This is a genomic window from Stenotrophomonas testudinis, assembly GCF_024499815.1.
In the GTDB taxonomy this organism is placed as follows: Bacteria; Pseudomonadota; Gammaproteobacteria; order Xanthomonadales; family Xanthomonadaceae; genus Stenotrophomonas.
In genome coordinates, this window is sequence record NZ_JAMOKY010000026.1 from 1 (window position 1) to 54,544 (window position 54,544).

At 68.0% G+C, this 54,544-nt stretch carries 47 protein-coding genes, 1 tRNA gene and 1 pseudogene; 26 read left to right on the forward strand and 23 right to left on the reverse strand.

Annotation, left to right across the window (positions count from 1 at the left end; all coding sequences use genetic code 11):
- Positions 1–112 precede the first annotated feature (112 nt).
- Together mnmG and NQ204_RS13760 are read right to left on the reverse strand one after the other, a co-directional pair.
- Positions 113–2,002: a tRNA uridine-5-carboxymethylaminomethyl(34) synthesis enzyme MnmG gene (gene mnmG / locus NQ204_RS13755; RefSeq protein WP_116865443.1), complete on the reverse strand. Its 1,890-nt coding sequence runs from the start codon at positions 2,000–2,002 to the stop codon at positions 113–115.
- A gap of 581 nt (positions 2,003–2,583) precedes the next feature.
- Positions 2,584–3,105, reverse strand: a complete 522-nt coding sequence (locus NQ204_RS13760; RefSeq protein WP_256644166.1) for a hypothetical protein — start codon at positions 3,103–3,105, stop codon at positions 2,584–2,586.
- A 158-nt stretch (positions 3,106–3,263) separates the two neighbouring features.
- Between NQ204_RS13760 and NQ204_RS13765 the strand changes: the two genes are divergently transcribed.
- Together NQ204_RS13765 and NQ204_RS13770 are read left to right on the forward strand one after the other, a co-directional pair.
- Positions 3,264–4,226 (forward strand): pyridoxal-phosphate dependent enzyme, encoded by a 963-nt coding sequence (locus NQ204_RS13765; protein ID WP_256644167.1) that lies wholly within the window; start codon positions 3,264–3,266, stop codon positions 4,224–4,226.
- Positions 4,211–4,855, forward strand: a complete 645-nt coding sequence (locus NQ204_RS13770; RefSeq protein WP_165835659.1) for a YdcF family protein — start codon at positions 4,211–4,213, stop codon at positions 4,853–4,855. Before NQ204_RS13765 ends, NQ204_RS13770 begins: the two co-directional genes overlap by 16 nt.
- A gap of 117 nt (positions 4,856–4,972) precedes the next feature.
- Here the strand turns inward: NQ204_RS13770 and bioC are convergent, their stop codons facing one another.
- The 5 genes from bioC to bioB all read right to left on the reverse strand — a co-directional run bounded on the left by bioC (position 4,973) and on the right by bioB (position 9,824).
- Positions 4,973–5,857, reverse strand: a complete 885-nt coding sequence (bioC, locus tag NQ204_RS13775; protein WP_116862481.1) for a malonyl-ACP O-methyltransferase BioC — start codon at positions 5,855–5,857, stop codon at positions 4,973–4,975.
- Positions 5,858–5,869: 12 nt separating this feature from the next.
- Positions 5,870–6,649: an SDR family oxidoreductase gene (locus tag NQ204_RS13780; protein WP_116862482.1), complete on the reverse strand. Its 780-nt coding sequence runs from the start codon at positions 6,647–6,649 to the stop codon at positions 5,870–5,872.
- Between the two features lie 29 nt (positions 6,650–6,678).
- A complete protein-coding gene (gene bioH, locus NQ204_RS13785; protein ID WP_256644168.1) occupies positions 6,679–7,458 on the reverse strand; it encodes a pimeloyl-ACP methyl ester esterase BioH in 780 nt (259 codons plus the stop codon).
- A gap of 19 nt (positions 7,459–7,477) precedes the next feature.
- On the reverse strand, positions 7,478–8,701 hold the full coding sequence (gene bioF / locus NQ204_RS13790) for an 8-amino-7-oxononanoate synthase (protein ID WP_256644169.1): 1,224 nt from the start codon (positions 8,699–8,701) through the stop codon (positions 7,478–7,480).
- 79 nt (positions 8,702–8,780) lie between these two features.
- On the reverse strand, positions 8,781–9,824 hold the full coding sequence (bioB, locus tag NQ204_RS13795; RefSeq protein ID WP_256644170.1) for a biotin synthase BioB: 1,044 nt from the start codon (positions 9,822–9,824) through the stop codon (positions 8,781–8,783).
- 144 nt (positions 9,825–9,968) lie between these two features.
- On the opposite strand from bioB, the gene NQ204_RS13800 reads away from it, so the two are divergent.
- Both NQ204_RS13800 and NQ204_RS13805 read left to right on the forward strand, forming a co-directional pair.
- Positions 9,969–10,514 (forward strand): CbrC family protein, encoded by a 546-nt coding sequence (locus NQ204_RS13800; protein WP_256644171.1) that lies wholly within the window; start codon positions 9,969–9,971, stop codon positions 10,512–10,514.
- A gap of 9 nt (positions 10,515–10,523) precedes the next feature.
- A complete protein-coding gene (locus NQ204_RS13805; protein ID WP_256644172.1) occupies positions 10,524–10,874 on the forward strand; it encodes a hypothetical protein in 351 nt (116 codons plus the stop codon).
- Positions 10,875–10,904: 30 nt separating this feature from the next.
- On the opposite strand, the gene NQ204_RS13810 is transcribed toward NQ204_RS13805, so the two are convergent.
- Positions 10,905–11,654 (reverse strand): SDR family NAD(P)-dependent oxidoreductase, encoded by a 750-nt coding sequence (locus NQ204_RS13810; protein ID WP_116862488.1) that lies wholly within the window; start codon positions 11,652–11,654, stop codon positions 10,905–10,907.
- A 125-nt stretch (positions 11,655–11,779) separates the two neighbouring features.
- On the opposite strand from NQ204_RS13810, the gene NQ204_RS13815 reads away from it, so the two are divergent.
- Positions 11,780–12,691, forward strand: coding sequence for a LysR family transcriptional regulator (locus NQ204_RS13815; RefSeq protein WP_256644173.1), 912 nt, complete (start codon positions 11,780–11,782; stop codon positions 12,689–12,691).
- On the opposite strand, the gene NQ204_RS13820 is transcribed toward NQ204_RS13815, so the two are convergent.
- Positions 12,688–13,320, reverse strand: coding sequence for a DNA-3-methyladenine glycosylase (locus tag NQ204_RS13820; protein ID WP_243402620.1), 633 nt, complete (start codon positions 13,318–13,320; stop codon positions 12,688–12,690). The two genes, NQ204_RS13815 and NQ204_RS13820, sit on opposite strands and share 4 nt — an antisense overlap.
- 8 nt (positions 13,321–13,328) lie before the next feature.
- Positions 13,329–13,487 (reverse strand): hypothetical protein, encoded by a 159-nt coding sequence (locus NQ204_RS13825; protein WP_165835655.1) that lies wholly within the window; start codon positions 13,485–13,487, stop codon positions 13,329–13,331.
- Between the two features lie 159 nt (positions 13,488–13,646).
- Here NQ204_RS13825 and NQ204_RS13830 point away from each other — a divergent pair, with 159 nt between their 5' ends.
- The 4 genes from NQ204_RS13830 to NQ204_RS13845 all read left to right on the forward strand — a co-directional run bounded on the left by NQ204_RS13830 (position 13,647) and on the right by NQ204_RS13845 (position 16,853).
- Positions 13,647–14,333, forward strand: a complete 687-nt coding sequence (locus tag NQ204_RS13830; protein ID WP_256644174.1) for a ComF family protein — start codon at positions 13,647–13,649, stop codon at positions 14,331–14,333.
- Between the two features lie 81 nt (positions 14,334–14,414).
- Positions 14,415–15,743, forward strand: a complete 1,329-nt coding sequence (locus NQ204_RS13835) for a retropepsin-like aspartic protease (protein WP_256644175.1) — start codon at positions 14,415–14,417, stop codon at positions 15,741–15,743.
- A gap of 82 nt (positions 15,744–15,825) precedes the next feature.
- Positions 15,826–16,386: an HdeD family acid-resistance protein gene (locus NQ204_RS13840; protein WP_256644176.1), complete on the forward strand. Its 561-nt coding sequence runs from the start codon at positions 15,826–15,828 to the stop codon at positions 16,384–16,386.
- On the forward strand, positions 16,383–16,853 hold the full coding sequence (locus NQ204_RS13845; protein ID WP_256644177.1) for a SecDF P1 head subdomain-containing protein: 471 nt from the start codon (positions 16,383–16,385) through the stop codon (positions 16,851–16,853). Before NQ204_RS13840 ends, NQ204_RS13845 begins: the two co-directional genes overlap by 4 nt.
- A gap of 53 nt (positions 16,854–16,906) precedes the next feature.
- On the opposite strand, the gene NQ204_RS13850 is transcribed toward NQ204_RS13845, so the two are convergent.
- The 6 genes from NQ204_RS13850 to NQ204_RS13875 all read right to left on the reverse strand — a co-directional run bounded on the left by NQ204_RS13850 (position 16,907) and on the right by NQ204_RS13875 (position 24,160).
- Positions 16,907–18,685, reverse strand: a complete 1,779-nt coding sequence (locus NQ204_RS13850) for an MFS transporter (RefSeq protein ID WP_116862495.1) — start codon at positions 18,683–18,685, stop codon at positions 16,907–16,909.
- 105 nt (positions 18,686–18,790) lie between these two features.
- The gene (nagA, locus tag NQ204_RS13855; protein WP_116862496.1) at positions 18,791–19,903 is read right to left on the reverse strand and encodes an N-acetylglucosamine-6-phosphate deacetylase; all 1,113 of its coding nucleotides are present in this window, start codon (positions 19,901–19,903) and stop codon (positions 18,791–18,793) included.
- Positions 19,900–20,676 carry a DeoR family transcriptional regulator gene (locus NQ204_RS13860; protein ID WP_116862563.1) on the reverse strand — a complete coding sequence of 259 codons (777 nt, stop codon included), beginning with the start codon at positions 20,674–20,676 and terminating at the stop codon, positions 19,900–19,902. Before NQ204_RS13860 ends, nagA begins: the two co-directional genes overlap by 4 nt.
- Before the next feature lie 34 nt (positions 20,677–20,710).
- Positions 20,711–22,045 carry a D-tagatose-bisphosphate aldolase, class II, non-catalytic subunit gene (locus NQ204_RS13865; protein WP_256644178.1) on the reverse strand — a complete coding sequence of 445 codons (1,335 nt, stop codon included), beginning with the start codon at positions 22,043–22,045 and terminating at the stop codon, positions 20,711–20,713.
- 17 nt (positions 22,046–22,062) lie between these two features.
- Complete coding sequence (locus NQ204_RS13870; protein ID WP_256644179.1) at positions 22,063–23,001, reverse strand: ROK family protein; 939 nt, start codon at positions 22,999–23,001, stop codon at positions 22,063–22,065.
- Positions 22,994–24,160: an SIS domain-containing protein gene (locus tag NQ204_RS13875; protein ID WP_116862499.1), complete on the reverse strand. Its 1,167-nt coding sequence runs from the start codon at positions 24,158–24,160 to the stop codon at positions 22,994–22,996. The genes NQ204_RS13870 and NQ204_RS13875 overlap by 8 nt, the downstream gene beginning before the upstream one ends.
- Before the next feature lie 323 nt (positions 24,161–24,483).
- On the opposite strand from NQ204_RS13875, the gene NQ204_RS13880 reads away from it, so the two are divergent.
- The 5 genes from NQ204_RS13880 to NQ204_RS13900 all read left to right on the forward strand — a co-directional run bounded on the left by NQ204_RS13880 (position 24,484) and on the right by NQ204_RS13900 (position 33,597).
- Positions 24,484–27,843 (forward strand): TIM-barrel domain-containing protein, encoded by a 3,360-nt coding sequence (locus NQ204_RS13880; protein WP_256644180.1) that lies wholly within the window; start codon positions 24,484–24,486, stop codon positions 27,841–27,843.
- Positions 27,844–27,974: 131 nt separating this feature from the next.
- On the forward strand, positions 27,975–30,950 hold the full coding sequence (locus NQ204_RS13885) for a TonB-dependent receptor domain-containing protein (RefSeq protein WP_256644181.1): 2,976 nt from the start codon (positions 27,975–27,977) through the stop codon (positions 30,948–30,950).
- A gap of 65 nt (positions 30,951–31,015) precedes the next feature.
- Positions 31,016–32,371, forward strand: a complete 1,356-nt coding sequence (locus NQ204_RS13890) for a Gfo/Idh/MocA family protein (RefSeq protein ID WP_256644182.1) — start codon at positions 31,016–31,018, stop codon at positions 32,369–32,371.
- Positions 32,372–32,536: 165 nt separating this feature from the next.
- Positions 32,537–33,241 (forward strand): DKNYY domain-containing protein, encoded by a 705-nt coding sequence (locus NQ204_RS13895; protein WP_256644183.1) that lies wholly within the window; start codon positions 32,537–32,539, stop codon positions 33,239–33,241.
- Between the two features lie 20 nt (positions 33,242–33,261).
- On the forward strand, positions 33,262–33,597 hold the full coding sequence (locus NQ204_RS13900; protein ID WP_256644184.1) for a hypothetical protein: 336 nt from the start codon (positions 33,262–33,264) through the stop codon (positions 33,595–33,597).
- Between the two features lie 119 nt (positions 33,598–33,716).
- On the opposite strand, the gene NQ204_RS13905 is transcribed toward NQ204_RS13900, so the two are convergent.
- A tRNA-Arg gene (locus NQ204_RS13905) sits at positions 33,717–33,793 on the reverse strand.
- A gap of 129 nt (positions 33,794–33,922) precedes the next feature.
- A complete protein-coding gene (locus NQ204_RS13910) occupies positions 33,923–35,089 on the reverse strand; it encodes a nucleotide sugar dehydrogenase (RefSeq protein WP_256644185.1) in 1,167 nt (388 codons plus the stop codon).
- Between the two features lie 144 nt (positions 35,090–35,233).
- Here NQ204_RS13910 and ubiA point away from each other — a divergent pair, with 144 nt between their 5' ends.
- Together ubiA and NQ204_RS13920 are read left to right on the forward strand one after the other, a co-directional pair.
- Entirely contained in the window at positions 35,234–36,127 is an 894-nt protein-coding gene (gene ubiA, locus NQ204_RS13915) for a 4-hydroxybenzoate octaprenyltransferase (protein ID WP_116862506.1), read from the forward strand.
- Between the two features lie 213 nt (positions 36,128–36,340).
- Positions 36,341–37,733, forward strand: a pseudogene (locus NQ204_RS13920) (short-chain fatty acid transporter).
- A 105-nt stretch (positions 37,734–37,838) separates the two neighbouring features.
- On the opposite strand, the gene NQ204_RS13925 reads toward NQ204_RS13920, so the two are convergent.
- Positions 37,839–39,503, reverse strand: a complete 1,665-nt coding sequence (locus NQ204_RS13925; RefSeq protein WP_256644186.1) for an AMP-binding protein — start codon at positions 39,501–39,503, stop codon at positions 37,839–37,841.
- 306 nt (positions 39,504–39,809) lie between these two features.
- Between NQ204_RS13925 and NQ204_RS13930 the strand changes: the two genes are divergently transcribed.
- Positions 39,810–39,956, forward strand: coding sequence for a hypothetical protein (locus NQ204_RS13930; RefSeq protein ID WP_256644187.1), 147 nt, complete (start codon positions 39,810–39,812; stop codon positions 39,954–39,956).
- Positions 39,957–40,013: 57 nt separating this feature from the next.
- On the opposite strand, the gene NQ204_RS13935 is transcribed toward NQ204_RS13930, so the two are convergent.
- Entirely contained in the window at positions 40,014–40,652 is a 639-nt protein-coding gene (locus tag NQ204_RS13935) for a YiiX/YebB-like N1pC/P60 family cysteine hydrolase (protein ID WP_256644188.1), read from the reverse strand.
- A gap of 156 nt (positions 40,653–40,808) precedes the next feature.
- Between NQ204_RS13935 and NQ204_RS13940 the strand changes: the two genes are divergently transcribed.
- The 3 genes from NQ204_RS13940 (at position 40,809) to NQ204_RS13950 (ending at position 44,680) form a co-directional block, all read left to right on the forward strand.
- Positions 40,809–41,330 (forward strand): hypothetical protein, encoded by a 522-nt coding sequence (locus NQ204_RS13940; RefSeq protein ID WP_256644189.1) that lies wholly within the window; start codon positions 40,809–40,811, stop codon positions 41,328–41,330.
- A 97-nt stretch (positions 41,331–41,427) separates the two neighbouring features.
- Positions 41,428–43,260, forward strand: a complete 1,833-nt coding sequence (locus NQ204_RS13945) for a M3 family metallopeptidase (RefSeq protein WP_116862510.1) — start codon at positions 41,428–41,430, stop codon at positions 43,258–43,260.
- Positions 43,261–43,399: 139 nt separating this feature from the next.
- Entirely contained in the window at positions 43,400–44,680 is a 1,281-nt protein-coding gene (locus NQ204_RS13950) for a TPM domain-containing protein (protein ID WP_256644190.1), read from the forward strand.
- A gap of 97 nt (positions 44,681–44,777) precedes the next feature.
- Here the strand turns inward: NQ204_RS13950 and NQ204_RS13955 are convergent, their stop codons facing one another.
- The 3 genes from NQ204_RS13955 to NQ204_RS13965 form a co-directional block, all read right to left on the reverse strand.
- Positions 44,778–45,446, reverse strand: a complete 669-nt coding sequence (locus NQ204_RS13955) for a VOC family protein (protein WP_256644191.1) — start codon at positions 45,444–45,446, stop codon at positions 44,778–44,780.
- Between the two features lie 121 nt (positions 45,447–45,567).
- Complete coding sequence (locus NQ204_RS13960; RefSeq protein WP_488192365.1) at positions 45,568–46,644, reverse strand: alpha/beta hydrolase family protein; 1,077 nt, start codon at positions 46,642–46,644, stop codon at positions 45,568–45,570.
- Positions 46,645–46,657: 13 nt separating this feature from the next.
- Positions 46,658–47,485 carry an AraC family transcriptional regulator gene (locus NQ204_RS13965; RefSeq protein WP_256644192.1) on the reverse strand — a complete coding sequence of 276 codons (828 nt, stop codon included), beginning with the start codon at positions 47,483–47,485 and terminating at the stop codon, positions 46,658–46,660.
- Between the two features lie 226 nt (positions 47,486–47,711).
- On the opposite strand from NQ204_RS13965, the gene NQ204_RS13970 reads away from it, so the two are divergent.
- The 6 genes from NQ204_RS13970 to NQ204_RS13995 all read left to right on the forward strand — a co-directional run bounded on the left by NQ204_RS13970 (position 47,712) and on the right by NQ204_RS13995 (position 54,422).
- Positions 47,712–50,120, forward strand: coding sequence for a TonB-dependent receptor plug domain-containing protein (locus tag NQ204_RS13970; protein WP_256644193.1), 2,409 nt, complete (start codon positions 47,712–47,714; stop codon positions 50,118–50,120).
- Positions 50,120–51,421 (forward strand): aminotransferase class V-fold PLP-dependent enzyme, encoded by a 1,302-nt coding sequence (locus tag NQ204_RS13975; protein WP_256644194.1) that lies wholly within the window; start codon positions 50,120–50,122, stop codon positions 51,419–51,421. Before NQ204_RS13970 ends, NQ204_RS13975 begins: the two co-directional genes overlap by 1 nt.
- Before the next feature lie 149 nt (positions 51,422–51,570).
- Positions 51,571–51,897, forward strand: a complete 327-nt coding sequence (locus tag NQ204_RS13980) for a DUF2185 domain-containing protein (protein ID WP_256644195.1) — start codon at positions 51,571–51,573, stop codon at positions 51,895–51,897.
- Between the two features lie 168 nt (positions 51,898–52,065).
- Complete coding sequence (locus NQ204_RS13985) at positions 52,066–52,506, forward strand: hypothetical protein (protein ID WP_256644196.1); 441 nt, start codon at positions 52,066–52,068, stop codon at positions 52,504–52,506.
- Positions 52,499–53,809 carry a PQQ-dependent sugar dehydrogenase gene (locus tag NQ204_RS13990; protein ID WP_116862519.1) on the forward strand — a complete coding sequence of 437 codons (1,311 nt, stop codon included), beginning with the start codon at positions 52,499–52,501 and terminating at the stop codon, positions 53,807–53,809. Before NQ204_RS13985 ends, NQ204_RS13990 begins: the two co-directional genes overlap by 8 nt.
- A gap of 205 nt (positions 53,810–54,014) precedes the next feature.
- Positions 54,015–54,422 carry a hypothetical protein gene (locus NQ204_RS13995; RefSeq protein ID WP_133249375.1) on the forward strand — a complete coding sequence of 136 codons (408 nt, stop codon included), beginning with the start codon at positions 54,015–54,017 and terminating at the stop codon, positions 54,420–54,422.
- Positions 54,423–54,544: the final 122 nt, after the last annotated feature.

Consider the following 54,544-nt stretch of genomic DNA (forward strand, 5'->3'; position numbering starts at 1 on the left):
AAAAAACATAAGACAACACCCACCCCGCCCCCGCCCCCCCCCCCCCCCCCCCCCCCCCCCCCCCCCCCCCCCCCCCCCCCCCCCCCCCCCCCCCCCCGACCGCTGATGCGCGTTACGCCACGCGGCTGCGGCGGGCGCGCTCCAGGTGCACCAGCAGCAGCGAGATCGCGGCCGGGGTCATGCCGGGAATGCGCTGTGCCTGGCCGATGGTCTGCGGGCGCACGCGTTCCAGCTTCTGCAGCACTTCGGCCGACAACCCACGCACGCTGGCGTAGTCGAAGCCTTCGGCGATCGGCGTCGCTTCGTGGCGCTGCTGGCGTTCGATCTCGTCACGCTGGCGGTCCAGATAGCCGGCGTACTTCACGCCGATCTCGACCTGCTCGGCCACCTTGCCATCGGCCACCGCCGGGCCCAGCGACGGCACCTGCATCAGCTGCGCGTAGTCCAGCTCCGGGCGCTTGATCAGGTCCAGCACGTTGGTTTCGCGGCTGACCGCCACGCCCAGGGTTTCCTGCACTTCGCGGCCAAGCGCATTGGCCGGGGTCGCCCACAGTGCACCCAAGCGCGCTCGCTCGGCGGCGACTGCCGCCTGCTTGGTCTCGAAGGCGCTCCAGCGGCGGTCATCGACCAGGCCCATCTCGCGGCCGGCCGGGGTCAGGCGCTGGTCGGCGTTGTCCTCGCGCAGTTGCAGGCGGTACTCGGCGCGGCTGGTGAACATGCGGTACGGCTCGTTGGTGCCGTGGGTGATCAGGTCATCCACCAGCACGCCCAGGTACGCTTCGTCGCGGCGCGGGCACCAGCCGTCCAGCCCGCGCACTTGGCGCGCAGCGTTGAGGCCGGCCAGCAGGCCCTGTGCGGCGGCCTCTTCATAGCCGGTGGTGCCGTTGATCTGGCCGGCGAAGAACAGGCCGTTGACCAGCTTGGTTTCCAGCGAAGCCTTCAAGCCGCGCGGATCGAAGAAGTCATATTCGATGGCGTAGCCGGGGCGGGTGATGTGCGCGTTCTGGAAGCCGCGGATGCTGCGCACCATCTCCAGCTGCACGTCGAACGGCAGCGAGGTGGAGATGCCGTTGGGATAGATCTCGACGATGCCCAGGCCTTCGGGTTCGACGAAGATCTGGTGGCTGGCCTTTTCCGCAAAGCGCACCACCTTGTCCTCGATGGACGGGCAGTAGCGCGGGCCGATGCCCTCGATCTGCCCGCTGTACAGCGGCGAACGGTGCAGGGCGTCGCGGATGATCTGGTGGGTCTGCTCGGTGGTGTGCGTGATCCAGCAGCTGACCTGCTGCGGATGCTCGTCCACCGAACCGAGGAAGGACATCACCGGGCGCGGCGTGTCGCCGGGCTGCTCGTCCATCACGCTGTAATCCAGCGAGCGGCCATCGATGCGCGGCGGCGTGCCGGTCTTCAGGCGGTCGACCTGGAACGGACGTTCGCGCAGGCGCGCGGCCAGCGTGGTGGCCGGCGGGTCGCCCATGCGACCGGCGGCGTACTGGGTCGGGCCGACGTGGATCTTGCCGGCCAGGAAGGTGCCGGCGGTCAGCACCACGGCCTCGGCGTCGAAGCGCAGGCCGGTCTGGGTGATGACCCCGCGCACGGCGTCGCCTTCGATGACCAGGTCATCGACGGCCGCCTGGAACACAGTCAGGTCGGCCTGGCCTTCGACGATGGCGCGGATCGCCATGCGGTACAGGTTGCGGTCGGCCTGGCAGCGGGTCGCGCGCACGGCCGGGCCCTTGGAGGCGTTGAGCGTGCGCCACTGGATGCCGGCGCGGTCGGCGGCGTGCGCCATCGCACCGCCGAGGGCGTCGATTTCCTTGACCAGGTGACCCTTGCCGATGCCGCCGATGGCCGGGTTGCAGCTCATCGCGCCCACGGTTTCGATGTTGTGGGTCAGCAGCAGGGTGCGCACGCCGGTACGGGCCGCGGCCAGCGCGGCCTCGGTGCCGGCGTGGCCACCGCCGATGACGATGACGTCGTAACGATGGAAGGACTGGGTCATGGGGGCAGTTCAACAAGGGACGGGCGCGGCCGGGGCGGCGCCGGGGTGGCGATTTTAGCGCCATTCGGAGGGGGGCGACGGGCCCGGATGGGGAGCGGGCTGAAATCCGCCCTAAAGTTGGCAGGATTTTTGCAGATAACCCAATAGCACCCATCGTGGCTGGCGCCGTAGGCGCCGTTGACCGGAATTGGAACAGGGGCCGGTACAGGCGCACGGTGGGGAAGCGGGGGGCCGGCAGTCGGGGGACTGTCCGGCCCTGTTTTTTTGCAGATTTGCCGGACGAGGCCCGTCCACGCATGGCGTGGATCCAAACAAGCCAAAAACAAACGGCCCCGCATTGCGGGGCCGTCTGCTTTCAGAGGTGCCGACATCCGACAGGGCCGGAACAGGGGGGATCCAGATGTTCCTGTCGGATATCGACGTAGAGCTGTTTGGGACGGGCCCTTAACGTTTTTGTCACTTTGTGACGCGGGCCGTCACCACTCGCGTAGAGTGCGGCCTGAACCGCGTCAAATGCAAGATGGTTCAGAGCTCAACTGTGCGCTGCGTCGCACGTTTCATGTTTCGCCGCAGGCAACGGTTCATCGTTCCAGGTTTCGCCACGGAGAACCGTTCGACCTCGGCGCACGTGGTGGCTGTGCCGGACGTGCCTGCGGCGGCGCGGACGGGCGAGCCTGGGGCGCAGACGGACGCGCCTGCGGCGGACCCGACGGGCGGCCGGCCTGCGGCGGGCGACGCATCGAGTCCATGTTCCGCCACGGCGAGCCACCGTTGTTCTGTCGCGGCGGCGGCGGCGGACGGTTCTCACCACCGTTGCCCGGACGCGGCGGCGGCGGCGGGCGGTGGTTGTGCGGCGGCCGGTGGACCGGGCGCGAGTAATACGGGTTGCCGTAATAGCCGTAGCCGTAACCGCCGCCATAGCCGCCGTACCCACCGTAGTAGGGGTAGCCATAGGTGGACGGGTAGCCATACGGATAGCGGTACTCCGTCGACGGGGCACCGTGGTAGTAACTGCCACCGCTGCCACCGCCGACATAGTCGTAGGTGGAACAGCCGGTGAGGGCCAGCAACAGGCCACCGGCAAGCAACAGGCGCGTTTTCATGTGGGTCCCCCCAAGGACGGGTGTAGGGCCAGCTTCAGGCGTGGGCATTGAATCGCCCCTTAATTGTGCCGGCCCAGGATGAATGGTGATGAAGGCCTGCATGCTGGCATGGCCGGGTGCGTGGCCGCCAGCGTCGGGGCATACGTTAATCTTGCGTCATGAGCGATTCACTGTTGCCCCGCGCCGAAGATGTCCTGGCCGCCGCCGCGCGGATCGCGCCGCATGCCCATGTCACGCCGGTCCTGCGCTCGCACGCGCTGGATGCGCTGGCCGGGGCGCAGCTGGCGTTCAAGGCCGAACATCTGCAGCGCGGCGGGGCGTTCAAGTTCCGTGGTGCCTGCAACGCGGTCTGGTCGCTGGACGCCGGGCGCGCCGCGGCCGGTGTGGTCACCCATTCCTCGGGCAACCACGGTGCGGCGCTGGCCCTGGCCGCCCGCACCCGCGGCATTCCCTGTCACGTCGTGGTGCCCGAAGGGGCGGTGGCCGCCAAGCTGGCCAACATCGCCCGCCATGGCGCCACCCTCTGGCGCTGCCCGCCCACCATCGCCGACCGCGAGGCCACCTGCGCGCAGGTCCAGGCCGATACCGGCGCGACCCTGGTGCATCCCTATGCCGACCCGGCGGTGATGGCCGGGCAGGGCACGGCAGCGCTGGAACTGCTGCACAGCGACGGCCCGTTCGACGTACTGGTGGTGCCGGTGGGCGGCGGTGGCCTGGCCAGCGGCACTGCGCTGGCCCTGCAGCACGCCAGCCCGCAGACCCGCCTGGTGCTGGCCGAACCGGCCGGCGCCGACGACACCGCGCGTTCGCTGGCTGCCGGCCAGCGCGTGACCGCCTTCACCCCGGACACGTTCTGCGATGGCCTGCGCACGCTGGTCGGCGCGCCGAATTTCCAGCTGCTGCAGGCGGCGGGCGCCGAGGTGATCGTGGTGGAAGATGACGCCACCCGTGCGGCGATGCGCCTGCTGTGGGAGGTGCTGAAGCAGGTGGTGGAGCCGTCCTCGGCCATTGTGCTGGCAGCGGTGCTGGCCCAGCCGGCGCGGTTTGCCGGCCAGCGCGTGGGCCTGGTGCTGTCCGGCGGCAACGTCGATCTGCCAGCGCTGCGCTGGGAGGTGGCGTGAGCCGCGGCCGTCATCGACCGCGCACCGGCCTGCTGGGCTGGCTGTGGCGCCTGTTCGTGCTGGTGCTGGTGTGGCTGCTGGGCGTGACCGCTTGGATCGTCTGGGTGGGTGAGCGTGACCAGGCCGCCAAGGCCGACGCGATCATCGTGCTGGGCGCGGCGGCCTACGATGCCAAGCCGTCGCCGGTGTTCGAAGAACGCATCCGCCACGGCCTGGACCTGTACCAGGCCGGTTATGCACCGCTGCTGATCTTCACCGGTGGCTACGGTGGCGCGGGCGCGCGCTTTTCCGAATCGCAGGTGGCACGGCGCTATGCGCTGAAGCACGGCGTGCCGGATGACGCGATCCTGATCGAGACCGCCTCGCGCAACACCGTGCAGAACCTGGTGGAAGCCAAGCGGCTGATGGAGCAGCGCAAGCTGCACACGGTCATCATCGTCAGCGACCCGCTGCACATGGCGCGCGCGCTGCGCCTGAGCCAGGCGCTGGGCATCGAGGCGCTGGCCTCGTCCACGCCGAGCACGCGCTTCCGCAGCTTCCACACCAGCTGGCGTTTCCTGGTGCAGGAAATCTATTTCTTCCACCGCGACCTCGTGCGCCCGCCGCTGAGTTCGCCGGCGAATACCTGAGCGCCAGGCCGCGCCGCTGCGCTCGCCGGGCATGGCCCGGCGCTACCCATTCGTGCACCCGGCGCGGCCCTATCGCGCGCCCGGTAGCGCCGGGCCATGCCCGGCGGCGGCTTTCGGTCAGGGCTGCTTGCGGCGGATCGGGATGGCCGACACCGGCACCGAGGCGATGTCATGCCCGCCTTCGCGGATCGGCGCGCCCGGGTCCGGCGCCCAGGCGTGGGCGTAGATCACTTCCCAGCTGCTGGGAAGCTTGCCGTCGGTACGGCGCATCGGTTCGTACGCGGCTGCAGCAGCGGCGAAACGACCGCGGCCGGTCAGCGTGTGGCGGCGATCCACCCGTGCATTGGTCGCGCCCATCGCGCGCAGCTCGCGCATCAGCGCCGGCAGGTCGTCGTAGGTCAGGGTGAACAGGTCGCGGTCCAGCACCGGGTCGCGGAAGCCGGCCATCATCAACGCATCGCCGAACTGGGCGATCTGCGCGAAGCGGCTGACATGCGGGCGGTCATCGGCGGCGGCGAACGCTTCATTGAGCTCGACCAGCGTTTCCGGGCCGAAGGTGGAGCACAGCAGCAGGCCACCGGGCTTGAGCACGCGACGGAAACCGGCGAACACCGCCGGCAGGTCGTCCAGCCACTGCAGGCACAGGTTGCTGAAGATCACATCGACGCTGTTGTCGGCCAGCGGCAGCGCGGCGGCATCACCGCACAGGCGCTGGAACGGCTTCCACCAGCCGGCCTGGCGCTTGGCCTGGTCCAGCATCGGCAGGGCCACGTCCATCGCGATCACCTGCGCCTTCGGCCAGCGCTTCTTCATCAATGCGCTGGCGTGGCCGGTGCCGGCACCGATGTCCAGCACCACTTCGGGCGTGCGCGCTTCCAGGTAGTCCAGCGATTCGATCAGCCGCGATTGCACCTCGCGCTGCAGGGCAGCGGCGGCGTCATAGCTGTTGGCGGCGCGGGCGAACGCGCGGCGGACGTGGCGGGCATCGAAGTGGGACGGCATTGCGGAAGTCTCTTAGAACGTACCGGGGTAGGCGCCGCCGTCGATCAGCAGGTTCTGCCCGGTGAGGTAACCGGCCTGTGCGCTGCACAGGAAGGCGCAGGCGGCGCCGAATTCGTCCGGCGTGCCGAAGCGGCCGGCGGGGATCTGCTGGCGGCGGCGGTCGGCCACCGCCTGCACGTCGCCGTTCTGGCCCGCAGCGTGGGCGAAGTTGGCGCGCAGGCGGTCGGTGTCGAACTGGCCGGGCAGCAGGTTGTTGATCGTGACGTTGTGGCCGACCGTGCGCCGCGCCAGCCCCGCGACGAAGCCGGTGAGGCCGCTGCGCGCACCGTTGGACAGTGCCAGCGTGTCGATCGGTGCCTTCACCGAGGACGAGGTGATGTTGACGATGCGGCCGAAGCCGCGCGCGATCATTGCGTCAACCGTGGCGCGGATCAGTGCGATCGGCGCCAGCATGTTGGCATCCAGCGCGGCGATCCAGTCGTCGCGCTCGAAGGTGCGGAAGTCGCCAGGCGGCGGGCCACCGGCGTTGGTCACCAGGATGTCGACCTGCGGGCAGGCGGCCAGCGCCTGCGTGCGCCCAGCCTCGGTGGTGACGTCGGCGGCGATCGTGCGCACCTCGGCGGCACCGGGCAGGGCGCGCAGTTCCTCAGCGGCGGCCTGCAGGGCGGTTTCGCCACGGGCCACGATCACCACGTTCACGCCTTCGGCCACGAGGGCGCGCGCGCAGCCGAGGCCGAGACCCTTGCTTGCGCCGCAGACCAGTGCCCAGCGGCCGGAAATACCGAGATCCATGCGTCAACCCTGCCGAATGCGGAAAGTGCTCATTGTCCGCCATCGGCCGGTGACAGGCCGGCAACGAAGTGTTGCAGGGCAGCGGCCACCTCGTCGGCGTGGCCGAGGAAGGGCGCATGGCCGCCGTGGGCGACGGTCAGCGCCTGCGCGCCCGGGGCCAGCGCGGCGGCGGCCTGCATCGCGGCCGGCGATACCAGACGGTCGCGCTGGCCGGCGATCCACAGGCTGGGCCTGCCCAGCGTGGGCAGGGCGCCACGCAGGTCGGTGCCTTCCAGCAGGCGCAGGCCTTCCAGCAGGGCGCGCTCGCTGGGGGCGCCGCGCTCGACCAGGCGCTGGCGCAGGGTGCGCAGCTCCTCGCGGGCATGCGCCGAACCCATCACGTCCAACGCCAGGAAGCGCTCCAGGGTGCCGCCGAAGTCCGTGGCCAGATCACGCCCGAACTGCTCGAACACCGCCGGTTCCACCGCGTGCGGCCAGTCCTCGCCGCGCACGAAACGCGGCGTGGCGGCGATCATCGCCAGCCCGCGCACCTTCGGCAGGGTTGCCGCCGCATGCAGGGCAAACAGCCCGCCCAGCGACCAGCCACACCACACCGCTGGCGGCGTGGCCGCGGCAATGGCGTTGACCACGTGCGGCAGGCGCAGCGGCGTGCTGTCGTCGCGGCTGTGGCCATGGCCGGGCAGGTCGACCAGATGCAGGGTGAAACGGTCGGCCAAGCGCTGTGCCAGAGGCGCGAACACGCCGCCCTGCAGGGCCCAGCCGTGGATCAGAACCAGGTCCGGCCCGTGGCCGGTGACTTCGATATGCATGGGGTACGGCGCGTGCGGGTCAGGCCAGCGCGGGTAAAGCCGGCGGCAGCGCTTCGCTCGGCCCGGCAGCGACGCGGTCGCGCGCCTGGGCGATGGCTTCGACCAGTTCCCGCACCTGTTCCGGCGTATGCAGTGCCGACAGGGTGACGCGCAGCCGCGCCTTGCCTTCGGGCACCGTTGGCGGACGGATCGCGCCGACCAGCCAGCCGGCCTGCTCCAGCGCCTGCGACATCGCCACGGCGGTGTGGTCATCGCCACACAGCAGCGGCTGGATGGGGGTTTCCGAAGCCATCAGGTCGAGGCCATGGCGGCGCGCCTCACCGCGGAACAGGGCGATCAGGTCGGCCAGCTTGGCCCGGCGCCAATGATCGCGGCGGGCCAGGCGCACCGCTTCCAGTGCCGAGGCGGCCAAGGCCGGCGGCAGGGCAGTGGTGTAGATGTAGGGGCGAGCGGTTTCGGAAAGGTGCTCGACCAGGTCCTCGCGGCCCAGCACCAGTGCGCCGGAACTGCCCAGCGCCTTGCCGAGGGTGACCAGCTGCAACGGCACGTCGTCCACGCCCAGGCCGGCGGTGGCGACGGCACCACGGCCATCGCCGAGCACGCCCACGCCATGCGCGTCGTCCACGTAGAACAGGGCCTGCTGCAGGCGCGCGACCAGCGACAACGCACGCAGCGGTGCAACATCGCCGTCCATGCTGAACACACCATCGGTGGCCAGCATCGCCGCACCCTCGGGCGCGTGCTTGAGCTGGCGCATGGCGCCTTCCGGATCCAGGTGCGGGTAGCGGCGCAGGCGCGCACCGGCCAGCCGTGTGGAATCGAGCAGGCTGGCGTGGTTGAGCTTGTCCTGCACGCAGACGTCGTTCTCTTCGCTCAGCAGCGCCTGCTGCACGGCCAGGTTGGCGGCGAAGCCACTGCCAAACAGCAGGGCGCGCGGGTAACCGAGCCAGTCGGCCACTTCGCGTTCCAGCGCGTCGTGCAGTGCGTGGTGGCCGCAGACCAAGTGCGAGGCACCGGCACCGGTGCCATCGCGCGCGGCCGCATCCTGCAGCGCGTTGACCACGCTGAACTGCTGGGCCAGGCCCAGGTAGTCGTTGCTGCAGAACCCGGTCAACCAGCGCCCGTCAATTTCCAGGCGCACACCATCACGACGGGTGACCGTGCGCCGCGGGCGGCGACGGCCTTGTGCATCGCGCAACGCGCGCTGGGCTTGGAGGCGGGCGGTCAGGTCGGGGCGGGCCATGCTGGCTACAGGCGACGACGGGGCGGCTAGGGTAGCGCGTTGCCGCCACGCCTGCTCGACGCCCCGATCACGCGGCGTGTCACGCGGCGTGGGCGCAGCCACAGCCGGGGCCATCGGCGCTGATATCGGCATGCACGGTACCGCCGTGGTCGTGGCCTTCGGCGTCCACCTGCACCGGCATCGGCTGCAGGCCCAGGCGCGCGAACAGGGCAAGGTCGCGCTCGCTTTCCGGGTTGCCGGTGGTCAGCAGTTTCTCGCCATGGAAGATCGAGTTGGCACCGGCCAGGAAGCACAGCGCCTGCAGCTCGTCACTCATGGCTTCGCGACCGGCCGACAGCCGCACCATCGAACGCGGCATCGCGATGCGTGCCACCGCGATCATCCGCACGAACTCGAACGGGTCCAGTTCCGCGCTGCCATGCAGCGGCGTACCGGCCACCTGCACCAGCTTGTTGATCGGCACGGAATCGGGATGGGCCGGCAGCGTGGCCAGCGCCAGCAGCAGGCCGATGCGCTGCGCACGCGTTTCGCCCATGCCGACGATGCCGCCGCAGCAGGTCTTCAGCCCGGCATCGCGCACGTGGCCCAGCGTATCGAGGCGATCCTGGTACTGGCGCGTGTGGATGATCGAATCGTAGTAGTCCGGCGCGGCGTCCAGGTTGTGGTTGTAGTAGTCCAGGCCGGCGTCTTTCAACGCGCGCGCCTGCTCGCCACTGAGCATGCCGAGGGTGGCGCAGGTTTCCAGGCCGAGCGCCTTCACTCCGGCGATCATCGCAGCCACCTTCGGAATGTCGCGGTCCTTCGGCGAACGCCATGCGGCGCCCATGCAGAAGCGCGATGCACCTGCGGCCTTGGCCTGGCGTGCCTTGGCCAGCACAGCATCGGTATCCATCAGTTTCTGCGCGCTCACGCCCGTGGTGTAGCGCTGCGCCTGTGGGCAATACGCGCAGTCTTCCGGGCAGCCACCGGTCTTCACCGACAACAGCGTGGACACCTGCACCTGGGCCGGATCGAAATGCGCGCGATGCACGCTGGCGGCGCGGAACAGCAGTTCGGGCAAGGGCAGGTCGAAAAGCGCCTGCAGTTCATCGTGCTGCCAGTCGTAGCGGATGGCAGGAGCCATGGCGGGACCTTGGAGGGCGTGGAGCGAGGGCGGCAGTGTGGGTGGCTTGGTGAGGCCTGTCAACTACATTGTGCTTGAGATGGTTTACAGGATATTTGGCCCTGACCGCACCGCTACACTGGGCCGCCCAGCAACGGAACTGCCATGGATCTGCCGCGCTTCACCTATCACCCCGATCCCATCGCCACCGGTAGCGTGATCGCCGCCGATACGTCGTGCGTGTGCTGCGGACAGTCGCGTGGCTGCGTCTACACCGGGCCGGTCTATGCCGAAGAAGAGTACGGGCACGAAATATGCCCGTGGTGCATCGCCGATGGCTCCGCGCACGAGCGACTGGGCGTCACCTTCAGTGATGAGGAAGGCGTCGGTGGTGGCGGCGAGTGGGATGAAGTCGATGAGGAGATCAGCGACGTGATCGCGCAGCGTACGCCCGGCTTCAACGGCTGGCAGCAGGAACAGTGGTGGACCCATTGCGGGGATGCCGCGCAGTTCATCGGCCGCGCCGGTCGCGCCGAACTGGAAGCGCACGGTGAATCCGCGCTGGCGGCGATCCAGGACAGCACCGGGCTGGACGACGGACCCAAGTGGCAGCACTTCCTTGCCGCGTTGGACAAGGATGGATCACCGAGGGCGTACCTGTTCCGCTGCAGGCGCTGCGGTGTGGTGGGTGGTTACCAGGATTGCGATTGACGCGTTCTGATGCAGCCATTTGACGCCCGCACAGGATGCTGGAAGCCAATCACCCGCGAAGAGTTCGATGCGTTGGTTGCCGCCCAGCTCGCCCGCTGCACGCTCGACCAGCAGGCGGCCTTCGCGGCGCAGCGCGTGGCGTTCCATACGATGCCACTGCATCGCCTGGGCGAAGTCGAGCCGGTCTGGGTCGTCGCCCATCTCGCTGACGGGTGGCTGTACTACGAGGATGTGGAAGAGGGATTCGAGATGGGTATCCCCGGCGAAGACGGTGCACTGCCGGAGCGAGCCTGCAACCAGTACGAGCTGACGCACATCCTGTATCAGCAAGCGGATGCCGGCCTGGGCCGGCAGCGCTGATTCAAACTCGATCGCAGTGGCCGACCGGCATTACACCTGGGCCATGCCGCCATCGACGAAGAATTCGATGCCGTTGACGAAGCTGGACGCATCCGAGGCCAGGAAAGCCACGGCATTGGCCACTTCCTGCGGTTCACCGAGGCGGGCCAGCGGCACCTGCGCGGCGAGGTGATCGAACAGGCCCTGGCGGGCTTCGTCGGGCACCAGGTCGCCCAGGCCGGGGGTGCGGATCGGGCCGGGGCTGACCACGTTCACCCGGATGCGGCGCTCCTTCAGGTCCAGCGCCCACGAGCGGGCGAAGTTGCGCACGGCGGCCTTGCTGGCGCTGTACACGCTGAAGTTGGCCGTGCCCTGGATCGAGACCGTCGAGCCGGTGAGGATGACCGAAGCGCCATCGACCAGCAGCGGCAGCGCCTTCTGCACGGTGAACAGCACGCCGCGTACGTTGGTGGCGAAGATGCGGTCGAAGTGTTCTTCGGTGATGGCGCCCAGCGGCAGCATGTCGCCACCACCGGCGTTGGCGAACAGGATGTCGAGGCGGCCGGCTTGGCGGGCAATCTGCGCGTAGACCGCATCCAGGTCGCTGGGCTGCGCCGCATCGGCGCGGATGCCGGTGGCCTGCGCGCCGATGGAGGCCACGGCGGCGTCCAGTTCCGGCTGGCGGCGGCCAGTGATGAAGACCTTGGCGCCGAGGCTGGCCAGGTGCTGGGCGGTGGCCAGGCCGATGCCGGTGGTGCCGCCGGTGACGAGGGCGATCTTGTCGTTGAAATCAGTGCTCATGGTGTTCTCCTGCAAGGGCTGCCGGGGAGGGGTGGCAGCGGGTGGGAGAATGATGGGCGGCGGCGCGGCTGCAATAAATCCTGCGCAATGACAATGACTGTGCATGCACGTGCATAATCGATGGCATGAATCAGCTCACTGCCATCCGTGCCTTTGCCCGCGTCGTCGAGGCCGGCAGCTTCACCCGCGCCGCTGATTCGCTGGACATGCCGACCACCTCGCTGAGCAAGCTGGTGCGCGAACTGGAAACCCACCTGGGCGTGCGCCTGCTGCAGCGGACCACGCGCCGCGTGGCGGTCACCGCCGAAGGCCAAGCGTATTACGAGAAGGCCGGCCGCCTGCTGCGCGACCTCGAGGATGTCGACGCCTCTTTCAGCGCCGCACGCGGTGCACCGCGCGGGCTGCTGCGCGTGGACATCGGTGGCTCCACCGCACGCGATGTGCTGATTCCGGTGCTGCCGGAATTCATGGCGCGCTACCCGGACATCCGCATCGAACTGGGTGTTTCAGACCGCACGGTCAACCTGATCAGCGAAAACGTGGACTGCGTGATCCGCGGCGGCGCACTGGATGACTCCACGCTGGTGGCCCGTCACCTGGGTGATGCGCACCTGGTCACCTGCGCCAGCCCGCGCTACCTCAAGGCGCACGGCATTCCTGCGTACCCGGAGGAGCTGCGCAACGGCCACCGGTTGGTCAGCTACCTGCTGCCGTCCAATGGCCGCGCGGTACCGTTCCGCTTCCGGGGCGAGGACGGTGCGTTCGAGATCAAGGCCGAGCACCGCATCGGCATCAACGAAAGCAATGCGCATCTGGCCGCCGCCGTTGCAGGCATGGGCCTGGTGCAGACCTTCAGCTACGCGGCCGGCGCTGCGTTGCGTAGCAAGGCGCTGGTGGAAGTGCTGCAGCCATGGCGACCGGCACCGTACCCGTTCCACGTGGTGTACCCGAACAACCGGCACGTGACGCCACGGCTGCGGGTGTTCATCGATTGGCTTGGGCAGGTGCTGCCGCCGTTGCTGGCGGGCGAGCGCTAGCGTGTGCGTGGCCGGACCGACACATGTGGATGGTCCGGCACGTGCCAGCGCCAAGGGAAATCCACCGCGCGACTGATGCCGATGCGTGGCCCTACCACCGGTGATGGCGGTGGCGGCGTGCCATCACAGACAATGACGACACCGCGGTCTGCAGTGACCAGGTCTGCGCCATCCAGATCGCGCGTGATGCCCAGTGCCTGGGACAGTTTGCCCGGTCCGCTCGCCAGATCGCGATCACGCTTGGCTGCCGGTCGCGCGGCCTGCATGGCGCCCATGCCGGACACCGGCTCGGCGGCTCTGAGCAGCACGCCAACACCTTCGCCAACCTCGCCACATACCGCGTTGCTGCCCCAGTGCATTCCGTAGCTGAAATAGACATATAGATGACCCGCCTCGCCAAACATGGTGGCGTTGCGTGCCGTCTGGCCACGATAGGAATGCGCGGCGGGATCCTCGCTGCCTGCGTAGGCCTCAACCTCAACGATGCGTGCGGCGCGACCATCGTCACGCACGATCAGCTTGTTGAGAAGTTGCGGTGCTACGACGGTGGGATGCCGGCGATAGAACTCGCGGGGCAGCACTTTCCAGCCGTCGGGCAGCCAATCGCGGGCGGTAGGTCCGGGGCGCACGGAATCGATCAGGGCTTGGCCTGCTCCTGCTGCATCTTCTGTGCCTCCTTCTGTAACCCGGCGTCTTGGGTCTCGCCCTGTTTGACGTACCACAGCAGGCTGGGCAGGGCCATCGCCAGCAGGCCAACGACCAGCACGATGACAACGATCCGGGTCCGCTTGTTCATGTAGAGTCCGAAGAGGTGATACAGATCGGGCACGCTAGCAGCGGGAATGTGCAGTGACCGTGTCGAAGCCTTTCCCGGTAAGCAGACAAGCCCCACTCTGACTGCCGCATGGGTTGACGCCCGATTCCATCGCGAAATGGCCGCACGCAGACTTGTTGAATGCTGAAAACGCTGTTTCCGCGCACTGTCGCGTCGGCATTGCGCGCACTGCTGCCACTGCGCTGCCTGGTCTGCGACGATCCCGGCCACGATGGCCTGGATCTATGCGCCGCCTGCCTGGCCGATATGCCCTGGTCCGGCCGCGCCTGCCTGCGCTGTGCTCTGCCATTGCCCGACAGCGCGCTGCCGGTCTGTGGCACCTGCCGCGAGGAGCCACCGCCGCAGGCTGCCACCCATGCCAGCCTGCTGTACCTGCCGCCGGTGGACCAACTGCTGGTGCGCTACAAGTTCCATCAGGACCTAGCGGCGGGTCGCCTGCTTGCGCAGCTGATGCAGCGCAGGCCGCCATCGTGGGCGTGCCCGCCGCTGGTGGCGGTGCCGCTGCATCCGCGGCGGTTGCGCCAGCGCGGCTATGACCAGGCCGGGCAGTTGTGCCGCTTGCTGCGCCAGCCGGTGTGGCGCGGCCTGTACCGGCGCCGGCATACGGCACCGCAGTCGGAGCGCAGTGCCGAACAGCGCCGCGAGAATCTGTTCGATGCTTTCGATGTGCGCGGTGCGGTGCCACCGCGCCTGACCGTGGTGGACGATGTGATGACCACCGGCAGCACGGTGCTGGAAGTGGCGGAAACGCTGCGGTTGGTGGGCGCGCAGGAGGTGCGGGTGTGGGTCTGCGCGCGGGTACCGTGAGCGCTGTCACCTGCTGCGAACGTACCTGGGCTAACGTATGGGATCTGCGCTGAATCGCGATCTTTGCCCAGGAGTTGTCTGATGGAATGGAATTCCGTACGGCGTAGTCGGCGTCTTGCCCTGCCACTGTGGTCCGCACTGTGTGCCGCGGCCGCAGTGGGCGCGCAGCCCGCACAGCAGCCCAAGGGCCTGCCTTTCCTGGACAGTGAAGTGGCGATGGCCGTAGGTGCCACCGATTACCTGCGCAGAAGTGGTGACCAGTCGCCGGTCCGCGCCTACCCTGCGCGCGCCGCGTATTTCCGCACCCGCGGCGAGATCGCCAACTCCGACAAGTGGGCGCAACGCTGCATCGACGATCCCGCCGTGCAGGCCGAGCCGGATTCGCTCTCGCTGTACCAGTGCCTGGGCATCCTGGCCGGCAACCATCTGTGGCACGGCGAAATTGGTGCCTGGGCCGAGACCATGGTGAAGGTCCGCCGCTTGGGCAGTGGCACCCCTTATCTGGCCGGTTCGGCGCTGTACCAGCAGAGCGCCCTGGGTCAGTTGCCCTTCGAGTCCTTTACCGGGCGCCCCACCGCGCAGGTCGTGGCGCGCCCGGAAGGCGTAGTGGAAGTGCCGGTGCGGTATGAGAAGGGTTGGCCCATCATGGTGGCGACGCTGAGCGGAGGCACCGGCCCCGGCCGCAACGTAAAGGTCGAGTTCCTGGTGGATACCGGCGCGACGCAGTCGTTCATTGCCCCCGCGTTCGCACGACAGTTGAAACTGCAGTCCACGCCGGGCTTCCGCCAGGAAGAGCAGGGCGGCACCGTCGTCACCACCGCGCTGGTCGAGCCGGTCGATCTGGAAATCGGCGGCGTGCGCATCAAGGATGTGTCGCTCGCACAGACGGACGCCATCCCGTTCGCGATCATCGGCCTGGACGTATTGCGGCAACTGGGGCCGCTGCTGCTGTCCGACGACGTCCTGCGCGTACTCGGGCCTGCATGGAAGTACACCGGTTGCCAGAGCCCGCTGCGTGTCACCTCTGATCCCTGGGGCCGCTACTGGAACGTGCGCAGCCCGATGAAGATCGACGGCGTTGACAAGCTGGTGATGGCCGACACCGGAATGACAGGGCTGCTGGAAGTGCGGGACACGCGGGAGCCGCAGCCGGCGGAGGCGCGGTGGAATGACCATGCCATCACTACGATGATGGGGCGTGTCGACCGCCGTGTGCGTACGCAGACCGTGCAGGTGGCCGGTGCCGGTCTCGCAGGGCGGCTGCAGGCCACCATCGTGCAGCCACCGGAACGCATGCTGGCAGCGGAAAACTGGATGATTGGCGGCGAGATGCTGAAGACCCACAACCTGCTGCTCAACGCGGACCGCGCGCAGATGTGCTGGCAGCGCCGCGAGGGCGCAGGCAGTTGAGCGCTGGCCTGCGACGGACCTTCATCCGCCCGTGCACGCTGGACGCTAGGATGGGGCACGGAACCTGATCGAAGGAGTGGTCATGCTGTCTCCCGAATCCTCACCGTCGCCGTTGTTGTCGGCCATCGGCCGCAGCTGGTCGATCCTGCTGCTGTATGGCGTGGTCGCCCTGGGCTTCGGTATCACTGCGATCGGCTGGCCGATGGCTGCGGCCACCGCGCTGGCCTGGGCGTTGGGCCTGATGGCCATTGTTGAAGGGGTCATCAGCCTGCTCGCGCTGATCAGCGGTGGCAGTGGCGCGCCACGTGGCTGGCTGCTGCTGTACGCGGTGGCGTCGCTGGGCTTCGGCACGCTGGCGGTGATCAACCCGCTGGCTACCGCCAGCGTGCTTGTGCTGCTGCTGGCCGCCTGGCTGCTGGTGGCGGGCATCTACCGCATCGTGTTCGCCGTGCGCGTGCGCAGGCACATCCGGGGCGAATGGGTGCTGATTCTCAGCGGCGTGCTGGCCATCGTGCTGGGCCTGCTGTTTGCGGCCAACCCGCTGGCCGGGGTGGCTGTCACCACGTTGTGGATCGGCATCGGCAGCCTGTTGTATGGCCTGCTGCAGATCGTGGTGGCACTGAAACTGAGGAAGCTGAAATGAGGGGCGCGCGCGCACTGTTGCTGGGCGCGGCGCTGGCCCTGACCGGATGCATGCCGGCGGCAACGCCTGAGCCAATGACGGGCCCGGCGCATGCACCGCGTCCGGGCGTGGACGTACGCCTGAGCGCGGTCGATGCGACCGGCAAGGGCACGCCCGCGCAGTGGCAGGGTGAGACCCTTGCCCTGCGCGAGCCGCCGATCGCCAGCAGTGCCGATATCGCCGATGTGCGCTATGTGCTGGACCAGGCCAATCACCCCGGCCTGCAGATCCGCTACCGGCCCGAAGCGCGCCAGCGCATCCACCATGGCACGGAGGCCCTGGTGGGCCAGCGCGCGGCGATCAGCGTGGACGGCCGCGTGCTGACGGTAGTGACGGTGGCCGGACCGTTCGGTGAATCGATGATGCTCAGTGGGCTGTCCAGCGTGGCCGAAGCGCAGGCGCTGGAGAAGCACATCACCGGCCAGTGATCGGCGCGCCGACACACCCCGCGATGCGCACGGAGGTCGACCAAGGTCGACCGCTACCTGGCAAACCGCGCTTCGATCTCCTCCAGCGACTTGCCCTTGGTTTCCGGCAGCCACAGCGCGGCCACCAGGAAGAACACGAATGTGCAGCCGGCCCAGAACAGGAACATGCTGGCGTAGCCATGGTGCCCCACGGTGGGCAGGAACAGCGCGGCAATGGTGGTGGACACGAACTGGTTGATCAGCAGGGCGATGCTCATGCCGTTGGAGCGGATGCGGTTGGGCATCAGCTCCGATAGCGCCAGCCACACGCAGACACCGGGGCCGACCGCGAAGAACGCCACGAACACCAGGATGCACATGGCCACCGCCCAGCCATGGGCCGGCGGCGGCACCGGGCCGATGCGCGCCTGTTCGATACGCAGGGGTGCCTGCGCGGCACTGGCCGGGTCGGCAAATGGATTCAGGTGGAGTTTGCGGAAGAACGCACCGATCACGCTGTCCGCTTGCACGGTACCGGCACGTTCGACGCGCAGCTCGCGGTCACCCAGGTTGTCGCTGCGCAGGGCGCGTACGTTGGTGAAATCACCATACGCATAGGACACGGTCAGCTGCAGCGGCCGGCCATCGCGGTCGGTGCCGCCCGCCAGGCGCTGCCACTGCGCCTCATCCAGTACCAGCTGCAGGCCATCACCACTGACCGCCGCCTGCAGCTGCGGCTGCACGTCGGCGCGGCCGCGCTCGGCCTGGAAGAACAGCGTCGCCGCAGCCAGCAGGGCCACGCAGATGCCGCCGCTGCCCAGCATCAGCAGGAACTTGCGGCCCTTGCGGTCGACCAGCAGCAGGGCGACCACGGTCATCACTGCGTTGAGCAGCTTGATCGCCACGTCGGCGCCGTTGGCCACCGAGCCGGACAGGCCGGCCTGGTTGAGGATGTTGACCGCGTAGGCCAGCACCGAGTTGATGCCGGTGGCCTGGGTGCAGGCCAGTACCACGCAGGCCAGCAGGAACGGCACCACGTAGCGGCGGCTGAGCAGCGGATCGCGGCGACCGTCGCTGCTGCTCGATTCCGGTGCCTGGATCTGCGCCAGCGTGGCCTCCACGTCGGCATCGGGCAGCACGCGCTGCAGACTGCGGCGCGCATCCTCCACGCGACCGCGGCGCACCAGCCAGCGCGGTGATTCGGACAGCCAGAAGATGCCGGCGCAGAACAGCAGGCCCGGCGCCAGGCAGCTCCAGAAGATGGTGCGCCAGGCGTGGTCCTTCACCACGAACAGTTCCTGTGCCTGCTGCGCCAGCGGCAGCGAACGCACGGCCTCGGCGGCGGCGTCCACGGCGTGCGCCTGGTACAGGCCGATGAGTGCGGCCAGCACCAGGCCGATGGTCAGCAGCAGCTGGAACATGGCGGCGCCACGCCCGCGGCGCTCGGGGCTGAGCACTTCGGCCAGGTACAGCGGCACCACCACGCCGATCAGGCCGCCACTGACGCCCTGCAGCAGGCGGCCCAGCAGCAGCGGCGTGTAGCCCGAGGCCAGCGCCATGATCGGGATGGACGCGGTGAACAGCAGGCCGGCCAGCAGCATCGCGCCGCGGCGGCCGATCAGGTCGGCCACCATGCCGGCGAACAGCGAGGACAGCACACTGCCCAGCAGCACCGCGGCGACAACGAAACCGAGCTGCTGGCTGCTGAGCTGCCAGGCGTGGCTGGCGGTGGCTTCCAGGTAGGGCAGGGCGCCGGCGATGATGCCGATGTCGATGCCGTACAGCAGGCCGCCGAGGCCGCCGATGAACAGCAGGTAGCGTACGGGCCAGCGCGGGGCGGTGCGTGCAGTCATCGACAGGTTTCCTGTGCGGCGTTTCGGTGCGGATTGCTTTCTGTAGAGTCGAGCCATGCTCGACTGCTTTGCCGCGCCATGCGGTCAGTCGAGCATGGCTCGACTCTACAAATCGATTAGCCGCCCGCCGACGACCACCTGCTGCAGGCGCAGTCCGGCGTCCAGCACCACCAGGTCGGCACGGGCGTCGGGCGCGATGCGGCCGCGATCCTCCAGGCCAAGGTAGGCGGCAGGGAAGGTGGAGACACGTTGCGAGGCATCGGCCAGGTCCAGGCCCACCTGCACCAGATTGCGCAGTGCCTGGTCCATGGTCAGCGCACTGCCGGCCAGCGAGCCGGTGGCCAGGCGCACGCAGCCGCCGCACTTGTGCACGCGCTGTTCGCCCAGCGCGTACTCGCCATCGGGCATGCCGGTAGCGGCCGTGGCGTCGGTCACCGCGTACAGGCGCGGAATCGCGCGCGCGGCCAGCCGGATCACGCCGGGGTGGATGTGCTGCAGGTCGGGAATGATCTCGGCGTACTGGGCATGCGCCAGCGCGGCGGCGGCAATGCCCGGACGGTAGTGGTCGACGCCGGTCATGCCGTTGAACAGATGGGTGAAGCCCGAAGCACCGGCCTGCAGCGCGGCGACGCCTTCCTCGTAGGTACCGGCACTGTGGCCCAGCTGCACGCGGATGCCCATCGCTGCCAGCGCAGGAATCAGCGCGGTGTGCTCGCCGATTTCCGGCGCCAGGGTCATTACCCGGATCGGTGCCAGTGCATGCAGCTGCTGCACCCGTGCCAGCGTCGCCTCGATCGTGCGGTTGGGCTGCGCGCCCAGCCGCTGCGGGCTGATGAAGGGGCCTTCCAGGTGCACGCCGGCGATGCTGGCCGCCTCGGCATCGGGGGATGCCATCGTCGCGGCCACGCCCTGCAGGGCATGCTCGATCTCGTCCAGGCCGGCGGTCATGGTGGTCGCCAGCAGGGTGGTGGTGCCGAAGCGCAGGTGGGTGCGGGCGATGGTGCGGGCCACGTCGCCGCCCTGCATCAGGTCCACGCCGGCCGCGCCGTGCACGTGCAGGTCGATGAAGCCAGGCAGGATCACCGGCAGCTGCAGGTCATCGGCGCCGCTGTGGTCATCCACCTGCAGCTGGCGGATGTGCGAATCGAACTGGACGTGGCCACGGCGCCAGCCCAGCGGAGTCAGGATGCGGCCGTGCAGGCGGCGGGTGTCGGTCATGGCGGTGTCTCGGCGATGATCACTTCGGTGCCCAGCCGCTGCAGCCCCTCGCGGGTGGCATCGTCGATGCCGGCGTCGGTGATGATGGCGTGGATCTGGTCCAGCAGCGCGATGCGGTGCAGGCTGACGCGGCCGAACTTGGAGGCGTCGGTGAGCACCACGATGCGGCGCGCGCGCTCGACCATGCGGTGGTTGAGCCGGGCTTCGGCTTCATCGTGGGTGGTCAGGCCGAACTGCAGGTCCAGGCCATCCACGCCCAGGAACAGGGTGTCGAAGCTGTAGGAGTTGAGGCTGGCCTCGGCCTGGCTGCCCTGCAGCGACAGCGACTGCTGGCGCAGCAGGCCGCCGGTCAGCAGCACGGTGATGCCCGGCGCGTTGGCCAGTTCCCAGGCGATGTTCAGGCCGTTGGTCATCACCGTCACGTCGCGATGGCCGCGCAGGTGGCGGGCCAGGGTCATCGTGGTCGAGCCGGAGTCGATGATGATGTTGTCGCCGGCCTGCACCAGCCGCGCCGCGGCGGTGCCGATGGACTCCTTCAGCGGCAGGTTCAGCGCATCCTTTTCGTGGATGTCCTGTTCCTGCGGCGGCGTGCGCACCAGAGTGGCGCCACCGTGGGTACGGGTGGCCAGGCCCTGCGACTCGAAGTGGGTGAGATCGGCACGGATGGTCACCGCCGACACGCCGAAGCGCTCGACCAGATCGGCCACCTGCACCGAGCCATGCTCGATCAGCAGCTGCAGGATCTGTTGCCGGCGGGAGCGGGTGTTGCGCATGGCCATCTCTCGGTTTCGTCAGGAAAGGTAGAGATTAGCCGTTCGCAAGAACGGAGGCAGCCGAACTTGCGTTCTGCCTGCGGCTGGCGGCCCGGTTGGCGCTGCAGGCGCGGGCATATTCGCCCAGGCACTGGCCGATGCGGTGCTGCGCCAGCGCGCTGGGGGTATTGGCCAGGGTGCCTTCGCGCACGGCGCGGTACTGCTCGGGCAGGTACTGGCTGAGCAGCACCAGCGGGGGCGCCTGCTGTTCCAGGTTGGCGAACAGGGTCTGCACCGCCTGCAGCAATGCCGGTTCGCCCCAGTAGTAGCGGCAGCGGTCGCTGAAGGAGAAGCGGCGCAGCAGGCGCAGCTCGGCCTCGTCGCCCTGGTAATACGGATGCCAGTACTTCGGCTGCGCCTGCATCACCTCGTCCAGCACCTGCGGCAGGCGCGAGCATTGCGCGTCCGGCAGCAGTTCGGCTTCGATGGCGGCCAGCGCGAACAGCGCCTCGCGGTAGGCGAACGTCGCCGCCGGGCCTACCTTGAGGATCGCGAAGTGGTCGCGCACCAGTGCGTGCAGGCCGCTCTCGCGCTGGTAATCGGTGGAATGCGCTTCGAACACGATGCGCGGCTGCTGTTCGAGGAAATCCGCGAGCGCACTGGCGGCCGCCGGGTCGTACTCGTGCACGCTGCTGTGGTCGAAATCCACGCCTGGCTGCACCACCATCGCGATCACGCGCTGCCAGGCATCGCGCAGCTGCGGCGTATCGAAGGCCTGCTGGTGGATGGCCAGGGTCTGCGCGGCGGCGGCCGGCGTGGTCACCTGCAGGCCACCGGCCAGCGAGGCTTCGCCACCGGGCACCGGCACTTCGGTGCCGATGACATAGACCGGCGGCGGCAGGCCGTGTTCGGTGGCGGTGCGCTCGGCGATCTCGGCCAGCTCGGCCGAGCGCGCGGCAACGATGGCATCGGGCAGCGGCACCGGGTCATCGGCGCAGGACATGCTGCAGTCCAGGTGGATCTTGTGGAAGCCCGCGGCCACATAGGCCTCGATCAGCACGCGCGCGTGGGTCATCGCTTCGGCGGCCGGGCGCTTCTGCCAGGCATTCGGGCCCAGGTGGTCACCGCCGAGGATCAGCCGCTCGCGCGGGAACCCCTCTTCATCGGCCAGCGCGCCGACGTAATCGCGGTACTGCGGCGGGGTCATGCCGGTGTAGCCGCCGAACTGGTCGACCTGGTTGGAGGTCGCCTCGATCAACAGCACGGTGCCGTGCGCCAGTGCCACGTGCATGGCCGCGCGCAGCACCTGTTCGTTGCTGCAGCAGACGCTGTACAGGCCGACGTTGGCACCGGCGCGGTGGGAGGCAAGCAGGGTCTGCAGCGGGGACATGGTCAGGCTCCGGTCAATCAGGAAAACGAGGGTTGGCAGGCGAGCAGGGCGGCACCGCGGGCACCGCCGGCATCGCCGAAGCGCGGCGGCACGATGGGCGGCACCTGCGCGCCGTTGAACAGATGCGCGGCAACGGCGGCGGGCAGCAGCTGGTACAGCGGCGCGTACTGCGAAAGGCCGCCACCGAGCACGATGACGTGCGGGTCCAGCGCCAGCACCAGTGCGGCCAGGCTGTGGCCGAGCAAGTCGCGGTGGATGTCCAGCGCCTGGCGGGCACGCACGTCGCCGGCCTCGGCCAAGGTGATCACTGCGCTGGCGTCGCGCGCGCTGCCGCCCAGGTGGCGTTCGATCATCGCCACGCCGCTGCCGGACACGTAGCGCTCCACGCAGCCCCGCAGGCCGCAGCCACAGTCCAGCAGGGGCAGGCCGTGGCGCTGCAGCAGGTGGCCAGGCACGCTCCAGTGGCCCCACTCGCCGGCCAGGCCGTTGAAGCCGGTCAGCAGACGGCCCTGCAGGCAGAAGCCACCACCGGCACCGGTACCGAGGATGGCGCCGAACATGCTGGGGTAGCCGTCGGCAGCACCACCGTGCGCCTCGGACAACGCGAAGCACTGCAGGTCGTTGCCGAAGTGCAGCGGACGCTGCAGGCGGGCCTGCAGGTCCTGCGCCACGCACTGGCCGGTCAATGCAGGCACGTTCGCGCTCAACTGCCGGCCACTGCGGCGGTCGCGCACGCCGGGCAGGGCGATGCCGATGGCGGCGTCACTGCGGCCCAGCGTGGCATCGGCCTCGGCCACCAGCGCGACCACCGCCTGCAGGAAGCCGGCGTAGTCGCCCTGCGGCGTGGCCACGCGGCGGCGCCAGGTGACCTGCATCGCCGCATCGCACGCCACCAGCTCGATCTTGGTGCCGCCGATGTCGATGCCGTAGCAGGCGTGGGCGATCAGCTCAGCCATGGTGGATGGTGACGCCTTGGACGACGCGGTTGACGGTGCCGTCCGGGAACGGATTGTCCGGGGTCAGGCCCAGCGCAGCCGAACGCTGCAGCGCGAACAGCTGGGCAAAGCCGAGCCACACCGGCGCCAGCCACGGGTCGTCGAGCGCCGGTTCAAGCACGGGCACGCTGAGGGTATGGTCATCCTCGGCGCCGATATCCGCATGCGGGCCGATCGCCAGCACCTGGCCGGCCACGCCGTCGCGGCGCAGTTCTTCCAGCAGGTCCTGTTCGTAGCGGCGTGCCAGCGGCTGCACGCTGCGCAGCACGACCACCAGGGTGTCGCCGTCCAGCGTGGACTTGGGGCCGTGGCGGAAGCCGAGCGGGGTATTCGCAAGGGCCAGCACGCGACCGGCGGTCAGCTCCAGGACCTTCAGCGCGCACTCGCGGGCCAGCGCTTCCAGCGGACCGCTGGCCAGGTAGATCACCCGGTTGAACGGGCGCTGCGCGAGAGCCGCGACCGGTGCATCCCACTGTGCCAGGCCTTCGCGGTCGAGCGCGGCGATCTGCTTCAGGCGCGCGACGCGTGACTCCCACGGCGAGCGGTCGAACACGGTCAGCGCGGCCAGCAGCATGCAGGTCAGGCTGCTGGTCATGGCGAATGCACGATCGCAGCTGGCCGAGGGCATCAGCAAGGTGCAGGTATCGCTGCGGCCGGCACCGCGGCGGGCCAGTTCGCCATCGGCGTTGCAGGTGATGTCGAGGAAGCGGGCATCGGCCACGTCGCTGCGCACGCGGTCGACCGCGGCCACGCTTTCCGGGCTGGAACCGCTGCGGCCGAACGACACCAGGAGGGTGGGGCGGTCGCGCTGCAGGTACAGCGCCGGGTGGGTCAGCAGGCTGGTGGTATGCACCACGCGCACCTCGGCCGGCCACTGCGCGTTGATCGCATCGGCCACCATCTCGGCGATGAAGCCGGAGCTGCCGGCGCCGGTGAACAGCACGCGCTGGTTGGGGTCGTTCAGGCTGTCGCCGAGGAAGGCCTGCAGGCGGTCGCGGGCACGCGACAGGTCCTGCGCAAGGGCTTCCCACAGCGCCGGCTGCTGGGCGATTTCGGTAGCGGTATCGGCTCCGCCGCGGCGCTGCCAGGCGGACACATCGGAAAGCAGGGTGACGTCCATTCGGAGGTTCCAGTTGGGCCAGCGCACCATCTGCGTTTTCTTTCGAAATGTCAAACATCGAAAGCAAAAAGAAAGAAGCGGATTGGCCTGGCGTATCCGGGATGAGGCCGATCGCGAAACGCAAGAATCGGCCGGATGCCGTATCGCACAATGCTTAACAGGGGGTTGCAAGCGCTTACACAAAGTATTGCGGCGCACCAACTTTCGTTTCTATCAAATATATCTTCCTTTTTCCTTTCAGTTTATTGACATCTTTCGAATCACTGCCCTAGAGTCGGCCGCAACTGCTTTCGAAACGCCCGGTGAACGGGTTGGGAGTTCGTGTGGAGAACCGCATTCGTCGCTCGCAGCTGCTGCTGGCCCTGCTGCCGGCATTGATGCTGGCAGCGACATCGGCCCAGGCCGAGCCGGTCGGCAACCTGCGTTCGGTCAGCGCCAGTGACAGCCGTGACGGCGTGCACGGCTGGGATCTGCAGACCGACAGCGGCGCGCGCATCCGCATCGAACTGCCGGCCGCGGACATCATCCGCGTGCAGGCTGGCCGCAAGGGCACCCTGACCGGCGCCGGTGACAAGGCCGCGCCGATCGTGCTGCCGCAGCCCAAGGCCAACGTGCAGGCGCAGCTGGAAGAAGACGCACAGGAGATCCGCGTGCGCACCGACGCACTGGTGCTGCACGTGCAGCGGCAACCGCTGCGCCTGCGCCTGGAACGCCTGGACAACGGCCAGCCGACCGCGCTGTGGCAGGAACTGCAGCCGCTGGACCTGGATGCCGCGCAGAGCGTGCAGGTGCTCTCTTCGCAGGCCGACGAAGGCTACTTCGGTGGCGGCCAGCAGAACGGCCGTTACCAGTTCAAAGGCCGCGAACTGGAAGTGTCCTACTCCGGCGGCTGGGAAGAAGGTGATCGCCCGAGCCCGGCGCCGATGCTGCTCAGCAGCCGTGGCTGGGGCATGCTGCGCAACACCTGGAGCGATGGCAGCTACGACCTGCGCCAGGCCGACCAGGCCACCCTGCTGCACCGCGAAGACCGCTTCGATGCCTATTACTTCGTCGGTGCCGACCTGCCGAAGCTGATCGAACGCTATACCCAGCTGACCGGCCGCCCGAACATGGTCGCGCGCTGGGCGCTCTCCTACGGCGATGCCGATTGCTACAACGATGGCGACAACAGCAAAAAGCCCGGCACCGTGCCCGAAGGCTGGAGCGACGGCCCGACCGGCACCACGCCGGATGTGATCGACAGCGTGGCCAAGCAGTACCGCGAACATGACATGCCCGGTGGCTGGATCCTGCCCAACGATGGCTACGGCTGCGGCTACCAGAAGCTGCCGGAGACGGTGCAGGGGCTGGCGAAGTACGGCTTCCGCACCGGCCTGTGGACCGAGAACGGCGTCGACAAGATCGCCTGGGAAGTGGGCAAGGCCGGCACCCGCGTGCAGAAGCTGGACGTGGCCTGGACCGGCAAGGGCTACCAGTTCGCGATGGATGCCAACCGCCAGGCCTTCAACGGCATCCTCGACAATTCCGACTCGCGCCCGTTCCTGTGGACGGTGATGGGCTGGGCCGGCATCCAGCGCTATGCCGTGGCCTGGACCGGCGACCAGAGCAGCAGTTGGGATTACATCCGCTGGCACGTGCCGACCCTGGTCGGTTCGGGCCTGTCCGGCATGGCCTACGCCAGCGGCGACGTCGATGCGATCTTCGGTGGCAGCGCAGAAACCTTCACCCGCGACCTGCAGTGGAAGGCGTTCACTCCGGTGCTGATGGGCATGAGCGGCTGGTCGTCGAACGCGCGCAAGCATCCGTGGTGGTTCGACGAGCCCTACCGCAGCATCAACCGCGATTACCTGAAGTTGAAGATGCGCCTGACCCCGTACATGTACGGGCTGGTGCACGAGGCCGCGCAGACCGGCGCGCCGCCGGTGCGTGGCCTGATGTGGGACAACCCGCGCGATCCGCATGCGCAGGATGAAACCTACAAGTACCAGTTCCTGCTCGGCCGCGACCTGCTGGTTGCGCCGGTGTACCGCAGCCAGGCGGCCAGCCGTGGCTGGCGCCGCGACATCCATCTTCCCGCCGGTGGCTGGATCGATTACTGGGATGGCCGACGCGTGCAGGCCGGTACCGAGGGTCGCCAGCTCGACCGCCAGGTGGATCTGGCCACGCTGCCGGTGTTCGTGCGTGCCGGCGCCATCCTGCCGATGTATCCGTCGATGCTGTTCGACGGCGAAAAGGCGCTCGATGAAGTGACCTTCGACCTGTACCCGCAGGGCGATGCGCAGTACACGCTGTACGAAGATGACGGCACTACGCGCCGCTACCAGAAGGGCGAGTCGAGCACGCAGGTGGTGCGCGTGCAGGCCCCGGCGCAGGGCAGTGGCCCGGTGCAGGTGCAGATCGACGCGGTGCAGGGCAGCTACAACGGCCAGCTGGCGCAGCGCCGCTACGGCCTGCGGGTGCTCAGCCGGCAGGCGCCGCGCGCGGTGCAGGCCGCTGGTCGCGCGCTGCCGGCGCTGGCCGATGCGGCCGCGTTCAACAACGGCAGCGAGGGCTGGTTCTTCGATGCCAAGGATCGCCGCGGCACGCTGCATGTGCGCACCGCCACGCAGGACATCCGCCAGCCGCTGCAGCTGCAGCTGGACTTCGCCGTCGCCGCTGCGGCCGGCGATGATGCCTTCCCGGCCGCACCGGTGCTGGGCCGCGAACTGCCGGCCGACAGCCTGCTGGTGGTCAACCGCCCGGCGGAAGAACCGGGCCACGCGCTGGAAAACGCCTTCGACGATGATCCCAACACCTGGTTCCGCAGCGTGCGCAACCAGGCCGTGCGTACCGGCGCGCACGAGTGGGTGGTCGGCTTCGGCGAGCGGAAGATGATCGACGGCATCGACATCGCCCCGCGCAACGACAAGAACTGGAAGCACGGCCAGGTCCGCGACTACGAGGTCTACCTGGGTGACAGCAATGGCGAGTGGGGCGAACCCATCGCGCGTGGCCGCCTGCAGTTGAAGGAAGGCGTGCAGCGCATCGACTTCCCGGCCCATGCCGGCCGCCTGCTGCGCTTCCGCGTGCTGAGCGTGCAGAACCCCGAAGGCGACGGCGCCAGCAGCACCGATCCGATGGTTACCGCCGCACAGGGCAGCGCCCGCGCCTTCGATGCTCTGCAGCCGCGCGATGTCGGTCCGATCGCGCTGGCCACCTTCCACATCCTCGAACACCAGGAACCGGAGCGACCGGCCCGGCAGCAGTATCTCTCCGAGCTGCCGGTGCCGGCCGCGCTGGCCAGCCAGGTCCGCGCCGACCAGTCCTTCCGGGGCGACGCCGGCCTGCGCATGAACGGCCTGCAGTTCCGCCGGGGCCTGGGCGTCGGTGGCAACAGCCGCCTCGACCTGCGCCTGCAGGGCGGCTGGAACCTGCTGCGCGCCGATCTCGGCATCGACGATGCCTGCCGCACCGCCGGGGGCCTGCAGTTCCAGGTCTGGGGCGATGGCCGCCTGCTGTACGACAGCGGCCTGGTGAAGGCACCCGGCGTGGTCAAGCCGGAACTGGACATCCGTGGTCTTTCCACCCTGAGCCTGCGCACGCTGGGTGCGCAGGGCAGCCAACCCGCCCAGGTCTGCGCCAACTGGGCCAACGCCGTGCTGATCGGCCAGGAGGGCGACTCCGCCAGCATCGTCGCCCCATGACCCCCACGTAACACCGCTCCTCCCCCGCCCATTCCGACTACGGCTCCAGAGCCGTGGCCCGGGAGCGTTTTGCCCGCCAATCGCTTTCGCGCCGCCCACCCGCCGCGCACCCCTGCCAGGAGAGAACCCCGATGTTGCCCGCACGCCACCCCCGTCCGCCCTGTCGTTCCTTCGCCCCGCTGTCGCTGGCCATCGCCGGCGTGCTGCTGTCGATCGCCCTGCCTGCTGCCGCCCAGGACAGCAAGGACACCGCCACCGACCTGGCCCGCATCGAGGTCACCGGCTCCAACATCCGCCGCACTGACGTCGAAACCGCATCGCCGGTGCAGGTGATCAGCAAGCAGGACATCCAGAACATGGGTGCGCGCACGCTGCTGCAGGTGCTGGACAACCTACCGGCCGCGCGACCCGCGCAGCAGGATTCGCGCTCGCTGTTCACCGGTTCGGACGGCGCCTCGCAGGCCAACCTGCGTGGGCTGGGCGCGCAGGGCACGCTGGTGCTGCTGAACGGCCGCCGCCTGTCGTACTACGGCGCACCGGCGGGCTTCCAGACCCAGTTCGTCAACATCGATGCCATTCCCGCCGCCGCCATCGAACGCATGGAAGTGCTGACCGACGGCGCCTCGGCGGTGTACGGCACTGATGCGGTGGCCGGCGTCATCAACGTGATCACCAAGCGCAATTTCCAGGGCGCGGAGATCAACTTCACCAACGACACCTCCTCGCGCATCGATTCCTACGGCGAGCGCCAGGCCAGCATCACCGCCGGCTTCGGCGATCTGACCGAGAACCGCTTCAACGTCTATGGCGCGGTGAACATGTACCGCCGCGACGCGATTCCGCTCAGCGATTTCTACGACAAGCGGCCCAGCCAGTACTACGTCAACAACCCCAATTACCTCAGCGGCCTGCGCCTGGGCGTGGGCAGCAAGCCTGGCGAGTTCAATCCGGGCACCTACTTCGCCTTCGATCCGGTCACCGGCCGCCGCGTGCAGGAAGCCGCACCGGGCTGCCAGAACGTGCTGCAGGGCCAGGCCGCCGGCCCCAGCTGTGTCTGGGAAACGTGGATGAACAACGAGATCGATGCCGGCGCCAAGTCCGAGCGCAATACCGCCTACCTCAACGGCACCTTCCTGGTGGGCGACAACACCGAGATCTTCGCTGAGGCCACCTACACCGACATCGACCTGCGCGCCAACGGCGGCACGCCGCGCACCTACGGCACCACTACCGGCAACCCCAGCAGCTGGTTCTCGCGTGATACCGGCACCTCGGTCAACCAGTTCCTGTACCCGTACCTGGGCCCGAACAACGAGTACAACCACGCCAGTCCTGAATTGAAGGCGCTGATGGGCGGCGTGGTGGGCCTGCAGTACCTGCTGCAGGATGCCGGGCCGAACTACTTCGGCCAGCGCAACACCGACGAGAGCTACCGCGTGGTGACCGGCGCGCGCGGCAACGTCGGCGACTGGAACTGGGAAACCGCGTTTGCCACCGCAGGTTCGCATTCCACCACCTACCAGACCATCAACGTCAACCTGAAGGGCTTCGAGAAGGCCTTTGGGCCGTACTCGATCGACCCGGGTACCGGCCGGGTCATCATCTCCGACCACCCGGCGTACACGTTCGGCGAGATCAGCGAGGCCAACGCCGCGCTGATCCGCGAGGCCTTCCCGACCTTCGACATCCAGTCCTGGACGCGCCTGCACACCCTCGACGGCAAGATCGAAGGCCCATTGTTCCAGCTGCCTGCCGGTGAGATGCGCGCGGCGTTCGGCTTCAACGCCAGCCGCGAAACCTTCTACACCCCGGGCAATGCCGATGCTGCCGCTGGCCTGATCACCCAGCAGGGTGGTTCGTGGTTCGACGGCGCGCGCAACACCTATGCGCTGTTCGCCGAAACGGTGGCGCCGATCACCGACAAGCTGGAACTGGACGCGGCGCTGCGCGTGGACAAGTACCCGAACTTCAGCGCCAATGCCGCACCGAAGATCGGCTTCAAGTACCAGGCCTTCGACCAGCTGATGCTGCGCGGTACCTATTCCACCGGCTTCCGCGCGCCCAGCCTGGCCGAGTCGGGCAGCGGTGGCGTATTCGCCCAGCTGGGTGGCTACCGCGATGAGGTGCGCTGCGCCGAGACCAACGCCATCGCCGACCTGCTGCGGCAGTCGCAGCGTGCCGGTGACGTGGACCTGGGCAAGAGCCTGGCCAACGTCGACTGCAGCCGCACCGTCGCCCGCATGACCCAGCCCAACCAGGACCTGAAGCCGGAGAAGGCCAAGATCGCCACCCTGGGCTTCGTCTACGAGCCGGCCAGCTGGCTGTCGGTGTCGGCCGATTACTGGTTCATCTACCGCAACAACGAAATCGTCGCCCCGGATTTCAGCCGCGACACGGACATCATCTCTTCCACTCGTTCGCCGATCACCGACGCCGACCGCGCCAACCTCGCCCAGCTGGCAGCGATGTGCGCCGACCCGGCCAGCGGCGTGAGCTGCCCCTCGGTGCTGCCCGGTTACAGCGTGGGCAACGTGGCCAGCGTGGTGGGCCAGTACAAGAACCGCGGCAAGACCCTGGTCGACGGCTTCGACATCGATGCACGCAGCCGCTTCTCGCTGGGTGAATGGGGCGGGCTGAACGTCGGCCTGGCCGCCACCATCGCCAACCGCAACCGCTACTACATGGATGATGAAAGCGGCTGGTACTACGGCGACGTGGTGGGCTACTACAACAACCCCCGCCTGCGGGCCACGCTCAACGCCGACTGGACCTACAAGCAGGTGACCACCAGCATGTTTGTCAACTACGTGGGCGGCACCAGGTGGGCGCGCGACCGCGTGGACGAAGTGGACAACAACAAGGACACCTGCACCGCCGGCTTCCTGGCCCTGGAGGCCAGCAAGTGCGACGGCGCACCGTCGTGGTGGACCGCCAACCTGAGCGTCACCTGGCGCCCGGATGACGCCTGGAACCTCAGCTTCACGGTCAAGAACCTGTTCGATCGCCTGCCGTTCTACGATCCGAACAGCTTCCTGGGCGATTCCAGCGACTACGCCACCATCTTCGGCCGCGGCTACAGTGTGACCGTCGGCTACCGGTTCAAGTAATTCCGTGCGTGTGACCCTGGTGCGCCGGTCGTGGCCGGCGCACCTTCAAGAGGAGAGTGTTTGCCATGAAGCGTAGGGAATTCATCGCGGCCAGTGCCGCCGTCGCCGCCAGCAGCCTGCTGCCGCAGACCCCCGCCTGGGCGGCAGGGCGCAAGGTGCGCCTGGCCCTCATCGGTACCGGCATGCGCGGCCTGGTGCTGCTGAAGGAGCTGGTGCGCCGGGACGATGTAGAGGTGGTCGCGCTGTGCGACATCGAGCCGATCATGCTGGGCCGCGCCGTGGACATGGTGGCCAAGGCCGGCAAGCCCGCGCCGAAGACCTACGGCCAGGACCGCGACACCCACGCGTGGAAGCGCCTGCTGGAACAGAAGGGCATCGATGGCGTGATCATCGCTACGCCGTGGGAGTACCACGCACCGATGGCGATCGCCGCGATGCAGGCCGGCGTGGCCGTGGGCTGCGAAGTGGTGGCCGGCATCACCCTGCAGGACCACTGGGATGTGCTGAAGACTCAGCTCAGCACCGGCACCCCGTACATGCTGCTGGAAAACGTCTGCTACCGCCGCGACGTGATGGCCGCGCTGCAGATGGTGCGGCAGGGCCTGTTCGGCGAGCTGGTGCACCTGCAGGCGGGCTACCAGCACGACCTGCGTGGAGTGAAGTTCAACTCCGGCGACCCCAACCAGCCCTACGACAGCGGCGTGGAGTTCGGCCCGAAGGGCTGGAGCGAAGCGCGCTGGCGCACCGAGCATTCGGTGCAGCGCAATGGCGAGCTGTACCCCAGCCATGGCATCGGCCCGTGCGCGATGTACACCGGCATCAACCGCGGCAACCGCTTCACCCACATCAACGCGTTCGCCAGCAAGGCGCGCGGTCTGCACGACTACACCGTGGCCAAGAGTGGCGGCACCACGCATCCCAGCACCAAGGTGAAGTTCAAGCTGGGTGACATCGTCACCACTATGCTGGCCTGCGAGAACGGCGAGACCATCCTGCTGCAGCACGACACCTCGCTGCCACGCCCTTACTCGATGGGCTTCCGCGTGCAGGGCACCAAGGGCCTGTGGATGGACGTGAACCATTCGATCCACATCGAAGGCCGCAGCCCGCCGCATCAGTGGGAAGCGTTCAAGACCTACCAGGACCAGTACGAACACCCGCTGTGGAAGCAGAACGCCGACACCGCGGCCAGCGCCGGCCACGGTGGCATGGACTGGTTCGTCATCCACGCCTTCGTGGAAGCGCTGAAGGCCAAGGCGCCGATGCCGATCGACATCTATGACGCCGTGACCTGGAGCGCGATCACGCCGCTGTCCGAGCAGTCGATTGCCAATAGCTTCCAGACCTTGGAATTCCCGGATTTCACCGCCGGCGCGTGGAAGCAGCGCAAGCCGATCTTCGCTTTCGACGGCAAGTACTGACCGGCTTTTTTAGAGTCGAGCCATGCTCGACTGCTTTCAATGCAACGCCGGGCCATGCCCGGCGTTGCTGGCGGATCCCCTGTGGAGCCGAGCCCACGCTCGGCTGCTGTCCTCGCCGCCTCCATTACACTACGGGCCAACCCAAGGACGGCGGGATCCCAACCCATGGCATGGCAGAAGATCATCGACCTGCCGGACCAGCATTTCATCGGTCCGTATGGCATCGAGTACTGGCGCGTGCACGACAGCCAGGTCTTCCACCAGGGGCGGCCGCTGCGCAAAGCCGACGCCGCGAGCTTCGAGTTCATGCCGGCGCACCACTTCATCGGCCGCGATGCACACGCGGTCTACCACGCGTGGAGCCGCCTGCCCGCCATTGACCGCGACAGCTTCCGCCAGTGCGGCGCGTACTGGTTGGATGACCGCGCCGTCTACTTCGAATACGAGACCTCGCTGAAAGCGCTGCCCGGGGCGGAGTGCACGACGTTCCGTGATCTCGGCGGCGGCTATGGCGCCGATGACGAGGGTGGCTGGTACTGCGGCCGGCGGATGAAGCACTGCCTGCGTGGTGACCTGCTGCAGGGCGTGCCGCAGGAGTCGCTGTACGCCTTCGATGACAGCAACGTCTACTGCGACGGGAAGCCGCTGCCCGGGGTGGATCGTGCGCGCTGGCGGCTGCTGGGCGGGTACTTCTCGGGTGATGGCAGCCGGGTCTACTACCTGGAGCGGAAGCTGCCGAGGGTGGATGCGGCCACGTGGCGCTGGCTGGAGGGGAGTTGGTCGCGGGATGCCACGCAGTTGTTCAGCATGCATCTGGTGGAGAGGGATGCCGGGGTGCGGGCGCTGCATGGGTTGGCCGCAGCACCCTGAAAGACAGGAGACGAGACCCGATGGTGGAAGGACGGAACGTGGTGGAACTCCGGGCCGATAGCGTGGTGTTCTACTCCAGGCAGGATGAGGCGAGCCTCTTCGCGAGGCTGCAGGAGCTGCCCTGCGTGGTCGACGTTGCCGGGATGGGGCGGACTCTCCATATCCAAGTGGATCGCCAGCGGGTGGATGACGAGGCGCTGAGGGAGCTCCTGGCGCTGTTCCATCGCTACGAGGTGGACATGCGGCAGTTGAAGGTGTTTGACGAGCGGCGCTTCGCACGCTGGTTCAGACGACGCCAGCGCTACTGGCACGACGCCGTGTTCGGGCAACAGGAGCGCGCCGGGATCGTCGAGTGAGGGGGGAGGGCGCCGCTCGACGCTTGGTGCTTCGGCCGGACACGGCGTCGCGCGGCCGATGCTGCAGGCCATGGTGCGTGTGGGGCCGGGGCTCCTGCGCTGATGAGGGCAGGGAAAGATGGCGCGCCCGGAGGGATTCGAACCCCCGACCAATGGCTTCGGAAGCCACTACTCTATCCGGCTGAGCTACGGGCGCGTTGTACGGCCACCACCGGTTATCCGGCGGTAGCGGGGGATTCTAGCGGACTCCGCGACAAAAATCTGCCCTGGCCGGCGGCGCCTGGCCCTGCCAAGGCGGGGCGCCGTCCGACTAGAGGCCTCGAAGTCAGTCGTTTCCGAACAGATCCCGGGTGTAGACCTTCTCTGAGACGTCCGAAATCTCCGGCGACAGCCGGTTGGCCAGGATCACGTCGCACTCTGCCTTGAAACGCTCCAGGTCATTGTTGACCCGGGAATTGTAGAAGTGCGGAACCTGCAGGACCGGCTCGTGGACGACCACCTCGATACCCTTGGCCTTGATGCGCTTCATCACGCCCTGGATGGCCGAGGCGCGGAAATTGTCCGAGCCGGATTTCATCACCAGGCGATAGATGCCGACCACCTTGGGCGAACGCTTGATCACCTCGTCGGCGATGAAATCCTTGCGGGTGCGGTTGGCTTCTACGATGGCGTGGATCAGGTTCTGCGGCACATCGCTGTAGTTGGCCAGCAACTGCTTCGTGTCCTTCGGCAGGCAGTAACCGCCATAGCCGAACGAAGGGTTGTTGTAATGGCTGCCGATGCGCGGATCCAGGCTCACGCCATCGATGATCTGGCGCGTGTCCAGCCCATGCGAGGCGGCGTAGGTGTCCAGCTCGTTGAAGTAGGCAACGCGCATGGCGAGGTAGGTATTGGCGAACAGCTTGATCGCCTCGGCCTCGGTGGAATCGGTGAACAGAGTCGTCACGTCCTTGCTCACCGCGCCTTCCTGCAGCAGCGCGGCAAACGTCTCTGCGCGCTCAGAACGTTCACCCACGATGATGCGGCTGGGGTGCAGGTTGTCGTACAGCGCCTTGCCTTCGCGCAGGAACTCGGGCGAGAAGATGATGTTGCCGGTGCCGAAGCGTTCGCGAAGCTCGTCCGTGCAGCCCACCGGGATGGTGGACTTGATGATCATCACGGCGTCGGGATTGATGGCCACGACATCGCGGACAACCGACTCCACCGACCCGGTATTGAAATAGTTGGTCTGTGGATCGTAATCCGTGGGCGTGGCGATGATCACGAACGCGGCGCCAGCGTAGGCATCCTTCGGATCCAGCGTCGCCCGGAGATTCAGGGACCGCTGCGCCAGATACTCCTCGATCTCACGATCTTCGATCGGAGCCTTGCGGGAATTGAGGAGCTGGACGCGGTCCGCGTCGATGTCGAGCGCGACCACCTCATGGTTCTGCGCAAACAGAACCGCATTGGAAAGGCCGACATAGCCGGTGCCGACGACGGCGATCTTCATCTGAATTCCTTTTGCAGCCAGCGAAGTCTTGGGGGAGACCGACCCGGCTGGAAGGGCCCGGGTGGGGGCCCGCAATACTACTACACGGACCTGAACTGCCCGGGTTGCAGCGCTGCAGCACCAGCGCAGGAGTATCCTATCCCCATGGCTGACACCCCTCTTTCCGCGCCGCATCCGGCGCCGACGCCGCGCTGGCGTCACTACTGGTCCCTGATGCGCGCCGATCGACCGATCGGCACCCTGCTGCTGCTGTGGCCCACCTGGTGGGCGCTGTGGCTGGCCACCGGCGGCCTGCCGCCGCTGTGGACGCTGTTCGTGTTCACCGCCGGCGTCTGGCTCACCCGCTCGGCGGGCTGCGTCATCAACGATTACGCCGACCGCTGGCTGGACCCGCACGTGGAACGCACCAGGTCGCGGCCGCTGGCGACCGGCGCGATCAGCGGCCGCGCGGCGCTGGCGCTGTTCGCCGTGCTGATGCTGGTGGCCTTCGGCCTGGTGCTGACGCTCAACTGGCTGACCATCGGCCTGAGCTTCATCGGCGTGTTCCTGGCCGCCAGCTACCCCTACCTGAAGCGCTACACCCACCTGCCGCAGGTCTATTTGGGCATGTCCTTCGGCTGGGGCATCCCGATGGCCTTCGCCGCCGTGCAGGGCGAGGTGCCGATGCTGGCATGGCTGCTGTATGCGGGCAACATCCTGTGGTCCACCGCGTATGACACCTGGTACGCCATGGTCGACCGCGAGGACGACCTGAAGATGGGCTCGCATTCCACCGCCATCCTGTTCGGCGAGCTGGACCTGGTCATCCAGGGCGTGCTGTACGCGCTGTTCCTGGCCACGATGGCTCTGGTGGGCGTGCGCGGCGGGCTGGGCGGGTACTACCTGGCCGGCGTGGCCGTGGCCGCGGTGCTGGTGGTGTACGAATTCTGGATCTGCCGCAACCGCGAGCGCGGCCCGTGTTTCAAGGCGTTCCTGCACAACAACTGGGTGGGCGCGGCGCTGTTCGCCGGCATCGCCGTGGACCTGGCGCTGCGCTGAGAAGCGCAGCCGAGCGTAGGCTCGGCTCTACAGGTCGCAACCCCGGTAGCGCCCGAGCCCATGCTCGGGCGGCGGCGCGCAGCGCCGGGCATCCCGCCACCTACGACCAATAGGTGGCTGACAGCCCGCACCCTACCGCCCAGAATCGGCCCATCGAACCTGGGAGGGTAGGCGATGGCCTCGTCAGCAACGGCAGCAGTACAGGACGGCTGGATGGCGCGCGCAGCGCTGCGCTCGGCCGCCTGGGCGGAAAAAGTGGTTCCCCGACGCGTACGTGTTTGCGGTGCTGGGCGTGGTCATCGTCGCGGTGGCGGCGATGGGCTTCGGCTCGACCCCGCAGGCCACGGCCAGCGCCTTCGGCGACGGTTTCTGGAGCCTGATCCCCTTCACCATGCAGATGGCCTTCGTGGTCATCGGCGGCTATGCGCTGGCCACCGCGCCGGTGGTGGCGCGCTTCATCGATTTCCTCGCGCGGGTGCCGCGCACCGGTCGCGGCGCCGTGGTCTACGTCGGCCTGGTCAGCATGCTGGCCTCGCTGCTCAGCTGGGGCTTCTCGCTGGTGTTCGGTGGCCTGCTGGTGCGCGCGCTCGCCCGCCGCACCGAGCTGCGCATGGATTACCGCGCCGCCGGTGCCTCGGCCTACCTGGGCCTGGGCGCGGTGTGGGCGATGGGCCTGAGCTCCTCGGCCGCGCAGCTGCAGGCCAACCCGGCCAGCATGCCGCCCGGCCTGGTGGAGATCACCGGCGTGCTGCCCTTCACCGAAACCATCTTCCTGTGGCAGTCGATCGCGCTGACCGCAGCGCTGATCCTGGTCTCGCTGCTGATTGCCTGGCTCACCGCGCCGGCTGCGGGCAGTGCACGCACCGCCGAGGATTTCCCCGGTGCCGCACAGGCCGAGCCCGAGCCGCTGCAGCAGCGCACGCGCCCAGGCGAATGGCTGGAATACAGCCCGCTGCTGACCGTGCTGCTCTCGCTGCTGGCCTTCGGCTGGCTGTTCAACGAGTTCGCCAACAAGCCGGTGGTCACCGCCATCGCCAACCTCAATACCTACAACTTCCTGTTCATTTCGCTGGGCCTGCTGCTGCACTGGCGCCCGCGCAGCTTCCTCAACGCGGTGGCCAAGGCGGTGCCCAGCACCACCGGCGTGCTCATCCAGTTCCCGCTGTACGGCGGCATCGCGATGATCCTCACCCATGCCGCCGGCGGCGACGGGCAGACCCTGGCGCATCGCCTGTCCAGCCTGTTCGTGCACGTGGCCAGCACCGATACCTTCGCCCTGGTGATGGGTGTCTACTCGGCGGTGCTGGGCTTCTTCGTGCCGTCCGGTGGCGGCAAATGGATCATCGAAGCGCCGTACGTGATGCAGGCCGCCAACGAACTGAAGGCGCACCTGGGCTGGGCGGTGCAGGTCTACAACGCGGCCGAGGCGCTGCCGAACCTGATCAACCCGTTCTGGATGCTGCCACTGCTGGGCGTGCTGGGCCTGAAGGCCCGCGACATCGTCGGCTTCACCTTCATCCAGCTGCTGGTGCACATCCCGCTGGTGCTGGGCCTGCTGTGGCTGCTGGGCATGACCCTGACCTATGTGCCGCCGGTGATGCCGTAGCGCCTGCGGGGTTGTAGAGCCGAGCCCATGCTCGGCTGCTGTTGCGAGCAGCCGAGCATGGGCTCAGCTCTACAAAAACCAGCCGAGCGTGGGCTCGGCTCTACATCAGCCGGCTGCCGCCTGCTTCTCGATCTCCGCCTTGCGCAGCAGGAGCCGCTGCACCTTGCCGCTGGGCGTCTTTGGCACCGCCACCACGAACTCCACCTGGCGCGGGTAGGCATGCGCGGACAGCCGATGGCGAACGTGCTGCTGCAGCTCGTGTGCCAGCGCGTCGCTGCCCTCGAACCCGTCGCGCAGGATCACGAAGGCTTTGACGATCTCGGTCCGCTCCGGGTCGGGCACGCCGATCACCGCGGCTTCGGCCACCGACGGATGCTCCATCAGCGCGCTCTCCACATCGAACGGGCCGATGCGGTAGCCGGACGAGGTGATGAGGTCATCGGAGCGGCCGATGAAGCTGATCGATCCGTCGTCCTCGCACTCCACCGAATCGCCGGTGCGGTAGTAGCCATCGGCGATGGCCGGCGTCTCCGCCTGGTAGTAGCCGGTGAACCACATGATCGGCGACTGCTTCAGGTCCACCGCGAGGATGCCGGGCGTGCGCGGTGGCAGCTCGTTGCCCTGGTCGTCCAGCACCGCCACGCGGTAGCCGGGCATCGCAAAGCCCGACGACCCCGGACGCACGCTGTGGGCCAGTGCGTGGTGGTTGTTGACCACCATGCCGGTCTCGGTCTGCCCGTAGTGGTCCAGCACCGTGGTCTGCAGGTGCTCGGCAAACCAGCGGGCGATTTCCGGGTTCAGCGGTTCGCCGGCGCTGCTGACCACGCGCAGCTGGCCCTTGATGCCGGCACTGGCGGCGGGGCCGGAAGCAATGATCTGCCGGTACGCGGTGGGCGAACCGGCCAGGTTGGTCACCCCCAGCTGGCCGATGATCGTATTCAGGCCGTGCACGCTGAAGCCGGCTTCGCTGAAGGTGGTGGCATGGCCAAGCATCAGCGGGCCGATCACCGCGTAGTACAGGCCGTAGGCCCAGCCGGGGTCGGCGATGTTCCAGAACACATCGTCGGCGCGCAGGTCCACGGCCAGTTCCATGTAGCTGGCAAAGGCCATCATCGCGCGTAGCGGCACGGGCACGCCCTTGGGGCTGCCGGTGGTGCCGGAGGTCGAGAGCAGGGCCATCAGCGCATCGCCCGGCAGCAGCACGGGCTCCAGCATGGGCGCTGCGGCCGCGGTGGCGGCGCGCCAGTCGATGTCACCGTCGCGCAGTGCCTGGCCGGGCGTCAGCACGGTGGCCACCTGCGGGCAGGCATCCAGTTCGTCCAGCTTGCCGCGGTGCGCATTGTCGGTCACCACCAGCCGGGTGTGGCCGGTCTTCAGGCGGCTTTCGATGGCCTTGGGGCCGAACGCGGTGAACAGCGGCTGGTAGACCGCGCCAATGCGCCAGGTGCCGAGGATGGTGGCCAGCAGGTCGGGCGTGCGCGGCAGCAGGCCGGCCACCACATCGCCAGGGCCGACACCGGCGGCACGCAGCACCTGGGCGGCGCGGGCGGCGGCATCGCGCAGGTCATCGAAGGTGTACAGGTGCAGCGCACCCTGTGCGTCGATCCAGCGCAGGGCCAGTCGATCACTCCCGCAGTAGCGGTCACAGCACTCCACGCAGGCATTGAGGCCCTCGTCCGGGCGCCCTTGGAACCGGGCCTGCCACTGCGCGATATCGAAGTGGTCGCGGGCTTCATCGTAGGAAGGACGTACTGCGGTCTGCGGGGCCATGCGCGTCTCCGGCGGGTGTCCGCCTGACCATAGCGGTGCTGCGCGTGGCTGCAAATGGGACCTTGGGATGAGGCCGTCATGCGCGCGTCACACGTGCCAAGGCCGCTGAATGCGGCTGGTGCCGTGCGGGCATGAGCACATGCACACGCCGCATGAATCCTTCAGGGGCTTGTGCGGCAAGGGGCGCGCGGTGTTTTTGCGGGCGCGTGAACGCCAGGCTAGCTGGGTTGCAACGCATGGTTAACCTTCGGCTGCAGACGATGGCCTCGTCCACCGCATTCCGCGCGTGGCTTCGGAGACACGGACATGGCACAGCAGAACCAGCAGAACCAGAAAGGTCAGCAGAACCAGCAGGGTCGTGACCAGCAGCAGCAACAGCAGCAGGACCAGCAGAAGCAGGACCAGCAGCAGAAGCGCAACCAGCAGCAGGGCGGCAACGACGAAGAAGAATGAGCCCGGCCCCCGCCAGCTCTGAACGCTGAAGCCCCGCCTCGTGCGGGGCTTCGCTTTTCAGAGCGCGTCTGTTTGAAGCACGCCGACCCGTTCCAGCACCGCGCTGGCGGCCATGTCGTTGGGGTTGGTGCCGGGCAGGCCCTGCGGCACGTCCATGCCCATGCCGCGGTACAGGTCCACCCAATGCTGGGCGATCTCCCCGGTCTGCGGGTTGCGGAAGTTCATCGGCTGCAGCGCGAACACATGGTGTGCGCGGAAGGCACGCTCGATGAAATCCGAGCAGTAGTAGCTGTCCTCGTTCAACACATAGGCCGTGTTGTACGGCTTGCCCAGCATCGTGCGCGCCTTGGCGACCGCATCGGTGATTGCACCGGCCGGCGCCGCACGCAGCCGGTACACCACGATCTGCCGCTGCTTGCCGCGCGCGTCGCGCTGGAAGTCCACCAGCGTCTGCTGCCGCGAGCCCTTCTCATCGGCATGCAGTACCTGCCAGCCATGCGCACCGGCAGCCACCAGGGCCACGTGGTCGAAGCTGGTTGCGCCCTGCGTGGCGGTGGCATCGTCGATGGCCGCACTCAGGCCGCTGTGCCCGGCGGTGACGAACAGCAGGTCGCCCTCGCGCACCTGCACGCCTGCGGCGAGCGCGGTCGAGAAAGGGGAGAGCAGCAGGCCGATGACCAGCAGGAAGGTGCGCACGGGAAACCAGGGTCGGGCGGGAGCGGGCTAGTCTACCCCCGCGGCCCGCGGCAGTTCGTGGCCACGGATGTGGAAGCGCAGTCAACCCGACCGTGGCTATGCTTGCCTGCCCCGCGCCAAGCACCCGCGCGACCGACCCGGAATCAGGAGGATCCCTTGAACCAGCTTCACTACGCCGCCCTGGCACTTGCCCTCGGGCTTGCGCTGTCGGCCTGCAAGCCCGCGCCACAGGCAACACCGGCCGAAGCTGCGGCGCCGGCCCCGGCCAGCACGGCCGCCACCGCCAGCGCCCCGGCCGCGCCGGTTGCCGCCACGGCCGATGCGGGCACGCAGTGCCCCCACCCGGTCTTCGAGGAGTTCCTCGCGCACTTCGGTCATGAGATCGCCCTGCAGGAAGCGGCCACGGCCGATCCGCTGCTGGACAGCTACATCGATGCCGACGCCGAGCCCGAACCGGCCACGGTTCAACGCACCCTGGCGCTGGTTGACGTCGAGTGGCCGGTGATGCCGGACCCGGCCACGCTGAAGGGTCTCGGCCGCGAGATGCAGGTCACCGCTCTGGCCGACGGCCAGATGCAGGTACAGATGCGCATCCCCGACACCAGCGACCAGCAGACCTACACCTTCGCCCGCAGGCCGTGCTGGCAGCTGGTCAAGCGTGAAGACGAATCGATCTGACCCTGCCGCAGGTTGGGTAATGGCGTAGAGTCGAGCTTGCTCGACTGCTTCTGCCAGGCGCAGTCGAGCATGGTTCGACTCTACAAAGGACGTTGTCATGAACACCCGCAGGATGCGATCGATCACCGCCAGCGTGCTGCTGCTCGCCACAGGCGCGCTCAGCGCGCAGACGCTGCACGCCGACGACAGCGGCTGGTTCGCCGATGCGGCGGCCGAACAGGCGGCACGCACCAGACTCTCCGCTGCTGTCGCCACACTGCGCGATGCCGGCCCGACGGACCCCGCCACGCGCGTACAGCAGGCCGAGCGCCTGCTCGGCGAATGCCAGCGTCATCGCGCCTACCTGCACCTGCAGGCCGCCCGCAATGCACGTGACTCCCGCCCGGTGCAGGCGCAGCGGGCCGTCGCGGATGTATGCGATGACGCCGCCGGAATCGCGCGCAAGGCGTTGGTCGATGCACCGGCCGACGCGCGCTGGGTGGCGCCCTATGCCTGGCTGCGCACGCGCGCGCTGGGCAACACCGGCATCTCCACGACGCCGCCTGCCGCAGGCGTGGAAGATGCCGTGGACGAGGTTGCCAGCCCGGCCCTGGATGCATTCGCACGCCTGCAGCGGCAGCTGCTGCAGCACGCCAGCTATCCGTCGTTCCCCAGCAACGGCGGACTGCTGGACAGCCGCAAGGACAGCACGGCGCTGTCACGGCACCCGGACCGTGCGCTGCGCGAGGCCGGCTGGAAGGGCTACTGGCAGGGCGTGGCATCGCAGCGCGAGGCCATGGCCAGCACGCTGCTGGCGCTGGTGCAGGTCAACGATCGCGCCTCGCAACTGCAGGGGGATGGCAGCGCCCCCGAGCACAGCTACCGCCGCATGGGCCTGGACCCGGACGCGGTACAGGCCACCCTGGCCGCCGTGCAGCGCCATGCTTCGCAGCGCCGTGCCTACCAGCACGAGCTTTTGCGGCATGCCGAGCATATGGGCATGGCCGACCCGCAGATCTGGGATCTCAGCCTGCCCGATGCAGGCTTCGTACCGCCGGTCCTCACCCTTGAGCAGGTGCGCGATACCGCCACCGATGCGATGCGCGGGCTGGGACCCGCGTACGCCGGTGGAGTACGCGCACTGCTCGACCCGGCGCAGCGGCGCATGGACATGGCCCCGACGCTGGGTCCGCGTAGCGCCGACGCCTTCCCGGTAACAGCTCCAGGTGTGCCCTCCCTGCTGTTCGTCGGCCAGCGCGGTGGCACGCTGGAAAGTGATGTGGAGGTCGTGCACGAGGCCGGGCATGCCGTGCATGGGCAATGGATGGAGCGTGGGAACGTGTCGGCGTTCTATCGCAATGGCACGTCGTGGTTGAACGAGGCCTACGCGATCTTCAACGAGCTGGAATTCCGCGACCAGCTGTACCAGCAGGCGCAGGACCCCCGCGCCAAGGCGTACTACCTGAAGTCGCTGCTGGATGACATCGTGCTGCAGCTGTTCATCGCCTCCGAGGAGGCGCAGCTGGAGCAGTCGATCTACCAGGGCGTGGCCGCCGGCACGCTGGGTACGGCCGATGACCTCGATGCGCTGACACTGAAGGTGCTGTCCGGTTACGGGATGATGGCCGATCGCTACCCGGCACTGGGTGCCACCTGGGAAACCAAGCGGCTGATGTACGAAGATCCACTGTATCTGGCCAACTATCTGTTCGCCGGCCTGGTTGCCGTGCAGCTGTACGTGCAGGAGCAGCAGGATCCGCAGGGCTTCCGCCAGCGCTTCCTGGCCGTGTTGTCCGAAGGCTTCGACCGCGCGCCACAGGAACAGGTGGCGCAGCTGCTGGGCCACGCACCGGACTGGTCAGCGCTGGTGGATGCGGACCTGCAGGTGTTCGACGCCCAGGTGTCGCGCTTGCAGGCGCTGCATGCGGAGATCGAAGCCGGCGCCATGTAGAGTCGAGCCATGCTCGACTGCTCTTGGCATTTGTAGAGTCAAGCCACGCTCGACTGCTTCTGTCAGGCGAAGTCGAGCATGGCTCGACTCTACAAAAAGACGTTGCAGGGCGGCCGAAGGAAAGACGATGGAGAAGGTGATGGCACGACCGCAACGAATGCACCGGCACCTGCTGTCCTACCTGTGGTGCGCGATGCTGCTGTTCGCAGTGCCCTTGCCGGCCATCGCCCAGACCCCGATCCCCGCGCTGGATTCGCCGGTGGTCGATCCCACCGGTGTGCTTTCGGCCAGCACCACCGACCGACTGCAGCAGCAGTCGCGCGCGCTGTTCGAGCGAAGCGGCGGCGCGCAGCTGCAGGTGCTGGTGGTGGGCAGCACCGGCGATGAAAGCATCGAAGCCTATGCCCAGCGCGTGTACGACCAGTGGCAGCTGGGGCGCAAGGGTGTGGACGACGGCGTGCTGCTGCTGGTGGCCGTGCAGGACCGCCACGTACGCATCCAGCCGGGCTACGGCCTGGAAGGCGCGATTCCCGATGCGTATGCCAAGCGCATCATCGAAGAGACGATCCTGCCGCGCTTCCGCGACGGCGATATCGACCAGGGCGTGATCGACGGAAGTGCGCAGGTGGTCCGCTTGATCGATGGTGAGCCTTTGCCGGCGCCGCGCAGCAACCATCTGCTGGATCTGACCTGGCAGGCCATGGACAGCATCCTGTTGCTGGCCATGGCCTGCGCGTTCGGCCTGGGGCGCTGGCATGGCCGCCGTGCGGCCGTCCCGGCGCGGCGCTGGTGGTCGCGGCCCTGGAACTGGCTGGCCATCATCGTGCTGGCCGCCCTGGGCATGGCGGCGTGGCAGCCGCGCCTGGTGGTGCCGGTGGTGTTCCTGCTGGTCCTGCTGGTACCGCTGGCCTGGTCCTGCGGGCGGCGCTGGAACCAGAGCGCAGGCACCCGGCGACTGCTGTGGGCGATGCTGGTAGCCAGCACGGCCATCAACGTCTTCGTGCTGGTCACGCGAGGCACCGTACCGGGCCTGTTCGTGCATGTTGCGCTGTACTTCCTCACCGGCATCGCCTGTGGGGTGGTGGGGTTGCCGCTGGCGCTGGCACGCAATTGCTGGCAGACCAGCCAGCGTGGGTTTGTCGTACGCGCGCTGGCCTTCTGCGGCGTGTTCGGGGCAGGCCTGGGCTGGGCGCTGACCCGCGCTGATCCGTTCGACCCGGCCGCGCTGTTGATCATCTTCGGTGCAGGCGGCTACGTTGCCTGGAATGTGGCGATGCTGGTGGGACTTGGCAGCACCGGTAGCGGTGATGACGATGACCGTCGCAGCGGCCGCTCGGGCTCGTCGTCATCATCGTCGGACAGCAGTTGGTCCGGCGGCGGTGGCAGCAGTGGCGGTGGGGGCGCGTCGGGCAGTTGGTAGGTGTCAGCCGAGGTTGACACGTCCCTCCGCGCCGGGACAGCGTCCGCCGGCATGGCCCGGCGCTACCGTGGACCGCGCATCCACGCATGGCCTGGTTCTACGCGACCACCCGCCACCCCTGCGCTGCATCGGCCAGCTCGCCGCTGCCCTGCACATCACCCACGCGCAGCAGCAGACCCTGCGCGTTGGGCAGATCCTTCTGCTCGGGGAACCAGCGGCGGTCGGCGGCCGCTACGATCAACAAGCCTTCGTCATCGCCCATCGGTGCGAAATGCGATGAGGGCGGGCTGAGCGGCTGCACTCCGAAACGCGCACTGGCCTGCGCACGCACCGCATCCACGTCCGCACTCGGCAGGCCCACTTCACTCAGGCAGGTCAGCTCACTGCCGTGGAACGCGCCACCATGCGTGCTGGCCGGCAGGCGCTTGCGGCCGATCAGTTCCAGGATCAATCCATCCGGCCCGGTGAAGTACACCGATTGCGACTGCCAGTTGCTCTCCAGCGCGAAGTAGTCGATGCCCTCGGGATTGCGCTGCAGCGGTACGCGCTCGCGCAGCCACGTCATGGCCTCGTTGAAGCGGTTGTCGGGCACGTTGAAGGCCAGGTGCACGCCGCCCAGCGGCTGTCCGTTGGCCGCTTGCAGTTCGATCGTGCTCCAGCCGATGTGCACGTGGTTGCCGACCACGCGCAGCTGCAGCACGTCGTGGAACCAGGCGGCGACAGTGCCCACGTCGGACACCGGCAGGGTGAGGTGTAGCAGGCGCATGATGCGGTCTCCTTGCGTGCGCGATGCTTCGATTCTACCCCACGGCACTGCTTTGTCCTGGCAGATGCCAGCCGTGGTCGGCACGCTTTCCCGCACGCCATTCAGTGAAGCAGGCTGGCCTCTACTGAAGCGCCCGGCCAAAGAACGCGACGGCCTCCGCTTCAACCTCACGATGGGTGCGCGAGCGGGGCACCGTGCCGCTGCACAACGGCGCAATACGCTGTTCTCCCAGCGGCGTGCAAGTGGCCAGAAAATCATAGTGACCCACGCCCGCAAGACGCTGCAGCGTCGCCCCGGGTACCTGCGCCGCCAGTATCTCGCCGTTCGTGGCCGGCGGAGCCACTGCATCGCCATCGCCAAGCACAACGGACACCGGTTGCCGCAGCGCCTGCAGCTGCGCGGGCGCAAACGCCTGCACGATCGCCGGCGCCAGCAGATAGACGGCACGCACGCCGCTGATCGCGCGCGACTGATCAGCCGCTGCCATGTACGGCCGCAGCTGCGGGGATGCAGCCGCTTGCAGCCGAGCCTGCAGCGTATGCTTCGCGGCTTCCTGCTGCGGTAGGCACACGCCGTCGTCCGGATGGCCCGTGCAGAAATCCAGCAGACGCTGCAGCTCGGGCCGTGCACCGGCGGCAAGCAAGGCGGTGTAACCACCAGCCGAGAAGCCGACGACGCCCAGGCGCTGCGCGTCCACATGCTGGCCTAGGCGAGGATCCGCCTGCACCGCCGCCAACGCGGCCTGCAGATCGTCAGCGCGCAACCAGGCCAGCATGCTGCCGGCCAGCGTCATTTCGTCGGCACCGTTGTTGCCGGGGTGGTCCACCGCAATCACCAGATACCCTGCGCGGGCCAGTGCCGTACCCAGCCATCCCATCATCCGTGCGCTGCCGCCGTTGCCATGCGACAGCAGCAGTGTGGGCAGTCGATCACCCGCGATGGGCGCGCCGATAGCCGATCTGCCCACGTCAAACAACGGGGCATCCGGCGCGCCAATGGTCAGCGGTGTCTCGTTGCTGGATGCGGGTGCCGGGTACCATACGGTGAAGCGCAGCGTGGCGCGCTGCTGAGCATCACGCACCCGTGCACTGGGCAACGCGGTCGTGCCGTGCTGTTCACCCGCCTTCCAGTCCTGCGCCAGCACGGCCGGCGGAAACACGCTGCACAACAGCGCCAACAGCATTCCCTTCATCTGCATTGCCTGTGTCCTTTCAGTGGGATCGTTCGGTGACCGGCAGCCAGATCTCCATGCCGCCATGGCCGCTGTGCTCATCGAAGCGCGCGTCGTAGCGCTCCAGTTCTGGGGTGTTGGCCAGATCCAGCCCGGCCGAGGGCAGGTAGGTGTCCAGCAGCCAGAACCAGGTTGAGCGGATGGCTGAGATGTGCCCGCCGTGCCACGCCACCAGATAGCGCTGCGCCGGCACCCGCACGCGCTGCCAGCCCGCGGGCACGGACGGCAGTGCGCTGGCCGGAAGCGCGGCCACGTAGTCGAAGCCGCCGTCATCATCGTGGTTGCAGCACACGCCGAAACTGACCGGAACCGGCGATTGCCAAGAGCGGTTCAGTCGCGCCCATTGGCTGGGGATGGCCCCGCTGCCCTCGCGCCCATGGCGTTGGCCGATGCCCGCCAGATCCAGCGCAGGCGCATCCAGCAGGCGTGGTGCTTCGGTGCAGGGTGAGGGCGCATCGTCCAGCCGCACGGCGTGTACCAGAGGCAGGCCGTCCAGGCCGTTGTCGCGCACCCGTTCGGGTGTCTGCCCGAACTGCTCGCAGAACGCGCGGGTGAATGCCGCATGGGTGGAGTAGCCGGCTTCCAGGGCGACCGGCAGGATGTCCGTCGCACCGGCCACCAGTTGCTGGGCCGCGGCGGTCAGGCGCCGCCCGCGCAGGTAGCGCACGACCGAGGTGCCGGTGCGTGCCTGGAACAGGCGCGACAGATGGAAGGGCGAAACGCCGGCAGCCGCTGCGATATCAGCCAATGCCAGCGGCCGCGCGGCGTGCGTCTCGATGTACCACAGTGCCTGGCTTGCCGCGCTCATTGCGCCCCCCGGGTTGCTTGCCTGGGAGCGTAGCGGATCACCGCGTGCAGCGTTTAGCAGTTCTTGCGGCACAGGCGATTTCCGGGCGTCACCAGGCGGGTTGGGCCGCGAAAACTGTCGTCTTCGCGTCATGCCCGCTTCACACATCGCGCCGAGACTGCGCGACTTGTCCAGGCCGCCTGTACAGGCGCGCCTGACCCTGTCGTGCAGTCCCGGAGTACCCGTCGTGCAGAGCTCGTTGTTGTCGCGTTCCATCCTCCTCGCCCTTTCCATGGTCAGCGCAGGAGGCGCGATCGCAGCAGATGCCAGTACGGCAGACACCCCTGATGGCGGCACCCATGCCGCCGCGCCGACCCAGCTGGACGCCATGCTGGTCACCGGCACCCGCGCCTCCAACCGCACCCAGTTCGAAACGCTGGCGCCGGTGGATGTGTTTACCAAGGAAGACATCACGTCCGTTGATTCCACCGACCTGAAGGACGTGCTGGCGCAGCTGGTGCCGTCGTTCGTGGTGCAGCGCCTGCCGATGGCCGATGGCCAGGTGTTCGTGCGCCCGGCCACGCTGCGTGGCCTGTCGCCGGACCAGACCCTGGTGCTGGTCAACGGCCGTCGTTTCCACCGCAGTGCGCTGCTGGGCAACCGCGGTGCACAGGCCGCTGACCTCGCGCAGATTCCGACCAGTGCCATCAAGCGCATCGAAGTGCTGCGCGACGGTGCCTCGGCGCAGTACGGGTCGGACGCCATCGCCGGCGTCATCAACATCATTCTTGAAGACAGCCCCGGCACCGAAATCACCGCGGGCTACTCGCAGTACGCGCAGGGCGATGGTGCCTCGCGCGATTTCAGCGCCCGCACCGGCTGGGCGCTGGGCGACTACGGCAGCCTGGCGCTGTTCGCTGAATCGTCGAACTCCGATGCCACCTCGCGCACCCGCCAGCGTCCCGATGCCATCGCCTTCCAGGCCGCGCACCCGGATCTGGACGTGCCCAATCCCGTGCAGCGCTGGGGCCAGCCGGAGCTGGAAAGCCGCCGCGTGGGCTTCAACCTGAAGGCCAATGCCAGCGATACGCTGGAGGTCTATGCCTTCGGCCTGTATAGCCACAGCGATGGCGTCAGCGATTTCAACTGGCGCAACCCGGACACCACCACCGGCGCCTACCGCACCACCAGCATTTTCCCCGGCTGGGATCTGCGTTCCATCTATCCGGTGGGCTTCAGCCCGCAGTACGGCAATGTGCAGAACGACCTGCAGCTGGTGGGCGGCCTGCGCGGCGAGATCACTCCCAAGCTGCGCTGGGATGTCAGCGCGTCGTACGGCCGCAACGCCATCGATTACAGCCTGGACAATGCGATCAACGCCTCGCTGGGCCTGGACAGCCCGACCTCGTTCGACCTCGGCCGCCTGACCCAGGCCGAGAAGAACGCCAACGTCGACTTCAATTACGAGTGGGACGTCGCCGCGCTGGCCAAGCCGGTCAACGTCGCCTTCGGTGCCGAGTTCCGCCAGGAAACCTATGAAGTGCGCGCCGGCGATCCGGCTTCGTACGCGGTCGGCCCCGGCGCAGCGGCAGGCCTGGAAGCCAATGCCAACGGCGCACCGGGCTTCTCCGATACCCAGGCCGGCAAGTGGGACCAGCGCAGCCACGCCGCCTATGTCGATATGGAAGTGCCGCTGGGCGAGCGCTGGAGCATCGGTGCCGCCGGCCGCTATGAAGACTTCTCCAGCTTTGGCAATACCGTGGACGGCAAGCTGTCGGCTCGCTTTGCGATCACCCCGGACGTGGCCCTGCGCGGTACGTTCTCCACCGGCTTCCGCGCGCCGACCCCGGCGCAGTTGAACACCACCAGCACCACCCAGGGCCTGGACACGCGCACCCTGCAGATCTTCACCAGCGGTCGCCTGTCGCCGAATGATCCGCTGGCGCAGCTGCTCGGCGCCAAGCCGCTCACCCCGGAAGAATCGCGCACTGCCTCGCTGGGCCTGACCTGGCGCACCGATGTGGGCCTGTCCGGCTCGGTGGATGTGTACCGCATCAAGCTCAGCGATCGCTTCAGCCAGTCGGCCAGTTTCGCCATTCCGGTCGGCACGCCCAATCCGCTGGGCTATACCTCGGTCAACTACTTCACCAACGATTTCGACACCACCACCAGCGGCGTCGACGTGGTCGGCAACTACCTGCGCGACCTCGGCATCGGCCGCATGACGCTGACCCTGGCCTACAACGTCAACCGCACCCGCGTGGACAACGGCAGCACCTCGGTGGCCACCAACGAAACCCAGCGCGTGCTGTTCGAAGACCGCCTGCCGGAGCACAAGGGCAGCTTCACCGGTACGTGGGACGTGGGCGCGTGGTCGCTGATGGCGCGCGTGCGCTACTACGGCGCCTGGACCGATTCGACCGGCAATGCGACCGGCGATATCTACCAGCGCTTCGGCGACATGACCTTCCTCGACCTGGCCGCCGGCTACCGCATCAACGAGCATCACAGCCTGCGCGTGGGCGTGGACAACGTGTTCGACCGTTACCCGGACAAGGCGACCTTCCAGGCCAGCCGCGGCCTGATCTACTCGCGCAACGCACCCTACGACACCGACGGCGCCAACGTGTACGCGCAGTACCGGCTGACCTTCTGATGGACAGCCGCCGTCGTAACCTGCTGCGCGCCGGCACCCTGCTGCCGGCTGCCGCAGCATTGTCTTCACTGCCTGCCATGGTCGCTGCACGCTATCCTGCAGCCATGGAAATTCCTGCAACGACCGTGGCGCCGGACGTGCTGGCCCGCGATGAAGGCTACTGGGCCGCCGTGGCCAGCCACTTCGATATCACCGATGAAGTGAACCACCTGGAAAACGGCTACTGGGGCGCGATGGGTCGCGAGACCCTGGCCAGCTACCAGCGGCACACCGCCGAGGTGAACCGCGGCAACGCCTGGTATGGGCGCCACACGTTCCCTGCCGAGTACATGGCCGTGCACCGCCAGGTGGCCGACATGCTGGGCGTGGGCACCGACGAGATCGTGCTGACCCGTGGCGCCACCGAGGCGATGCTGGCCCTGATCGGCGGCTACAACCGCCTCGCACCGGGCGACCAGGTGCTGTACGCCGATGTGGACTACGACAGCATGATCGGCGCCATGCGCTGGCTGCAGCAGCGGCGCGGCGTGCAGGTGGAGCGCATTGCCCTGCCGGCCGTGCCCGATCGCGCGCAGATCCTGCAGGCCTACGATGCCGCCTTCGCGCGGCTGCCGAAGCTGAAGCTGGTGCTGCTGACCCAGGTCAGCCACCGCCACGGCCTGGTGCTGCCGGTGGCCGAGATTGCCGAGCGTGCGCGTGCGCGCGGTATCGATGTGATCGTCGATGCCGCCCATGGCTTCGGCCAGATCGCCTTCGCCGTGCCGGACCTGAAGGCCGATTTCGTGGGCATCAACCTGCACAAGTGGATCGGCGCGCCGGTGGGTGTGGGTGCGATGTACGTGCGCAAGGGCCGCGTGGCCGACCTCGACCCGTACATGGGCGAGACCGACGATGGGCGCGTGGGCAGCCGCGTGCACACCGGTACGGTCAATTTCGCCGCGTATCTGGCGTTGCCTGAAGCGATTGCCTTGCACCAGCGCATCGGCTCGGCCAACAAGCAGGCACGCCTGCGTTACCTGCGCGAGCGCTGGACGGTGCCCGCGCGGCAGATGGCGCACCTGGAAGTGCTGTCCTCGCCGGACCCGGCATTGGCCAGCGCACTGGCCAGCTTCCGCCTGCGCGGCCGCACCAGCGTGGCCGACAACATGGCGCTGCAGAAGCGCTTGCTGGATGAGCACCGCGTGTTCACCACGTACCGCGATGGCCTGGAATCGGGCGCCTGCGTGAGGGTCACGCCGTCGGTGTTCACCCGGCCGCAGCAGATGGACGCGCTGGTGGACGCGCTGGCCTCGCTGGCCTGAGGCCGCCCTGGTGTGGGGTCAGAGCCCTTTGCGCCGCAAAGGGATCTGACCCCGACCATCGCCCTGGTGGGTGCCGACCGTTGGTCGGCACATCCCTCCGGGCTCGGCATACTTCTCCCATGCCATCCTGCGTCCGCTGAGGAGGCACCATGAAGCCGAAACAATTCCGACTCACCGCCGAGCAGATCAGCCCGCTGCTGGAGGGCTATGGCGCATGCATCGCCACCGATCGCATCACCGTTGATGGCCAGCCCGTGGGCTACTGCTATCGCGAGGAGCCCGACAACGACGTCGACAGTGGCTGGCGCTTTCTTGCCGGCGACGAGACCGAGGATTACCTGGACGAAACAGGAAACTCCGGCGTGTACAACGTGAACACCATCGCCAACTACGATCGTGCCGTTCTGGCAGTGGTGGACGCGCCGGCGGGTACCGCCTTCGAACGCAGTGAAGACGGAAGGCTGCTGCCGGTCTGATCGCCGCGATTGGCCGGTGCCGCCGGTCGTGGCCATCCCGGTAGGTGCCGACCGTTGGTCGGCACATCCATCCAAGCCCGGCGCCACCCCCAACGGCCATCATCGCGCGACCTCCCCGCCGGCTGTGCTACTACGGCCGTGTACCCCCTTCCTATCCGGAGCACGACCATGGTCAATCCCGTCGCCCAGGCCCATCGCGGCTTGGGTACCACGCTTTTCAGCCTGCTGAATCCAATACCGTTCGGTTTCTTCGTGGCCGGCCTCATCCTCGACGTCCTCTACCTCAACACCGCCGAGGTGATGTGGGGAAAGTCCGCCGCCTGGCTCATCACCTTCGGTCTGCTCATCGCCATCATCCCGCGGCTGATCAACCTGTTCGCGGTCTGGCGCCGCAATGGCACCGCCACCGGCCTGGACCGCGTGGATTTCCTGCTGAACCTGGTCGCCATCGTGCTGGCCATCTGGAACGCCTTCGTACACAGCCGCGATGCTTACGCGGTGGCTGTGCCGGGCACCATTCTTTCCGCGTTGACCGTGGGCCTGATCGCCATCGGTTTCATCCTGCTGTCGCTGCAGCTCCCGGTGCTGCACGGAGGTCGTCATGGCTGATCGCATCCTGCCCGCGCTGGGCATCCTCTCGCTGTCGGTGATGCTGGCCGCCTGCGCGGGCAAAGCCGAATACCATCCGGCCGACCAGTCCGGTGCGCAGCCGCCGCTGCCCAAGCCGGCCAACTTCCTCATGCCACCCATGCAGGTGCCCAAGGGCGTGGGCTGGGCCGACGGCCAGGCGCCTACCGTGGCCGAGGGCCTGAAGATCGAGCGCATCGCCGCCAACCTGCAGCACCCGCGCCGCCTGCTCACCCTGCCCAACGGCGATGTGCTGGTGGTGGAAGGCAATGGCCCCGGCGAAGAGCCGGTCACCACGCCCAAGCAGTGGATCGCCGGCAAGGTGAAGGCGCGCTCGGGCAAGGCCGGCAAGGGCGGCAACCGGGTCACCCTGCTGCGCCGCACGCCGGGCACCGATACCTGGACCCAGCACGTCTACATCGAAGGCCTGCATTCGCCGTTCGGCATCCAGCTCATCGGTGACACGCTGTACGTAGCCAACACCGGCAACATCATGCAGTACCACTACGTGCCCGGCGAAACCCGCATGACCGACAAGGGTCGCGAGTTCACCGACCTGCCCAGCACCATCAACCACCACTGGACCAAGGATCTGCGCGCGAGCGCCGATGGCAGCAAGCTGTACGTGGGCGTGGGATCCAACAGCAACATCACCGAGAACGGGCTGGCCGTCGAGTACCGCCGCGCGGTGGTGCTGGAAGTGGACGTGGCCACCCGTGGCAGCCGCATCTACGCGTCGGGCATCCGCAACCCCACCGGCCTGGACCTGGAACCGAGCACCGGCAAGCTATGGGCGGTCGCCAACGAGCGCGATGAGATCGGTGCCGACCTGGTGCCCGACTACCTGACCTCGGTGAAGGAAGACGGCTTCTACGGCTGGCCCTACAGCTACTACGGCCAGCACGTGGACGAGCGCGTGCAGCCGCAGCGGCCGGACCTGGTGGCCAAGGCCATCGTGCCGGACTACGCCATCGGCTCGCACGTGGCGCCGCTGGGCCTGATGTTCTACACGGCGCAGACGCTGCCGGCGAAGTACCACGGCGGCGCGTTCATCGGCGAACACGGCAGCTGGGACCGTTCGCCGCTGAGCGGCTACGAAGTGGTCTACGTCGCGTTCAAGGATGGCAAGCCGACCGGGCGCCCGGAAGCGGTGGTCAGCGGCTTCACCTCCAAGGATGAAAAGACCCTGATGGGCGCCCCGGTGGGCATGGCGATGGACGCCGACGGCGCGCTGCTGGTGGCCGACGATGTCGGCGATGTGGTGTGGCGGGTTTCCGCAAAATAGCCGGAGCGTTGTACTTGTAGAGCCGAGCCCACGCTCGGCTGCTGTGGCTCTGGCTTCTGTAGGGTTGAGCCATGCTCGACTGCTGTTGGTAGAAGCAGCCGAGCATGGTTCGGCTCTACAGAAGATCAGAAGCAGTCGAGCATGTCTCGGCGAAGTAGAGTTCGCCCATCACCAACACCAGGCCATAGGCCGAGGAGTGACAGGGATGTCCAGGGCAATGATGTGGGCCGCGCTGCTGTGCACGGGCCTTGTGGTTGCCAACCCGGTGTCCGCATCGGGTTGGCAGGGCAGCTACTCCAACGTCTGCGTGCACCCGCAATCGGGTGACCTGCTGGGCGCAGAGCTGTCCTTCATTGCCTACGGCGGCGGCACGGCCGTGCTCTGGCAGCCCTTCGAAGGCGAGGGACTGCCACCGCAGGTACTGGTGCTGCGCGAGGAAGGCGGCACCACGGTTGCGGCCGAGGCTGCGGGAGCGCCGGCGCTGTTGTCGATCACCCGTGAGCGCACGCGGATTCGTGTGCGCTATCTGCGGGGGCAGGATGGGGAAGCGATCGTGCTGCGGCCGGGTGCCGCGCAGTGGATGGGCGCCCGCCCGCCGGTGTGCCGGGCCTGAATCTGTAGATCCGGGCGCATGCTCGGCTGCTTTGGTTATGGCTCTTGTAGAGTCGAGCGGGGGGGGGGGGGGGGGGGGGGGGGGGGGGGGGGGGGGGGGGGGGGGGGGGGGGGGGGGGGGGG

Coding starts and splice junctions, on each gene's coding strand:
- mnmG (WP_116865443.1), bottom strand. CDS start 2,002: ATGACCCAGTCCTTCCATCGTTACGACGTCATCGTCATCGGCGGTGGC.
- NQ204_RS13760 (WP_256644166.1), bottom strand. CDS start 3,105: ATGAAAACGCGCCTGTTGCTTGCCGGTGGCCTGTTGCTGGCCCTCACC.
- NQ204_RS13765 (WP_256644167.1), top strand. CDS start 3,264: ATGAGCGATTCACTGTTGCCCCGCGCCGAAGATGTCCTGGCCGCCGCC.
- bioC (WP_116862481.1), bottom strand. CDS start 5,857: ATGCCGTCCCACTTCGATGCCCGCCACGTCCGCCGCGCGTTCGCCCGC.
- NQ204_RS13780 (WP_116862482.1), bottom strand. CDS start 6,649: ATGGATCTCGGTATTTCCGGCCGCTGGGCACTGGTCTGCGGCGCAAGC.
- bioH (WP_256644168.1), bottom strand. CDS start 7,458: ATGCATATCGAAGTCACCGGCCACGGGCCGGACCTGGTTCTGATCCAC.
- bioF (WP_256644169.1), bottom strand. CDS start 8,701: ATGGCCCGCCCCGACCTGACCGCCCGCCTCCAAGCCCAGCGCGCGTTG.
- bioB (WP_256644170.1), bottom strand. CDS start 9,824: ATGGCTCCTGCCATCCGCTACGACTGGCAGCACGATGAACTGCAGGCG.
- NQ204_RS13800 (WP_256644171.1), top strand. CDS start 9,969: ATGGATCTGCCGCGCTTCACCTATCACCCCGATCCCATCGCCACCGGT.
- NQ204_RS13805 (WP_256644172.1), top strand. CDS start 10,524: ATGCAGCCATTTGACGCCCGCACAGGATGCTGGAAGCCAATCACCCGC.
- NQ204_RS13810 (WP_116862488.1), bottom strand. CDS start 11,654: ATGAGCACTGATTTCAACGACAAGATCGCCCTCGTCACCGGCGGCACC.
- NQ204_RS13815 (WP_256644173.1), top strand. CDS start 11,780: ATGAATCAGCTCACTGCCATCCGTGCCTTTGCCCGCGTCGTCGAGGCC.
- NQ204_RS13825 (WP_165835655.1), bottom strand. CDS start 13,487: ATGAACAAGCGGACCCGGATCGTTGTCATCGTGCTGGTCGTTGGCCTG.
- NQ204_RS13830 (WP_256644174.1), top strand. CDS start 13,647: ATGCTGAAAACGCTGTTTCCGCGCACTGTCGCGTCGGCATTGCGCGCA.
- NQ204_RS13835 (WP_256644175.1), top strand. CDS start 14,415: ATGGAATGGAATTCCGTACGGCGTAGTCGGCGTCTTGCCCTGCCACTG.
- NQ204_RS13840 (WP_256644176.1), top strand. CDS start 15,826: ATGCTGTCTCCCGAATCCTCACCGTCGCCGTTGTTGTCGGCCATCGGC.
- NQ204_RS13845 (WP_256644177.1), top strand. CDS start 16,383: ATGAGGGGCGCGCGCGCACTGTTGCTGGGCGCGGCGCTGGCCCTGACC.
- NQ204_RS13850 (WP_116862495.1), bottom strand. CDS start 18,685: ATGACTGCACGCACCGCCCCGCGCTGGCCCGTACGCTACCTGCTGTTC.
- nagA (WP_116862496.1), bottom strand. CDS start 19,903: ATGACCGACACCCGCCGCCTGCACGGCCGCATCCTGACTCCGCTGGGC.
- NQ204_RS13860 (WP_116862563.1), bottom strand. CDS start 20,676: ATGCGCAACACCCGCTCCCGCCGGCAACAGATCCTGCAGCTGCTGATC.
- NQ204_RS13865 (WP_256644178.1), bottom strand. CDS start 22,045: ATGTCCCCGCTGCAGACCCTGCTTGCCTCCCACCGCGCCGGTGCCAAC.
- NQ204_RS13870 (WP_256644179.1), bottom strand. CDS start 23,001: ATGGCTGAGCTGATCGCCCACGCCTGCTACGGCATCGACATCGGCGGC.
- NQ204_RS13875 (WP_116862499.1), bottom strand. CDS start 24,160: ATGGACGTCACCCTGCTTTCCGATGTGTCCGCCTGGCAGCGCCGCGGC.
- NQ204_RS13885 (WP_256644181.1), top strand. CDS start 27,975: ATGTTGCCCGCACGCCACCCCCGTCCGCCCTGTCGTTCCTTCGCCCCG.
- NQ204_RS13890 (WP_256644182.1), top strand. CDS start 31,016: ATGAAGCGTAGGGAATTCATCGCGGCCAGTGCCGCCGTCGCCGCCAGC.
- NQ204_RS13895 (WP_256644183.1), top strand. CDS start 32,537: ATGGCATGGCAGAAGATCATCGACCTGCCGGACCAGCATTTCATCGGT.
- NQ204_RS13900 (WP_256644184.1), top strand. CDS start 33,262: ATGGTGGAAGGACGGAACGTGGTGGAACTCCGGGCCGATAGCGTGGTG.
- NQ204_RS13910 (WP_256644185.1), bottom strand. CDS start 35,089: ATGAAGATCGCCGTCGTCGGCACCGGCTATGTCGGCCTTTCCAATGCG.
- ubiA (WP_116862506.1), top strand. CDS start 35,234: ATGGCTGACACCCCTCTTTCCGCGCCGCATCCGGCGCCGACGCCGCGC.
- NQ204_RS13925 (WP_256644186.1), bottom strand. CDS start 39,503: ATGGCCCCGCAGACCGCAGTACGTCCTTCCTACGATGAAGCCCGCGAC.
- NQ204_RS13930 (WP_256644187.1), top strand. CDS start 39,810: ATGGCACAGCAGAACCAGCAGAACCAGAAAGGTCAGCAGAACCAGCAG.
- NQ204_RS13945 (WP_116862510.1), top strand. CDS start 41,428: ATGAACACCCGCAGGATGCGATCGATCACCGCCAGCGTGCTGCTGCTC.
- NQ204_RS13950 (WP_256644190.1), top strand. CDS start 43,400: ATGGCACGACCGCAACGAATGCACCGGCACCTGCTGTCCTACCTGTGG.
- NQ204_RS13955 (WP_256644191.1), bottom strand. CDS start 45,446: ATGCGCCTGCTACACCTCACCCTGCCGGTGTCCGACGTGGGCACTGTC.
- NQ204_RS13960 (WP_488192365.1), bottom strand. CDS start 46,644: ATGCAGATGAAGGGAATGCTGTTGGCGCTGTTGTGCAGCGTGTTTCCG.
- NQ204_RS13965 (WP_256644192.1), bottom strand. CDS start 47,485: ATGAGCGCGGCAAGCCAGGCACTGTGGTACATCGAGACGCACGCCGCG.
- NQ204_RS13975 (WP_256644194.1), top strand. CDS start 50,120: ATGGACAGCCGCCGTCGTAACCTGCTGCGCGCCGGCACCCTGCTGCCG.
- NQ204_RS13980 (WP_256644195.1), top strand. CDS start 51,571: ATGAAGCCGAAACAATTCCGACTCACCGCCGAGCAGATCAGCCCGCTG.
- NQ204_RS13985 (WP_256644196.1), top strand. CDS start 52,066: ATGGTCAATCCCGTCGCCCAGGCCCATCGCGGCTTGGGTACCACGCTT.
- NQ204_RS13990 (WP_116862519.1), top strand. CDS start 52,499: ATGGCTGATCGCATCCTGCCCGCGCTGGGCATCCTCTCGCTGTCGGTG.
- NQ204_RS13995 (WP_133249375.1), top strand. CDS start 54,015: ATGTCCAGGGCAATGATGTGGGCCGCGCTGCTGTGCACGGGCCTTGTG.